This is a genomic window from Pseudomonas sp. P4_C1, from assembly GCF_056402155.1.
Map to the genome: position 1 here is coordinate 1 of NZ_JBFUHY010000032.1, position 52,328 is coordinate 52,328.

A 52,328-nucleotide genomic window follows, 5' to 3' on the forward strand; every position below is an offset into this window, starting at 1 on the left:
CAGGTAAATCAGTTCACCTTTATCAGCCCTGGGGTTTTCGATGACGACGGTCACGCCATCCTGTGCATCATGCAGATCCACACAACCTTCGTCGGCTTCCAGCACAGTGGGCCCTGGCAGTGGTCGCCGTTCCAGGATGTCAACCATCAGTGCCGTTACTTCAGAGTAACGAGGCCCCTGACCTGCTTGCTTGACGCAATAATCGATGGAAACGCAGGAGCCCAGATTCGGCGCAATGCACTGCGGGCTGACCCAAAACGAAAGTTCCTCCCCCACAGCGAAGGACTCGACCTTGAGTGCATCACTGAAACTTGCTTCGACCGAAACGCCCGCCCAGGTCAGCAACACCCAGTCGCCTGCCGCCATGCGTGCATAGGGTTTGATCGTAACGATCGCCCCTTCTTTCACCTGATCGGGATCAAGCGTTCTACCCACCGCATCGTTCACTGTCGCAGGCAACAGGTCGGATTGCACATCACCCACACTCAGTTGCAAACGATGGGAGTGCACGGGCTCGGCAAAACGGGTGCTTGTGAGTGAGTAACCGATTTCGAGTGAACCACCATCAAGCGTCGCAATATGTGCGCTACCCACGGCAAAGATCATGTCCTCGCCGACCCGGTCCTCACTGACATAACGCACTACCTGATGGTTGCGGGCGACGCCATCGGCATCCAGACCCGCCCAACTCAATAGCAATTTGTCGCCGCAGGTCATGCCCGGATAAGGCTGGACCCTGATGACGGCTTTTCTGTCAGAGGGGTTCAGAACGCCGTTTTCCGCCTGCTCAAGTATTGGAGGTGGTAATGGTTGCTGCGCGAGATTCAAGGTATCGGGTTCATAAACAGTCATTCATTCGCTCCAGTCCTTGAAATAAACACCGAACAGGTGGCCGGCTTTGGATGACGACTATTTAACCTCGCGGCAAGCAGCCGTGATGTCGGCCTCTCACCCCGTCTCGCTCGGAAAATCGATACATACGAAGTAGGTCTTTGATCAGCAGCAAGCTGATTGCCGTGAAAAGTCCTCAATTTATTCCGACTAAGGCCTCAGCCGCTCTTGAGCATTCGCACTTGTTCTATTCCTCTTTCCACAAGTTTCGGCGGACTTTTCATACATCGCGCCAACCTCKAGTGTTTTAGAGTGAAACGCCATGCAGTCCCAACGAACTTCTGTGCAAAGGTAAGAACATGCAAAGGAATGCAAGCACTTGTTATCCAATACTGCTGGTCCACGGCCTTTTCGGCTTCGACAGAATCGGCAAGTTCGAACTCTTTCACGACATCAGGCAGGCGTTGAGGAACGCCGGAGCAAGGGTGTTCGTCCCCTACTTGTCGGCCATCCATGACAACGAGGTACGCGGTGACCAATTGCTCACACAGATCGAGCGGGTACTGGAAGGAACCGGTGCACGCAAAGTCAACCTCATAGGTCATAGCCAGGGCGCACTGACCGCACGTTATGCCGCAGCGATTGCGCCACACAGCGTGGCATCGGTGACTTCCGTCAGCGGTCCGAACCATGGCTCGGAACTGGCCGATTTCCTGCGCAAGGCATTGGCACCGGGCTGCCTGCCGGAACATGTGGCCGAGACGGTGGTGACCCTGTTTGCCGACTTCCTCGCAACATTGAGCGACAACCAGTACCAACCGCAGAACGCCATTGCGGCCCTCAATGCGCTGACCACCGAAGGCGTAGGCGCATTCAACGACAAATACCCGCAAGGGCTGCCCACCATCTGGGGTGGCAAGGGGCGCGAACGGGTCAACGGTGTGCGTTACTACTCGTGGAGCGGCGTGCTGCAGTCGAATGTTCTTGAGGAAGGGCTCAATGGGTTCGATCCGCTCAACGCGTTCTGCCGGGCCCTTTCCGGTTATTTCGTCACGGAAAGCGAGCAGAACGACGGATTGGTCGGTCGCTTCAGTTCCCATCTGGGCACGGTTATCCGCTCAGACTATGCACTGGATCATCTGGACACCATTGGTCAACCGACCGGCCAGTTGCGCACAGGTGTCGACCCGATCGAACTGTATGTCCAGCATGCCGAACGCTTGAGAGACGCCGGCCTTTGAGGTGCCACCTGCCGTGATCCCGTGTGGAACGGAACTTTGAGGAGAAATAGCTCACGCAATCCGGTAGGCTCCGCACTTTATCGAGTATTGAAAGGAGTATTTTCCCATGGCTAAAGCCACTGCCCGTCACATCCTTGTTGCCTCGCAAGACAAGTGCAACGAACTCAAGGCCCAAATCGAGGCTGGTGCCGATTTCGCCGAAGTTGCCAAGGCAAACTCCACCTGCCCTTCCAGCCGCCAGGGCGGTGACCTGGGTTCGTTCGGCCCGGGCCAGATGGTCAAGGAATTCGACACCGTGGTTTTCAGCGCACCAATCAACGTGGTCCAGGGCCCGGTCAAGACCCAGTTCGGTTTTCACCTGCTGGAAGTGACCAGCCGTCAGGACTGATCGACGCTTGAGCTACTCTCACAACGGCCCGCCTTTTGGTGGGCCGTTGTGTTTCAGGTGCGTAATTCGGCTGGCGAGGGACGCGCCGCTAGCGTACAAATTGTCGTTAACGACCACCCGGCTCCAAGGCTGACAATGCGACTGGCTTTCCCTACCTTATTATTCACTGCCGTGGCCCTGCTGATGGGTGCCGCCGGTGTGAATGCTGAACCGCAGCATGCATTGACCGTTTATGGCGAACCGGCGAAATACCCTGCCGGTTTCAGCCATTTCGCCTACACCAATCCGCAGGCCCCCAAGGGCGGCACGATGCGGCGCTCGGCGATCGAAATCGGTCAGTTCGACCATGTTTTGCCTTATATCGACAAAGGCATCGGCGTCACGCAGATCGACGGCCTGCTCTATTCACCACTGGCCCAGCGCTCGCTGGACGAACCGTACACCGTGTACGGCCTGGTGGCTGAAAAGATGGATCGCGCCGAAGACGGCCTGTCCCTGCGTTTTTACCTCAATCCCAAGGCGCGTTTTGCCGATGGCAAACCGATTACCGCCGAAGACGTGCGTTACACCTTCGACCTGCTGATGACCCAGGGCAGCCTGCGTTACCGTACCCAGTTCGCCGACGTCAAAAGTGTCGAAGTGGAATCGCCACTGACCGTGCGCTTTGATTTCAAGAACAACGAAAATCACACCTTGACCCTGGATATCGCAACCTTGCCGGTGTTTCCCGAACACTGGTGGAAGAGCCGCGATTTCGCCAGTGGCGGCGGCTATGAAGCGCCGCTGGGCAGCGGCCCCTATAAAGTCGGCAAGATCGACTCCGGACGCAGCATCACCTTCGAGCGCAATCCCGATTGGTGGGGCAAGGACCTGCCGGTCAGTCGTGGCCTGTACAACTTCGATCACTTCAGCATCGAATACTTCGGCGATACCGACGTGGCGCGCCAGGTGTTGCGCGGTGGCGCCTATGACTACAACCGGGAATTTTCCGCCACCGCTTACTCCATCGGCTACGACAGCCCGGCCCTGAGCGACGGTCGCCTGCAAAAAGCCCACCTCGCCACCGAGGCACCGCAGCCGGCCCAGGGTTTTGTGTTCAATCTGCAAAAGCCCATGTTCCAGGACCGTCGCGTGCGCCAGGCGCTGGCGATGCTGTGGGACTTCGAGTGGAGCAACCGGCAGATGATGCGTGACATGTACATCCGCCAGCAGAGCTTTTTCTCCAATACCGATCTTGCGGCCCGGCGACTGCCGGATGCCGGTGAGCTGGCGATTCTCGAACCGCTACGCGGGCAGGTTCCCGATGAAGTCTTCACCAAGGTGTTCGAAGCGCCGAAGACCGATGGCAGCGGCGTGATCCGCGACAAGCAACTGCAAGCCCTGGACTTGCTCGAACAGGCCGGCTGGAAACCCGATGGCGACCAACTGGTCAATGCCGACGGCGAGCCGTTGAGCTTCACGTTCCTGATCAGCCAAAACGGCATGGACCGTCTGCTGTTGCCCTATAAACGCACGTTGAAACAGATCGGCATCGACCTGAACATCCGCCGCATCGACTCCTCCCAGTACGTCAATCGCCTGATGAGCCGCGACTACGACATGATCGTCACCGGCTACCCTGTCACCACGTCTCCGGGAAACGAACTGCTCAATTATTTCGGTTCGGCGGCGGCCACCGACCCGGGATCAAACAACTACATGGTGTTGAAGAACCCGGCAGTGGACACCCTGATCACCGGGCTGATCCATGCCAATACCCAGGCTGACATGCTGCATTTCGCTCATGCCCTGGACCGGGTGCTGCAATGGAATTACTACTGGATTCCCAACTATTACCCGCCAGGCACCTCGACGGTCTGGTGGAATCGCTTTGGCATCCCGAACGTGCAGGCGAGCAATGACGAAGCCATCGAGAGCTGGTGGGAGATGAGCACCACGCCATTGACCAACCAACAGATGACGGCCGAGCGTATCAGCCGTGGCAAACCCGGAGGGCCGCACTGATGTGGGCTTACATATTGCGGCGCCTGCTGCTGATCATTCCGACGCTGGTGATCATTCTTCTGGTCAACTTTGTCATCGTCCAGGCCGCACCGGGCGGGCCGGTCGAACAGGCCATCGCACACCTGCAAGGCATTGGCGGCGCAGCAGTTGGCGGCGGCGGTTCCGGCGAAGCCATGAGTGGCAAGTCCAGGGCCAGTCGCGGGCTCGATCCGCAGCTGATCAAGGACATTGAAAAACAGTACGGCTTCGATAAACCGGCACACGAACGCCTCTGGCTGATGCTCACCAGCTACGCACGCCTGGACTTCGGCAAGAGCTTCTTTCGCGGCGCCACCGTCACCGACCTGATCCTCGAAAAAATGCCCGTGACCATTTCCCTCGGGCTCTGGGCGACGCTGATCACCTATCTGGTGTCGATTCCCCTGGGCATCCGCAAGGCCGTGCACCATGGCAGCCAATTCGACATCTGGAGCAGTACCGCGATCATCATCGGCTATGCCATGCCGGCGTTCCTGTTTGCGATGTTCCTGATCGTGGTCTTTGCCGGTGGCACTTCGCTGAACTGGTTCCCGGTTCGCGGACTGGTCTCGGACAACTTCGACTCGCTATCGACCCTGGGTAAAGTGGCTGACTACTTCTGGCATCTGGTGTTGCCGGTGACCTCGCTGGTAATCGGCGGCTTCGCCACGCTGACCATCCTGACCAAAAACTCGTTCCTCAATGAAATCACCCGCCAGTACGTGGTCACCGCCAGGGCCAAGGGTTTGAGTGAACGGCGGGTACTGTATGGACACGTGTTCCGCAATGCCATGCTGTTGGTGGTATCAGGCATTCCCCAAGCGTTTATCAGTGTATTTTTTGCCGGCTCCCTGCTGATCGAGGTGATCTTCTCCCTCGACGGCCTGGGCCGCATGAGTTACGAAGCGGCGGTATCCCGGGACTATCCGGTGGTGTTCGGCTCGCTGTTCATCTTCACCCTGTTCGGCCTTTTGATAAAACTGGTCGGCGACCTCTGCTACACCCTGGTCGACCCGCGTATCGACTTTGCCGCGAGGAACGCCTGATGTTCAAGCTTTCACCGCTGGCGCGCCGRCGCTTCGATCGTTTCAAGAAAAACCGTCGGGGCTGGTGGTCGCTCTGGCTGTTCATCGGCCTGTTCTTGATGACCCTGGGCGGCGAACTGATCGCCAACGACAAACCGCTGATGGTCAGCTATCAAGGCCAGTGGTACTTTCCGGTCTTCAAGCGCCACACCGAACAGGAATTCGGCGGGCAGCTGCCATTCCAGGCCGACTACCGCAGCGACTACGTGCAAAAGCTGATCGAGAAGGACGGTGGCTGGTTGCTGTTTCCACCGATTCCGTTCAGTGACGACACGCCCAACTATGACCTGGACAAACCCGCCCCCAGCCCGCCCTCCAGCGTCAATTGGCTGGGCACCGACGACCAGGCACGGGACGTTCTGGCCCGGGTGATCTTCGGTGCCCGGGTGTCGATCCTGTTTGCCTTGATGCTGACGTTTGTCAGTGCCCTGATCGGCATCGCGGCCGGCGCCTTGCAAGGCTATTACGGCGGCTGGGTGGATTTGCTCGGCCAGCGCCTGCTGGAGGTGTGGTCCGGGTTGCCGGTGCTGTACCTGCTGATCATTCTGTCGGGCTTCGTCGAACCGAATTTCTGGTGGCTGCTGGGCATCATGGCGCTGTTTTCATGGCTGGCCCTGGTGGACGTGGTGCGTGCCGAGTTCCTGCGCGGGCGCAACCTGGAGTACGTCAAGGCCGCGCGCGCGCTGGGCCTGACCGACCGCAAAGTCATCGTGCGGCACATTCTGCCCAACGCCATGAACGCGACCTTGAGCTACCTGCCATTCATTCTCACCGGGGCGATTTCCACCCTGACGGCACTGGACTTCCTCGGTTTCGGCATGCCTGCCGGCAGCGCGTCCCTGGGTGAACTGATCGGCCAGGGCAAGCAAAACCTGCAAGCGCCGTGGCTGGGCCTGACGGCGTTTTTCACCCTGGCGCTGATTCTTTCTTTACTGGTGTTTATCGGCGAGGCGTTGCGAGACGCCTTCGATCCGAGATCTTGATGCGGACGGCTGATATGACCAACCTGATCGAAATCCGTGACCTCAGCGTGGCCTTCAGCGGCCAGACCGTGGTGCGCAATCTGTGCCTGGACATCCGTCCCGGCGAATGCCTGGCGCTAGTGGGCGAATCGGGTTCGGGCAAGTCGGTGACGGCCCACTCGATCCTGCAATTGCTGCCGCAAACCGATACCGAGACAACGGGCAGCATTCGCTATCGCGGCCAGGAACTGGTAGGCGCCGATGCTGGCAAGTTGCGACAACTGCGCGGCAATCGCGTCGCGATGATCTTCCAGGAGCCGATGACCTCCCTCAACCCGCTGCACAGCATTGAAAAGCAGATCGGCGAAACGCTGCTGGTGCACAAAGGCCTGGCGGGCAAGGCGGCGCAAGAGCGGATTGTTGAATTGCTGCACCTGGTGGGCATCCAGAAACCCGAGGAACGCCTCAAGGCCTATCCCCATCAATTGTCCGGCGGGCAGCGCCAGCGGGTGATGATCGCCATGGCCCTGGCCTGCGAACCGGAACTGCTGATCGCCGACGAACCGACCACTGCGCTGGATGTGACGGTGCAGCGCAAGATCCTGCTGCTGCTCAAATCCCTGCAACAACGGCTGGGCATGTCGCTGCTGCTGATCAGCCATGACCTCAATCTGGTACGCAGCATCGCCCAGCGCGTGTGCGTAATGAAGGCTGGGGAAATCGTCGAGCAGGCACCTTGCGAAATCCTTTTCACCGAACCGAAGCACCCTTACAGCTGCGTATTGCTGCACGCCGAACCCGAGGGCGAAGCCTTGCCCCGGGACGAGCGCGAAAACGTACTGGAGGTGGACAATCTGCAGGTGCGGTTTCCCGTCGGTGGTGGCCTGTTTCAACGCAAAACCTGGCTGCGCGCCGTCGATGGCATCAGCCTGAATATTCAGCGCGGCAAAACCCTGGGCATCGTCGGTGAGTCCGGTTCCGGCAAGTCCACGCTCGGTCAGGCGATTCTGCGTTTGCTCGACTCCGAAGGCAGCATCCGCTTTCAGGGCCAGGCGCTGGACGACCTGACGCAAAAACAGCTGCGACCGTGGCGCAAGAAGATGCAGGTGGTGTTCCAGGACCCTTTCGGCAGCCTCAGCCCAAGGATGTCCGTGGCACAAATCATCAGCGAAGGCCTGGAAGTGCACAGCCAGCTGAGCCCTGAAGAGTGCAATGCCGAAGTGATCCGGGCACTGAGCGAAGTCGGCCTCGACCCGCAAAGTCGCCATCGCTATCCCCACGAGTTCTCCGGGGGGCAGCGCCAGCGCATCGCCATCGCCCGGGCACTGGTGCTGAAGCCGGCGCTGATCCTGCTCGACGAACCGACCTCTGCGCTCGACCGCACGGTACAGAAACAGGTGGTCGCCCTGCTCCGCCAGCTTCAGGAAAAACACGGTTTGACCTACCTGTTCATCAGCCATGACCTGGCGGTGGTGCGCGCCCTGGCCCACGACATGATCGTGATCAAGGATGGCAAAGTGGTGGAACGCGGCGCCAGCCATGAGGTGTTTGACTCGCCGCAGCATCCGTACACCAAGGAGCTGTTGGCGGCGGCGATGTTGGGGCAGGCATAATCGGTTGCATGAAGTTGGACCGAGCCGCGGCCATCGCGAGCAGGCTCGCTCCTACAGTTGATCTGTGTCGTACACAAATCCCCTGTAGGAGCGAGCCTGCTCGCGAAGAGGCCGGCACAGGCAATACACAACCAGGATCAGTACCCATGAACACCACCGAAAGCCTCAAGGACTACCAGCGTGTTCGCCTGCTGGCGATCCGCTCGTTGTTCGAGATCATCGAGCAGTCGAGCGAGGGCACGGTGATTGTCGACCGCGATGCCAACATCGTCTGGATGAATGAACGCTATGCCCGGCGCTTTGGCCTGCAATCGGCGGAAGTTGCAATCGGCAAGCCCTGCGAAAGCGTGATCCCCGGCAGCCTGTTGCGTGAAGTGGTGCRCAGCGGCCGGCCGATTTTGCTGGATATGCAAGACACCCCCAAAGAACCGCTGGTGGTCATGCGCCTGCCGATTCACGATGACGCCGGCGTGGTGATCGGCGCCATCGGTTTCGCCCTGTTCGACGAATTGCGCAGCCTGTCGCCGATGCTCAAGCGCTACATGAGCATGCAGGAAGAACTGGCCTCCACCCGCTCGCTGCTGCGGGCGCGGCAGACCAGATACAACTTCGCCCATTTCATYGGCACCAGCGCCGCCAGCCTGGAAGTCAAACGCCGCGCCCGGCGCAGTGCGAGTACCGAATCGCCGGTGCTGTTGCTTGGTGAAACCGGCACCGGCAAGGAATTGCTGGCCCAGGCGATCCACAATGCCTCGCCCCGGGCGCACAAGGCGTTTGTCAGTGTCAACAGCGCGGCGATTCCCGAATCGCTGCTGGAAGCCGAGTTCTTCGGCACAGCCCCTGGCGCATTTACCGGTGCCGACCGCAAGGGCCGCGCCGGCAAATTGCAGATCGCCCAAGGCGGCACACTGTTCCTCGACGAAATCGGCGACATGCCGCTGCCCCTGCAAAGCAAACTGTTGCGGGTGTTGCAGGAAAAGGAATTCGAGCCGGTGGGCTCCAACGAAGTGATCCAGAGCGATGTGCGGGTGATCGCCGCGACCTCAACGGACCTCGAGGCTGCCATCAAACGCGGCGAATTCCGCGCCGATTTGTACTACCGCCTCAATGTGCTGCCGATCCAGGTTCCACCCCTGCGCGATCGCCTGGATGACGTGCCGGCGCTCAGTGAAGCGATTCTTGAGGAACTGCGCAGCCAGCATGAACTGCACCACGAGGCCCTGGAACTGTTGGGACAACACGCCTGGCCGGGGAACATCCGCGAACTGCGCAATGTGCTGGAGCGGGCCGCGCTGCTCAGTGATGACTTGCGCCTGACGGCGGCGGACATCCGCGCGGCGATTGGTACGTTCACCCAGGTGGAGCGCGTGGCGCTCTTGACCATCGAGCCGCTTGCCCATGAAACGTTCAGTGCGGCGCGGGAGCGATTTGACCGGCAATTGATTGAAACCACCCTTGCGCAATGCGGGGGCAAGGTGGTTGATGCGGCGGCGCGGCTGGGGCTTGGACGGTCGACGCTGTACAAGAAGATGGTGGCGCTGGGGATAGCAGAGTCTCCATAAAGAGACATACATCTCCATTGATAGACAATTCATCGCGAGCAAGCTCGCTCCCACAGTAGACCGTGTTCTCCCGACTTACTCCGTCCCCCTGTGGGAGCGAGCTTGCTCGCGATGAGGCCAGCACTATCGCCAGAAGTCTCCAGTTAGAGACAAATCATTCGAATCCAGCCCATAGAAATCAAATATATTCTTATATTTCAACAACTTAACAAGATGGCACAAAACTAGCTATACGCCTCTCCTACCAGGCTTCACCCAACAAAAATAACAACCCAGGAGAGACACACCATGAGTGTGATCATTGCCTTGGCAGCCCTCGCGCTGCTGATGCTGGCTGCCTACCGTGGCTACAGCGTTATCCTTTTTGCCCCGATTGCCGCTCTCGGCGCTGTCCTGCTGACTGACCCGTCTGCCGTCGCCCCCGCTTTCACCGGGGTGTTCATGGAAAAAATGGTCGGTTTCATCAAACTGTATTTCCCGGTATTCCTGCTCGGCGCGGTGTTCGGCAAGCTGATCGAACTGTCCGGTTTCTCGCGCTCCATCGTCGCGGCGGCGATTCGCCTGCTCGGCACCCGCCAGGCGATGCTGGTGATCGTGCTGGTCTGCGCCTTGCTGACCTACGGCGGCGTGTCGCTGTTTGTGGTGGTGTTTGCGGTCTATCCGTTTGCCGCCGAGATGTTCCGCCAAAGCAACATCCCCAAGCGCCTGATCCCGGCGACCATTGCCCTCGGTGCGTTCTCGTTCACCATGGACGCCCTGCCCGGCACGCCACAAATCCAGAACATCATCCCCAGCACGTTCTTCAACACCACCGCGTGGGCAGCGCCGTGGCTGGGCGTGATCGGCACGATCTTCGTGTTCTGTGCCGGCATGCTGTTTCTCCAGCGTCAGCGCAACAAGGCCCAGCGTGCCGGTGAAGGCTATGGTTCTGACCTGCGCAACGAGCCGGAAACCGCCGCCGATCTCAAGCTACCCAACCCGTGGCTCGCACTCTCGCCACTGCTCGCGGTGGGCATCATGAACCTGCTGTTCACCCACTGGATTCCGCAGGTGTATGGCAAGACCCACAGCCTCGCGCTGCCGGGCATGGCCGCGCCGGTGACCACGGAAATCGCCAAGCTCACGGCGATCTGGGCCGTACAGGCAGCCTTGCTGGTCGGCATCCTCATGGTGCTGGTGTTTGGCTACAAGGCGATCAGCCGCAAGCTCGCCGAAGGCAGTAAAAGCGCGGTGAGCGGTGCCTTGCTGGCGGCGATGAACACCGCCTCGGAATACGGTTTCGGCGCGGTGATCGCGTCCTTGCCGGGCTTTCTGGTGCTGGCCGACTGGCTCAAGAGCATCCCCAACCCACTGGTCAACGAAGCGATTACCGTGACCCTGCTGGCCGGCATCACCGGCTCCGCCTCGGGTGGCATGAGCATCGCGCTGGCGGCGATGTCCGAGCAGTTCATCAGTGCCGCCCATGCGGCGAACATTCCCCTGGAAGTGCTGCACCGGGTCGCAGCGATGGCCAGCGGCGGCATGGACACCCTGCCGCACAATGGCGCGGTGATTACCCTGTTGGCGGTCACAGGGCTAACCCACCGCGAGGCTTACAAAGACATTTTCTGTATTACGCTGATCAAGACCCTGGCGGTTTTCGTAGTGATCGGCACCTTCTACGCCACTGGCATTGTGTGAGGTATTCATGACGACTCTTTCGGGCAAGACCGCACTGGTCACCGGTTCCACCAGCGGTATCGGTTTGGGCATCGCCCTGAGCCTGGCCAAGGCTGGCGCCAACCTGATCCTCAACGGCTTCGGCGATGCATCCAAGGTGATTGCCGAAGTCGAACAGTTCGGCGGCAAGGTCGGCCATCACCCGGCCGATGTCAGCGATCCGGCACAAATTGCCGACATGATCGCCTACGCCGAGCGCGAGTTCGGCGGCGTCGACATTCTGGTCAACAACGCTGGCATTCAACACGTGGCAGCGGTGGATGAGTTTCCGGTAGAGCGCTGGGATTCGATCATCGCCATCAACCTGTCGTCGGTGTTTCACAGCACGCGGTTGAGCCTGCCGGGCATGCGCGCCAAGGGCTGGGGTCGGGTGATCAACATTGCTTCGGTGCATGGCCTGGTCGGCTCGGTGGGCAAGTCGGCCTATGTCGCCGCCAAGCACGGGGTGATCGGCTTGACCAAAGTGGTCGCGCTGGAAACCGCGACCACCCAGGTCACCTGCAATGCGATCTGCCCAGGCTGGGTATTGACGCCACTGGTGCAGAAGCAGATTGATGATCGTGCCGCCAGTGGGGTTGATCCGCAGCAGGCGCAGCATGATTTGCTCGCTGAAAAGCAGCCATCGCTGGAGTTCGTGACACCGCCGCAACTGGGTGAGCTGGTGCTGTTCTTGTGTAGCGAAGCCGGCAGCCAGGTGCGTGGCGCGGCATGGAATGTTGATGGTGGGTGGTTGGCGCAGTGACTGACCGCTAAACCGCGTTATCGTTCTTCGCGAGCAGGCTCGCTCCCACATGGAAATGCGATCCCCTGTAGGAGCGAGCCTGCTCGCGATCGAGTGCACTGCACTCGCCAACAAGAAGAGGCAAACCATGTCCGACATCCTCTGGCAACCCGACGCCAAACGCATTGGCAAGACCCGCATGGAGGCCTTCCGGCGCTTCGTCAATCAGCGGCATCACCTCAAGATTGACGACTACCCTGACCTGCACCAATGGTCCATCGAGCAACGCCCGGACTTCTGGCAGGCCATCGTCGACTTCTTCGACATCCGCTTCCACGAGCAACCCGACGCGGTGCTGCTCGAAGGCCCGCAGATGCCCAGCGCCCAGTGGTTCCCCGGCGCAACGCTGAACTTTGCCGAACACCTGCTACAGCGTCGCGATGATGCGATCGCCGTGATAGCCGTTGGCGAAAACGGTCTGCGTGAACATTTGACCTGGGCCGAGCTCGCGGAACATGTCGCCGGCTTTCAAAACGGGCTGATAGCGGCCGGTGTCAGGGTTGGCGACCGGGTCGCCGCGTGCATGCCCAACACCTGGCAAACCCTGGTGGCCATGCTCGCCACCACCAGCCTTGGCGCAATCTGGTCCTGTTCTTCGCCCGACTTCGGCACCCAAGGGGTGGTTGACCGTTTCGGCCAGATCGAACCGAAAGTGCTGGTGACCTGCGCCGGTTATCGCTACGCCGGCAAGGAAATCGACCAGACCGCCAAGCTCAACGAAATCCTCGAGCGCCTGCCGTCGTTGCAGCAGTTGATCATCGTGCCCTATGCGCGGCCCCACACGCGGATCGAACACTTCCGTACCCCGGCCAACGTGACGCTGTGGAACGATTTCTATGAACCTGGCGGCGAGCCCGATTTCGTCCCCGTGCCCTTCGCCCATCCGCTGTACATCCTCTACTCCAGCGGCACCACCGGCGTGCCCAAATGCATCATCCACAGTACCGGCGGCGTACTCCTGCAACACGTCAAGGAACACGGCCTGCACTGCGATCTCGGCCCCGGCGAGCGCCTGTTCTACTACACCACCTGCGGCTGGATGATGTGGAACTGGCTGGTGTCGGCATTGGCGGTCGRCAGTGCGGTGGTGCTGTACGACGGTTCGCCGTTCCACCCCGACCCGCAACGCTTGATCGACCTGATCGACGACGAGGGCATCAGTGTCTTTGGCACCAGCCCCAAATACCTCGCGACCCTGGAAAGCAGCGGTATCAAGCCCCGTGAAAGCCATGACCTGAGCAGCCTCAAGATGCTGCTATGCACCGGCTCGGCGCTGTCACCGCACAGTTACGACTTCGTCTATCGCGACTTCAAGGCTGACGTGTGTCTGGCCTCGATGTCCGGTGGCACCGACATCGTCTCGTGCTTCGTCAACGGCAACCCTGTGTCGCCCATCAGACGTGGCGAAATCATGGGCAAGAGCCTGGGCATGGCCGTCGAAGTGTGGAACGACGAAGGCCAACCGGTAATCGGCGAAAAAGGCGAACTGGTCTGCACCCGGCACTTCCCGGCGATACCCGTTGGCCTGTGGAACGATCCCGATGGCGAGAAACTGCGCAAATCCTATTTCAGCCTGTTCCCCGGCGTCTGGGCCCAAGGTGATTACGCCGAACAACGGCCCCATGGCGGTATGATGATCCACGGGCGCTCCGATGCCGTGCTCAACCCCGGAGGCGTGCGCATCGGTACGGCGGAAATCTATCGCCAGGTGGAAAAAATCCCACAGGTGCTCGACAGCGTGGCCATCGGTCAACAGTGGCAGGATGACGTGCGGGTGGTGCTATTCGTACAGTTGCGCGACGGGGTCGAACTGGACGAGGCGCTGCAACAGCAGATCCGCCAGACGATTCGCGCCAACACCACGCCACGCCATGTGCCGGCGAAGATTGTCGCGGTCACCGACATTCCCCGGACCATCAGCGGCAAAGTCGTTGAGTTGGCGGTACGCAATGTGGTGCATGGTCAGAAGGTGAAGAACACCGATGCCCTGGCCAATCCCGAGGCGTTGGAGCAGTACCGAAACAGGCCCGAACTCCAGTCTTGAAACCCGGTTACCTGTGGGAGCGAGCTTGCTCGCGATGGCGTCGGGTCAATTTGCATTGATGTCAACTGACACTCCGCTATCGCGAGCAAGCTCGCTCCCACAGTAACCGCTCAAGCCTTCGAATCAACCTGCGCCTGTCACCTGTGCAAGAATAGACGCCAGCTATAGCGAATTGGCGCAGGACACCCGGATGAACGCAACACCAACCGCCAGCGATGCCCAGGCCTTGATCGCCCGCATCGACTGGACAAGCAGCCCCCTGGGCGCGGCCAGCAAATGGCCACAAAGCCTGCGAACCGCCGTGGACATCGTCATTCACTCACCGATGCCGATGCTGCTGCTATGGGGCCCGCAACTGACGCAGATCTACAACGACGGCTTCGCCCTGCTCGCTGGAAGCAAACATCCACACGCTTTCGGCCAACCGGCACACCTGATCTGGCCAGAGTTGAAAGACTTTACCGACCCGATATACAGCGCCGTCCTGCAAGGTCAGGTGCGAAGCTACAGCGAGCAGCGCTTCACCCTGCAACGTGAGGGCCGGGAGACTGACTTCTGGCTCGACCTGACCTACAGCCCGATCCGTGACGAAAGTGCCAAGGTGGCCGGGATCCTGGTCACCGCCATCGAAACCAACGAACGCCGGCGCATCGCCCTCGAACTCGAACAGCGCTCGGCGGCCAGTCTCAAGGCCCAGCGCGAAACCGAGGAGCGCCTGCAACTGGCCCTCGCCGCCACCGACGCGGTCGGTACCTGGGACTGGGACATCAGCGAGGACCGCTTCATCGCCGATGCGCATTTTGCCCAACTGCACGGCATCGACCCGGCCATGGCCAGCCAGTTGCCGATCAGCGAGTACCTGCACGGCGTACACCCGCAAGACCGCGCCCTGATCGCCCGCAGCATCAAGCATTGCATCACCCACGGCACTGAGTACGCCGAGGAGTATCGCCTGCTGCAAACCGACGGCCAGATGCGCTGGGTGTTTGCCCGCGGTCGCTGCTACAAGGATCACCACGGCCGGCCGATGCGCTTCCTCGGCGCCGCCCTGGACCTGACCGAACGCAAACACACCGAACAGGCCCTGCGCCAGAGCCAGACCGAGCTGCAACTGATCATCAACGCCATGCCGGTCCTGATCAGCTACGTCGACCGCGAAGAACGCTTTCGCCTGAACAATGCGGCGTACCTCGACTGGTACGGCCTGACGCCGCAAGAGCTTTACGGGCTTACCATTCTTGAAGTGCTTGGCGAAGAAGCCTATGCGCTATGCGCCCAGTACATCACTGAGGCGCTGTCCGGCCGGCCCTGCTGTTTCAGCATCAGCACGCCACACCGCGACGGCAGCATCCGCCAGGCCTTGATGAATTACCTGCCACGCCACGGCGCAGACGGCGCGGTAAACGGTTTCTACATCTTCGTGATCGATGAAACCGAAAGCAAAAAGACCGAAGAAGCCTTGCGCAACCTGAACGAAACCCTTGAGGAACGGGTTGCCGCCCGCACCCGCCAACTGGCCGAGGCCAACGAGCGCCTGCAGAACGAGATGTTCGAACGTGAGCGTGCCGAAGACACCTTGCGCCATGCCCAGAAAATGGATGCGGTCGGCCAGCTTACCGGCGGCATCGCCCATGACTTCAACAATATGCTCACCGGCATCATCGGCAGTCTCGACCTGATGCAGCGCTACATTGCCGACGGCCGCGTGGCCGAAATTGGCAGGTTCACTGAAGCGGCCGTGTCCTCGGCCAACCGTGCCGCCGCCCTCACCCATCGCTTGCTGGCGTTCTCCCGGCGGCAGTCGCTCAACCGCAAGCCGCTGAACCCCAACGAGTTGATTCACTCGCTCGAAGACTTGTTCAGTCGAACCAAGGGCGACCACATCGAACTCAAACTGCAACTGGCCAAAAACATCTGGCGGATCAGCACGGATGTCAGTCAGTTGGAAAACGCCTTGCTCAACCTGGTGATCAACGCCCGGGACGCCATGCCGGATGGCGGCGTGCTGCAGATCGAAACCGCCAATGTGTACCTCGACGGCAGCGACATCACGACCCTGGAACCGGTCAAGGCCGGCGACTACGTGATGATTACCGTCAGCGACAACGGCACCGGCATGACGCCCTTGGTGCTGGCCAAGGCATTCGACCCGTTCTTCACCACCAAGCCCATTGGCCAGGGCACCGGCTTGGGCTTGTCGATGATTTACGGGTTCGCCCAACAATCGGGGGGGCACGTCAGTCTGTTCAGCCTGCCTGAACGGGGCACCAGCGTGCGCTTGTACCTGCCGCGCCTGCATTCGGCCGAGCCGGAAAAAATCCTGTCGCCCGTCGGCGGCGAGGCACCGGCGGCGATTGCCGGCGAAACCGTGATGCTGGTAGAGGACGATGCGGCGGTGCGCATGCTGGTAATGGACCTGCTCAAGGAGCTCGGCTACCGCGCCCATGAAGCCGAAGATGCCAAGAGCGCCCTGCCGGTGCTGGAGTCAGACCTGCGGCTGGACCTGCTGGTGACCGACGTCGGGTTGCCGGGCATGAACGGCCGACAACTGGCAGAAATCGCCCGCCAGCACCGTCCCGAACTGAAAGTACTGTTCATGACCGGTTACGCGGAAATCGCCGCCGAACGCCAGGGTTTCCTCGAAGAAGGCATGGACATGGTGGCCAAGCCATTTTCCATCGACCTGCTGGCCAACAAGATTCGCACGATGATCGGTCAACCGCACTGACTTGAGGCATAATCGCGCGCCCCCGCTGTCACCCACATAGCCGCCCACATAGCCACCACCGTTGCAAGGTACCGCCCATGAAAGCTCAAGCCCGCCATATTCTGGTGAAAACCTCGGAAGAAGCCGAGCAGCTCAAACAACGCATCGCCAAGGGTGAAGCGTTCGATGTGCTGGCCAAGAAGTATTCGACCTGCCCCTCGGGCAAGCGCGGCGGTGACCTCGGTGAAGTACGGCCGGGGCAGATGGTCGGTGTGATCGATGCGGTAATCTTCAAGAAACCGCTACGGGTGGTGCATGGGCCGATCAAGAGCAAGTTCGGGTATCACCTGGTGCAGGTGTTTTACCGGGATTGAGTGGTTGGCTTTCGGCCCCCATCGCGAGCAAGTCGGATCGCCGCACCGTCGCTCCCACAGTGTTTGATGGTGTGGCTGCAATCTGTGGCAACTCACAGATCCCTGTGGGAGCGAGCCTGCTCGCGATCCGATGGCGCAGCCAGCGGCCATTCACCGCCTACCTTGGGATCAGCGCCCCCGGCACCTGAATCACCCGGCTCGCCAACCGATGCCCGGCCTCGGCGGCTTCTTCAGGGCTGCCGCCCTTGAGCCGCGAAGCCAGATACGCCGCACTGAACGAATCCCCCGCCGCCGTGGTGTCCACCACCCGCGCAACCTTCTGCGCCGGCACCTCGAATGACTCGCCATCACAACGAATCAGGCACGCTTCGGCGCCGCGCTTGAGCACCACTTCCGGCGTACCCATCTGCTCATACGCGGCAAACACCGCGTCACAATCGGAGTAACCGAACAACGCCTGTTCGTCATCCACCGTCAGCAACGCCAGGTCGACCTGCGGCAGCACACGGCAATACGCCGCCCGTGCGTCCTCGACCGACGCCCACAGCCGTGGCCGGTAGTTGTTGTCGAACACAATTCGCGCATCGCGCTGGCGGGCTTCGATCAGGGTTTCCAGCAATTTTTCCCGGCCTTGCACGCCGAGTACCGCCAGGGTGATACCGCTGAAGTACAGCACGTCGTAATCCGGCAGCGCCGCAAGGATCGGCGCGGCGGCCGGGGTGGTGAAGCAATCGCGGACTGCCGCTTCGTTGCGCCAGTACAGAAAGCGTCGCTCACCGGCGGCGTTGGTCTGGATGCAATACAAACCCGGCAGGCGTCCAGGCAGGCGCTGGACCATGTCGAGCCCGATATTTTCCGCTGCCCAACTCTGGCACATGGCGTCGCTGAAACTGTCATCACCCAAGGCGGTGACGTAATCCACGGTGCCGTCCTCGCCCAGTTCCCGGGACAGATACACCGCCGTATTCAAGGTGTCGCCGCCGAAGCGCTGTTGCAGGCTGCCGTCGGCGCGATGCTGCAACTCGATCATGCATTCGCCGATCAGGGCGATGCGTGGGGTGTTGGGGCCCAGGGTGTTGATGGTGTTCATTGTTGTGGGGTCTCTGGTGTTTCTTTGTTGTCTGGGGGGACGCTATCGCGAGCAGGCTCGCTCCTACAGGGGATCGCATTCCAATGTGGGAGCGACGGTGCGGCGATCCGACCTGCTCGCGATGGCCGCGCCTCGGTCCTGAGCCTTAGAAACAGGTTTCCATGGTCTCGATGACATTCAGTTGTTCATCCACCAGACAGCCGACACGCCATTTGTCGAACGTCAGGCACGGGTGCGAAGTGCCGAACGAAATGATATCGCCCACCCGCAGATCAACCCCTGGCGCCACGGTCATGAACGCATGCTGGTCCATCACCGCGGTCACTTTGCACGCACTCACATCATCGCCTTTGGCCGGCACCACACCCGCCTTGTACCGCAACAACGGCACCGGCAAGCCAGCGTCGTACGCCACGTCGCGCTTGCCCAGGGCAATCACCGCAAACCCCGGCTCCGGCAACGACTGCACGTGCGCCCACACTTCCAGCGCCGGACGCAGGCCTTCGTGCAGATCGCTGCGACGGTCGAGCACGCAGCACTGTGCTTCCTTGTAGATGCCATGGTCGTGAGCCACGTAACTGCCGGGACGCAGCACGCTGAGGAAACGTCCGGCGGCGTTCTGCGCTTCGAAGGACTCGGCAATCAGGTCATACCAGGCTGAACCCGACGCAGTGATGATCGGCTTGGCAATGGCGAAGGCGCCGCTGTCTTGCAACTGCACCGCCAGGCGCACCAGTGATGCGGCGAAATCGCGAATACCGGTCACGGCGTGATCGCCATGAATGACGCCTTCGTAACCTTCGATCCCGCTCAGGGCCAGTGCCGGTTGCGCGGCGATGGCCTTGGCCAGGTCGAGCACTTCCTGTTCGCTGCGGCAACCGCAACGACCACCGACCACGCCGTATTCGATCATCACGTTCAGGCGCACGCCACGGGAGGCGAAATAGGCGCCGAGGTCGGCGACATTGTCCGGGTGATCGACCATGCAATAGAAGTCGAACGTCGGGTCGGCCAGCAAGTCAGCGATCAACGCCATGTTCGGCGTGCCGACCAACTGGTTGGCCATCAGCACACGACGCACGCCATGGGCGTAGGCGGCACGGGTTTGCGTGGCGCTGGCCAGGGTGATGCCCCAGGCACCGGCGTCCAGTTGGCGACGGAACAGCGCCGGGGTCATGCTGGTCTTGCCATGGGGTGCCAGTTCCGCGCCGCTGTTGCTGACGAAGTCCTGCATCCAGCGAATGTTGTGTTCCAGCGCCTCGCGGTGCAGTACCAGCGCGGGCAGGCTGACGTCACGCACCAGGCTGGCACCGATCGGGGCAGCGCCTTTGTCCACGTTGGCAGTATGGGGGGCAGAAGACATGGTCGAACTCCTCGTTYACGCGGCCGCAGGCAGCCGCTGTTATTCGTTGATGCGACGGGCCAGGCTGTTGGCGCTGTCGATCAACACCCGGCGGTAGTCATTGTAGTTTTTCTTGGCATCGGCTCGTGGAGCGACGATGCACAGGGTCGCGATGGCCACGCCGCCGGGGTCTTTGACCGGGGCGGCAAAGCAATGGGTAAAGGTGTCGGCGACGCTATCGAAAGAAAAGAAACCATCGATTCCGGCCTGACGGATTTCCTTGAGAAACTGTTCCAGCGGCAAGCGTTCGCCGTCAGGCAGGATGAAGTCGTCGTGGTCGATCAGGTCGACGATTTCCTGGTCGCTCAGGTGCGCCAGCAACAGCCGCCCGGAGGCGGTCCAGGGGATGGGTGCGTTTTCGCCAATGTCCGAGGAAATGCGGAAATGCCGTTCCCCCTCCTTCATCAGCGCAACGGTGTATTTGCGCCCGTTGAGCAGGCACATCTGCGCCGTTTCACGGGTCTGGCTGACGATTTCCTGCAAAGCGTGATCGGCTTCACGGGTCAGGTCGAAATGGCGCAAGTGGGCTTGGCCGAGAAAGTACAACTGGCGACCGAGGTAGACATGACCGTCCTTGCCCACCGGCTCCAGGATCCGCCGTTCCAGCAGCGAGGCCACCAGTTCGTAGACTGTGGATTTGGGGCTGCCGATGCCGTTGGCAATGTCGTTCGGGCGCAGGGGCTGGCCGATCTCCTTGAGGAAATCGAGGATATCGAACGCCCGGTCCAGACCGCGTGCCCGGCGCTTGATGGTGTCTTCGGTCATTTCAGTGGTTCCCATTCATAATGCCGGGAGTCTAACCAAAGTGCGTTGTTGGCGGTTAGATCGCCATCGCGAGCAAGCTCGCTCCCACAGAGGTTGAAGTTGTGACTGCAATCTGTGGCAGCACACAAAACCTGTGGGAGCGTGGCTTGCCCGCGATGGGTGCGACTCGGTTCAAGCCTTTTTCTTGTAGGCAATGCAGTCGATCTCGACCTTGCAGTCGACCATCATGTTCGCCTGCACGCAGGCCCGCGCCGGGGCGTGTTCCGGTTTGAAGTATTCGGAGAACACCTTGTTGAAGCTCCAGAAATCCCGCGGGTCTTCCAGCCACACGCCGGTGCGTACCACGTCTTCAAGGCCATAACCGGCCTCTTCAAGGATGGCGATCAGGTTCTTCATGGTCTGATGAGTCTGCTCGACGATGCCTCCGACAATGATCTCGCCATCCAGCGCCGGCACCTGGCCAGACACGTGCAGCCAGCCATCGGCTTCGACAGCACGGGCAAAAGGACGGGGCTGACCGCCGCCGGCGGTGCTGCCGGTGCCGTAACGAGTAATGCTCATGGGTGTTTCTCCTGCTTTGAAAATGACGTTAAAAGCGAGTGCTTTTGAGAAATTCCGCCAGCCGTGGCGATTGCGGGCGCTCGAACAGGTCCTTGGGCGGCCCCTGCTCTTCGATACGCCCCTGATTCATGAATACGATCTTGTCCGAAACCTCGAAGGCGAAGCGCATTTCGTGGGTCACCAGCAGCATGGTCATGCCGTCCTCGGCCAGGCCCTTGATCACACTCAACACTTCGCCGACCAGCTCCGGGTCGAGGGCCGAGGTCACTTCGTCGAACAACATCAGGCTCGGGTTCATGGCGATGGCGCGGGCGATCGCCACGCGCTGTTGCTGCCCGCCAGACAACTGACCGGGAAAGTGATCGCGACGCTCCAGCAGGCCGACGCGCTCGAGCCATTTCTCGGCCAGGGCCACCGCCTCGTCCTTGTGCAGTTTCTTGACCTTGAGCAGGCCCAACGTGACGTTCTGCAACGCGGTGAGGTGCGGAAACAGGTTGAACTGCTGGAACGCCATGCCGGTCATGGCACGATGACGGGCAATGACTTTTTCCGGGTGGCGAATGCGTTTGCCGTTGACCTCGTCATAACCGATGGATTCGCCGTCGAGCAGGATCTGCCCGCCCTGGAACTCTTCGAGCATGTTCACGCAACGCAGCAGCGTGGTCTTGCCCGAGCCGCTGGAACCGATCAACGTCACCACATTGCCGCGCTGCATGCTCAGGTCGACGCCCTTGAGCACTTCGAGCTGGTCGTAACGCTTGTGCAGGCCGCGAATATCCAGCAGCGGCTGGCCGTTTTGTGCATGGGTTTGAGTCTGAGTCATGGCAAAGCCACCCGCTTTTCAATGTGCCGGCCGAGTAACTCGATGCCGTAGTTGATGACGAAGAACAGGAAACCGGCGAACAGGTAAAACTCCAGAGTCATGAAGGTCCGGGCGATGATCTGCTGGGTGCTGAGCAGCAACTCGGCGACGCCGATCACCGACAACAGGGTCGAGGCCTTGACGATCTCGGTCGACGAGTTGACCCAGGTCGGCAGAATCTGCCGCAGCGCCTGGGGCAACAGCACGTACCCGAGGGCCTGAAAGAACGTCAGCCCGATGGCCTTGCTCGCCTCCATCTGCCCAAGCGGCAAGGCCTGCAAGGCACCGCGCACAATCTCGGCGACATGGGAGCCGCAGAACAGCGTCAGCCCCAGCGCACCGGCCTGGAACGCACTGATCTGCCAGCCCAGCGCCGGCGCCATGTAAAAGCACGCCAGCACCAGCACGAACACGGGCGTGCCGCGAATCACATCGACATAAAAACGAAACGGTGCGCGCATCCAGAGTTTGCCGTAGGTCAGCACCAGCCCGGCGACGACGCCAACCAGCGTGCCGAGCAAAATCGCCAGCACCGACACCTGGACACTGGTCAGAAAGCCTTGCCACAGCACTTCCCGCGCCACCCACAACTCATGCAACCAACTGGGGGATTCGTACATGGGGCCTCCTATCGGCGAATCGCCAGACGCTGTTCGAGGTAACGCAGCATCATGGCAATCAGGTAACAGGCCGCCACATAAAGCGCCGTGGTCACCAGCCAGGTTTCAATCACCCGGTAGCTCTCGACATTGATCTTGCGCGCGTAATAGGTCAGCTCCGGTACCGCAATCGCCGCCGCCAGCGAGGTGTCCTTGAACAGCGAAATGAAGTTGTTCGACAGGGCCGGCAACACATTGCGCAGCATCACCGGCACGGTAACGTAGGCCTTGACCTGCCACTCGCCCAGGCCGATAGCCAGCCCGGCTTCGCGCAGGCCCTTGGGAATGCTCAGCAAACCGCCGCGGAACACTTCGGTCAGGTAGGCTCCGGCGTACAGCGACAGGGTGATGATGAACGAGGGAATCTTGTCCAGCCGGATCCCCAGACTCGGCAACGCAAAGTAGATCAACAGGATCAACACCAGGATCGGCGTGTTACGAATCACCGTGACATACACCGACGCCAGCACCCGCAATGCGCGATGCCTGGACAGCAAGGCAAACGCCATCATCAGGCCGATCACGCAGCCGATGGCGATCGACACCAGGGCCAGTTCAAGGCCCATACCGAGCCCCGCCAGCAAGGTGTCGAAATCGCGCCAGACGGCGGCAAAGTTCAACTGATAGTTCATGGTCAGCAGTACCTTGAGCGGGGCGCATATCGGCGCCCCACTCTCACGGGATCATTTGAATTCGACGGGAAAGCCAATCGCCGGCGTTGGCAGATCCACACCGAACCACTGTTTGAACGATGCCGCGTAAGTCGGGAACTCAACGCCGGTCATGGCCTCATGCAGGGTGGTGTTGACGAAATTCAACCAGTCCTGGTCGCCACGCTTGACCGCGCACGCATAGGTCTGCGGGCTCCAGGCGTAAGCCGGGCTGCGGTAGCGGCCGGCGTTCTGCACCATCAGATACTTCACCGAAGACTGGTCGGTGGCCGCCGCGTCGGCGCGGCCGGAGTTCACCGCCTGATACATCAGGTCCACGCTGTCGTACTGATCGACCTTGGCCTTGGGCAGCGCCTGGTGCACCAGTTCTTCGGCGTAGACGTTTTGCAGCACCGCCACGGTGAGACTGTCACCGGCGGCTTTCATGTCATCGATTTCCTTGTACTTGCTGTTCGCCGGCAGCAGCAGGCCGACACCTTCGCGGTAGTACGGCAGGGTGAACGCCACTTGCTGGGCACGGCTGGCCGTCACGGTGATGAACTGGCAGCTCATGTCGACCTTGTCGGTCAGCAGGTTGGGGATACGCGCGTCGGACGACTGCACCACGAACTCGACCTTGCTCGGATCGTTGAACAGCCCCTTGGCCACCATGCGCGCGATATCGATATCAAAGCCTTGCAACTTGCCGTCGGCGCCCTGGAAGTGCCACGGCGCGTTGGTGCTGCCGGTGCCTACAATCAGTTTGCCGCGGGCCAGAACGCTGTCGAGCTTGCTGTCCGCCGCCTGGGCCACGCCCATGGCAGCAGCAGAGGCTGCGAACAGAAAAACACATGCTGTGAACAAGGAAGGTCGGCGATGCATGGCAAGCACTCCAGGGCAATGTTTATTCCGCTATACCGGAACTTGGTATGTAACAACGGAATAGACAGCAGAAAGTGTGCCACAGGATGTGGAGGGAATGTGAGGGAGATTGAAATGTGTTTTGAATCAGAGGGATGCGTGCAAACAGGAAAAAACGTTACCAACCGCACACACGAACTGACGCTACCGTTGGCTACAGGGGACGGGTATCTGGTTCTCAATTGGGTGCACATGAACCCATTCGAAGCAAAACCCGCGACTCTGAACTRCATAATTGGACAACCACCCGTCCGACTGCTTTATTGTACGCCCTAGAAATTACCGGTTTTAGCAACCGCGCCGTATTCGGCGAGTGCGGTCCAAGGAGGGTTGATGTCATTTAAAGTCATGATGGTTTTCGGTACGCGTCCGGAGGCTATCAAGATGGCCCCCTTGGCACGAGTCCTGCGCAATTGGCCGGGTATCTCCCTGAACATCTGCTCCACCGGCCAGCACCGGGAAATGCTCAAGCAGGTCCTCGACTCGTTCGAACTGACGGTCGACGAAGACTTGCAGGTGATGACCCAGGGCCAGACCCTCAACGGTCTCTCCGAACAATTGCTGGGGCATCTCGACAAAGCCTACGAGCGAGTGAATCCGGATATCGTGTTGGTGCATGGCGACACCACCACCAGTTTCATTGCCGCCCTCGCCGCCTTCAATCGCCAGATACCCATCGGCCACGTCGAGGCGGGTTTGCGTACCGGCAACTTACGCGCACCCTGGCCGGAAGAAGCCAACCGACACCTGACCGGTGTCATCGCCGACCTGCATTTCGCACCGACCCTCCTCAACCAGGACAACCTGCTGCGCGAAGGTGTGTCCAAGGCCAACATCGAGGTCACCGGTAACACGGTGATCGATGCGCTGGTATGGATGCGCAAACACCAACAGGAAGTCCACTGGCACCCGGCCGCCGATTCGCCGCTGGCCGTGCTCGACGACAACCGGCGCATGGTGCTGATCACCGGGCATCGCCGGGAGAACTTCGGCGGCGGCTTCCGCAACATCTGCCTGGCCCTGGCCACCCTTGCCGAACGTTATCCCGATGTACAATTCGTCTATCCGGTGCACCTCAATCCGCAGGTGCAAAAGGCGGTCTACAGCGTTCTCTCGGACAAACCCAATATCTATCTGGTGGCGCCACAGGATTACCAGCACTTCGTGTGGCTGATGGACCGCGCTTATTTCATTCTCACCGATTCCGGTGGCATCCAGGAGGAAGCGCCGGCCATTGGCAAACCGCTCCTGGTGCTTCGCGATGTCACAGAGCGGCCATCGGCGCTCGAAGGCGGAACTGTGGTGCTGGTGGGCACCGACACCGATCGCATCGTCAATGAATCGAGCCTGTTGTTCGATGATCAAGCCACCTTCGAGCGCATGAGCCGGGTCCACAGCCCTTATGGCGACGGGCACGCCAGCGAGCGCATCGCCAATCGCCTCGTCATCTGGCTCAAACACCGTACGGCTGGAAAAGCCGTATGAGCCTGGTGTTTGTCGACCTCTTTGCCTATGCGTTGTTCGGACTCAAATACCTCGCGATTACCCTGGCCCTGCTGATGTTCATACTCGGGCTCGATGACCTGTTCATCGACCTGGTGTACTGGACCCGCAAACTGATCCGGCGCTGGCGGATCTATGAAAAATTCGAGCGCGCCGATGAGCAACGGCTGTACACCATCGGCGAAAAACCCCTGGCGATCATGGTGCCGGCGTGGAACGAAGTCGGCGTGGTCGGCGAGATGGCGCGCCTGGCCGCCTCGACCATCGACTACGAGAACTATCAGATTTTCGTCGGCACCTACCCCAACGACGCCGAGACCCAGGCCGACGTCGATGCGGTGTGCCGGCATTATCCCAACGTGCACAAAGTGGTGTGCGCCCGTCCCGGCCCCACCAGCAAGGCCGACTGCCTGAACAACGTGATCGACGCCATCCTGCGTTTTGAAAGCGATGCAAAGATCCAGTTCGCCGGCTTCATCCTGCACGATGCCGAGGACGTGATTTCGCCCATGGAGTTGCGCCTGTTCAACTACCTGCTGCCGGCCAAGGACCTGATCCAGATTCCGGTCTATCCCTACGCGCCGCAATGGAATGGTTTCACTGCCGGGCATTACGTCGACGAGTTCGCCGAGAACCATGGCAAGGACGTCATCGTGCGTGAAGCATTGACCGGGCAAGTGCCCAGCGCCGGCGTCGGCACCTGTTTCAGCCGCAAGGCCATCAGTGCCCTGCTCGAGGACGGTGACGGTATCGCTTTCGACGTGCAGAGCCTGACCGAAGACTACGACATCGGTTTTCGCCTCAAGCAAAAAGGCATGAAGTGCATCTTTGCCCGCTATTCGGTGACCGACCCGAAACTGGCACTGGAACAACCCTGGGTGTTCGGCATGGACCGCGCCTTTTCCCAGGTGATCTGCGTGCGCGAGCACTTTCCCCGGGACTTGCAGTACGCGATCCGGCAGAAGTCGCGCTGGATCGTCGGCATTGTGTTCCAGGGCACCAAGAATCTGGGCTGGAGCCGCAAAGGCATGCTCAATTATTTTCTGTGGCGCGACCGCCGTGGCCTGATTGCGTACCTGTTGAGCTTCCTGGTGAACATTCTGCTGGTGGTGATGCTCGCGCTGTGGCTGGTCACCGAGTTCGCGCCGAATGCCTGGCGGTTCCCCTCGATCCTCTCTGACAGCGCGTTGCTGGTGGGCCTGCTGTGGCTCAATGGTTTCATGCTGCTCAATCGTCTATTCCAGCGCGGTTGGTTTGTCACCCGCTTTTACGGACTGGGCGAAGGACTACTGTCGGCCCCCCGGATGGTGTGGAGCAATTTCGTCAATTTCTTCGCCAACCTTCGGGCGTTGCGCCAAGTGATGGAAATGGGCGATTCCCGGCGCGTCGCCTGGGACAAGACCACCCATGAGTTTCCGGCCCTGGCCGAGGCCCAACGCACCCCGCTGGGCCATCGTCTGGTGGAAAAAGGCCTGCTCTCTGAAGATCAACTCGAAGCCGCGATCACCAACCCGGTACGCCGGCGCCTGGGTCAGGAACTACTGCTGCGCGGGCACATCGACACCACGCAACTGGTGCAGGCTCTGGCCGAACAACTGGACCTGGAATGGGCGCCACTCAATCCGTTCAAGCTCGACAAACGCCTGATCGACGCCGTGCCGCGCAAAATCGCCACGCACTACGGCGTGCTGCCGGTCGGCGAGGAAAACGAAACCCTGGTACTGGCCTCCGAAGGGCCGGTGAGCCAGGTGTCCCTGGGAGCCATCAGCCGTCAACTGAAGCGCCCGGTGCGTTGCCGCCTTGCCCCACAAGGCCGGGTGACGCTGGGGATCCGCTACTGGTACGCCAGCCCTCGTCAAAACGAAGAAGTACATCAGATGCTTGAGGTGCTCGAAAAAAATCAGGACGACGAAGACCTGATCGAGCGCGTCAGCCATCACCAGGTATTGCTGGGCAATCTGTTGCAAGTACGCGGCATGGTGCCGCCAACCCTGTTCAATCAGGCGCTGATCGATTTCGATGCGGAAAGAATGGCTTTAGGTGAACACTTGATTGAACGCGGCATGATTACACAGGAAATTCTCGAACAGGCCTTGGTCGATCAGGCGAGCGAGCAGCACGCTGCCTACTGCATTGCCCGGGAGGCCGCATGAAGCCTGTCCATCGTCAGACCTTGATGGCCAGTAGCCTGTTGCTCTGCCTGAACACGCCGACGTGGGTGCAAGCCGAACCCTTGACCGATTTCGATCAGTTCCGCAGTTACCCCTATATGGACCGCAGTTACCGCGAAGCGAAAAACGGCAACTGGAAGGAAGTCGAACGGCTGATGCGTCACCTGCTGAGCCAAGTGCCAGGAAATGATGAAGCACGGGCACTGCTGGTGCAATCGCTGGTCAAGCAGCAACGCTACGAAGACGCCGTGCAAGCGCTGCAGGATACCCCGGCCAACAGCGAAGCCCTGCTCAACCTGCGCCTGGCCTGGATCGAACAGGATCCGCCGGACAGAAAACAGGTGGAGCAATGGATAGCCTCCAGCAATCTGGAACAGCGGGTGCGCCTATGGCAGGCCTACAGCGCCAGCCTGGCCAAGCGCGGTGGCGCGGCCTCGGCCCATGACTGGCTGGCGCAACTGCCACCCAAGGGTGATGAGCAAGCGCTGCAACAGGCCCGGGCCAATTGGTCCGAGCAATTGCACGATTGGGATAGCACCATCAAGGAACTCGCGCCCCTGGCCGCAAAACAACAACTCGATGCCCAAAGCTGGCAACGCCTGGCCAACGCCTACGTGCAACGCCTCGACGAGCAACCTTTGCAGCAATTGCTGCAAACGGCGCCAAGCCCGGAAGCCGCGCGCAAGACCCGACTGGCCATGGTTGACCGAGCGATTGCCATGGGCCAGGTCCAGCAGGCGCAGCGCTGGATGCAATCGCTGCCGCCCGCCGATCTTGCCAATCCGGCGCAACGCCAGCGTCTGTGGGAACTGGCGCGGCAAACCGGCGACAGCGCCACGGTACAACGCTTGAGTGGTGAGTTGCAGCGGCCGTGCCTGGAGACCGCCGACTGGCTGTCGCGTCGCGATCCGCAAGCGGCACTGACCCAGTTGAAAGGTTGCCAGCCCGAAGAAAATCCGCAAGCGTGGCTGGTCCTCGCCCAGCGCCTGCAAGCCACCGACCTGCTGCAAACGACCCGTCTGCCGGAGCCCTGGGACACGCGACGCCGCGAACACCTGTTCGACGTCTGGCAGGAGGAAGGCCGCAGCGACAAAGTCATGGCCTACCTCGCCAGCCAGCCGCAGACCGCCGACGTGGTCAAACGCCGCGCTGAACTGCTCCAGGCATCKGATCACGATACCGAGGCGGCGGCATTCTGGGAGCGGCATTACCAGCAGACCGGCAACCTCGATTCGCTCAATCAGGCGACCTACCTGGCGCTGAAAGCCGGCCAGCGCGAACATGCGCAGCAATTGCTCGAGAGCGCCTTCGACCGCCACGGCGGCAAGCTGCCGACGCCCCTGCTGCAACGGTTGGCGGGGTTGTATGCCGCGTCGACACCGACCCCAGCGCAACAGCGACGCATCGTTTCGTTGCTCAACCTCGTCGACCCCGCCACTCGCGGGCAGCTGCTGGCGCAACTGGCGGAAAACGGCCAGTGCGGCGCGGTTCAACAGGCGATTGGCGATCAACCGCAAGCCGCGGGCGACTACCGCGCCCTCGGCCGTTGTGCAATGCCCGAGCGCCCCGGCGAAGCGGTAGTGTATTACCAGAGCGCCGAAAAAATGGGTGACCAGAACACTCGCCTGCCACTCGCCTACGCCCTGGAAGCTGCCGGAGACTCGGCGGGTGCCCTGACCATCTGGCGCAGCATTCCGGACGCCGAACTCAGCGACAATGCCCGCCTCACTACCAGCCGCGGCGCCCTGAATATCGGCGCCACGCAAACAGCCGAACGCTACTGGCAACTAAGCCGCACCCGTGGTGCCAATGAGTGGACGTTGGGCGCGGCGATTGCCGATGCCCAGGGCGATCACACCCTCGCGCTGCAACGCCAGCGTTCCGCCCTGCAGCTGGTACCCGATGCCGAGCATTACTATGCGGCTTCGGTCACTGCGCAAAAGGCCGGCGACCTGCAACAAAGTACCGAATGGCTGGCCGAAGCGGCGCGGCGCGAACCGGACAATCCCCGTTATCGTGCCGACTATGGCGTGCGCCTGGCCAGTGCCGAGACCAAGGCGGAACGCGCCCGCTCCATCCCGTATCTGCAACGTGCCACCCAGGATTTCCCGGAAGACTATCGCCTCGGCGAAACCCTGGCCTGGCGTTATGACGAGGTCGAGGACAGCGCCTCGGCGCGCAAGGAACTGCAGCGCGTGATCGACCTGGAGCAGAGCCCGGTGGCCGCCGATGACGAAGAAGGCAGCATGGAGGCACGGCGCTATCGCCAGCGTCGCGCTCATGAAAGCCTGTCCCGTCGCGACTCAGTCACCATCGCCAGTACCTGGTCGCCGGCCGGGATATCGACCAACGACTTCGTGCGCCCTGACCAGAGCACCGGCACGCAGCGACGCTCCAGCTCGCAGAACGTGCAACTGGCCATGTGGGACCACGCATTGGGCGATGAACCCAGTCGCGCAGGCAGTTCGCTGTCGGTCTATGGCCGTGTGTTGCTTGGCGGCGTGGGCCGGTCGAGCTATGCCGAATCCCTGGGTACCGGCGTCGGCCTGCGCTACAAGCCCAGGGGCACCGCCAACATCAACTTCTATGGCGAGATCTACAAACAAAGCCAGTTTGATGACCAGGACAACAATGGCCTGAGCCTCGGCCAAATGCTGGTCCCCGACAAGGTATCCGATCAGGCCGAGGATCACCGCGATGATGGTCACACCACCACCGACTACCTGCTGCGGTCAACGGCGTCGTTCCTTGATCAGGGTCGATTCCGCAACGATTGGCGGGTCGATGAAAGCGATTGGGAGGAGCGCTTCCTCTACCTCGATGCGGCGTGGTGGACCAAGGCCGGCGACCATCAATGGCTGTCGCGCTTCCAACAGGGTCACACCTGGAAGCTGCCGTTCAACGGCGCGCAAACGATCATGCCGTACGGTTTCCTCGAATTCGCCAGCCAGGACCCGAGCAACGACTGGCGCCAGGATCTGCGCACCGGTCTGGGCCTGCGTTGGCAATGGTGGTTCAACGATGACATTTACAATGCCTATCGCGCGCACCTGACGGTGCGCACCGAGTATCAACAAGCGTTGGGCGGCAATCTGTATGACGGYGGTAACGGCGTGCTGGTGGGCGTGGAGTTGAATTTCTGATGAAGCGACTTCTTTTGGCTGTGTGCCTGCTGTTGGGCGCCACGGCGACCCATGCCGACGAACGGATTTTCTATCAGCCGCTCAATGTCGATGCCAACCTGAGCCAGGCGCAATGGCAGCGAATCTGGCAGGACACTGCGCGCCAAGGCGCGCACACGGTGATCGTGCAGTGGACGGCCTACGGTGACTCGGACTTCGGCGGCGCCAACGGCTGGCTCGCGACCAGCCTGAAACTGGCCCAGGCCCAAGGCTTGAAACTGGTGCTGGGCCTGCGCATGGACCCGGCCTATTACCAGCGCATCGATGAGCTGGACAGTGCCGGGCTGGCGACCTACTGGCAGGCGCAACTGGGGCTGTCGCTGGCCCGGCAGCAGACGTTGCGCAAGGACTGGAAACTCCCGGTCAGCGGCTGGTATTTACCCATGGAACTGGATGACTCGCACTTTCTACCGCTCGATCGTCGGCAAACCCTGCAACGCCAACTCAAGGATTTCGCTGGCAAGCTCGACGCGCCGCTGCACATCAGCGTATTCAGCGTCGGTAAACTTGCGCCACAGGTGAATGGCCAGTGGCTGGGCGAAGTGGCCAACGCCGGAATCCAGGTATGGTGGCAGGACGGAGCCGGCACTGGACGCTTGCCACCCGTGGTTCGCAACGGCTACGCCAATGCACTGCCCTGCTCCATCGGCATCGTCAGGGAAGCCTTCCGGCAAGTCAGTGCTGCCGGGCAACCTTTCCGTGCCGAACCGATGCCCCCGCAATCAACCTCGTCGGGCTGCCACCCTACGTCGGTTTTCTCCCTGCGCTATCGACCATGGGGTAAGGCGATTCTCGACAACCAGCACAAAAACGAGGTCGGCGATGTACAGAACCATTGAAGACGAAATGTTGAAAAGATCGGTGCCGGCTGGGCTTATGAACCGATCCATCCAATCCGCGAGCAGGCCTGCCCCCATGTCCCATGGCTGACCTAATGCTTGAATGACGTCATCACCCGTTCGGCATTTTCATCGCAGCTCATGCCTTCGGGCCTGGCCTGAATGGTGTCGATCCAGCCCAGCAACTGCGCCTTGCTATGGGCCAGGTGCCGTTGCATTTCTTCGATCTGCTCGATCTTGCGATGCAGGCCGGCCATCAACTCATCGTGCTTGAACGCGCCCGTCACATTATCCGGCAGTAACTGCTTGAGTTCTTCCAGGCTGAAACCCGCTTGTTGTGCGCACTGGATGAGTTGCAGGGTTTGCAGCGCCTGTTGCGAGTAACGCCGATAACCGTTGGCAGAGCGCTCGACCTGGCGGATCAATCCCTGAGACTCGTAAAAACGGATGCGCGAGGCGGTCAACCCACTCAACTGTGCCAATTCCCCAATCTTCATAGGGGCCTCATTTATTCGCTTGACATTAAAGTTAACTTTAAGCTTAGCCTCTGCTCATCACTTCGAGGAGTCAAGCATGTCGCCCTTCCAGATCTTGAATCTGCCCAACGGCCAGATCATCGGCAATCGCATTGCCAAAGCCGCGATGGAAGAGAACCTCGCCAATACCGATCAGGTGCCCGACCAGGCGCTGTTGCGCCTCTATCAGGCCTGGGCCGAGGGCGAAGCCGGCTTGTTGCTGACCGGCAATGTGATGATCGACCGCCGCGCCATGACCGGCCCCGGCGGTGTAGCGCTGGAAGACGAGCGCCATCTGGAACGCTTCCGCCAGTGGGCAAGTGTCGGCCGGGCCGGCGGTGCGCACTTCTGGGTGCAGCTCAACCATCCTGGCCGCCAGACCATGGCCAACCTCGGCCAGCAAGCCTTGGCGCCATCGGCGGTTGCGCTGGATCTCGGTCAGTTTTCGAAGATGTTCGCCGAACCCAAACCCATGAACGAGGACGACATCCAGGAGGTGATCCGACGCTTCGCCACCAGCGCCGCACTGGCGGAGAAAGCCGGCTTTACCGGGGTGCAGGTCCACGCCGCCCACGGCTACCTGATCAGCCAGTTCCTTTCGCCGCTCACCAATCGGCGCACCGATCAATGGGGCGGTTCGCTGGAAAATCGTGCGCGCCTGCTGTTGTCCGTCGTCGCGGCGGTTCGCCAGGCGGTGTCGCCGCAATTCTGTGTGTCAGTAAAACTCAACTCAGCGGACTTCCAGCGCGGCGGTTTCGATGCCGATGATGCACGGCAGGTAATCCAGTGGCTCAACGAACAACCGATCGACCTGCTGGAACTCTCCGGCGGCAGTTACGAAGCACCGGCCATGCAAGGCGAAGCGCGCGACGGCCGGACCCTGGCGCGGGAGGCATACTTTCTGGAAATGGCCGGTGAACTGGCCAGCGTAGCGCGGATGCCGGTGATGGTGACGGGCGGGATCCGGCGTTTGGCAATCGTCGAACAGGTCCTCGACAGCGGCATCGCCATGGCCGGCATCGGCACCGCGCTGGCCGTGGAACCGCACCTGGTCAAGCACTGGCGCGAAGGCCGGGACATTCATCCGCAGCTGCCGCCGATCCGCTGGAAGCGCAAGCCCCTGGCGGCGTTGGCGAACATGGCGGTGGTCAAGTTCCAGCTGCATCGCTTGAGCCGTGGGCGCACCACCCGACCCAAGGTTTCGGCGTTGTTGGCGTTGATTATTGATCAGTTATACATCGCCAAACGCACGCGTCAGTATCGCCGGGCCATGAGCGCGGACTGATGGATCGCTATTGGCCGGTAAACCGCAGTCGCGACAACATCCGTAGATCCCCCGCGCGGTAATAGTGATCAGTCCAGCTGTTATCCGTCGCCAACGGCTGGACCTGCTTGAGCGCAAGTTTTTTCGCGAAATAGCGAAAGCGGTAATGCTCGTAGAACCGCAGCAACTCCAGGCCATAACGGTCTGCCAGATCGGTATCGCCGCGAATGATCAGATAGTTTTCGTCATTGCCGTTGCTGGCTGCGTCGCTGAGGTTGTGGCTACCGCTTATGATCGTCGGCGCATCACTGGTGAAGTCAGTGACGATGGCTTTGGTGTGCACCAGGATATTGCCCTTCTGACCCTCCCTGCTTTCCTGGAGCCAGCCTTCCAGCCCTTTGTCGAGCAGGGCAACGGTGGTGAATTCAGCGGTACGGTCGGCATGAAACCCGGTGATTTCGCTGGCGGTGTTTTGCAGGCCATAGCGCAGGATGTCGTCATGGGGCAAGCCGAGCAAGGCGTTGAGGATGGCATCGGGCAAGGCGAACGCAGTGACGAACAGCACGTCCTTTTTCGCGGCATTGATGATCGAGACGAACTCATCCAGGTCACCCCCGCCCGAGCGCGGCGAGAACCCGGCGAAAAGTGCCTGCGTCGGATCCATCGGGTTGTGCTGCGTGATCCATTGCCGCGTGGCGCCGACATCTGCCGGCGTGCTCCAGACCTGCTCGAAGGTTTGCAGATAACGGGTACTGAGCCGCGTATCGTCCAGCACATGCACCACGTTGGCCTGACGGTAAACACCGTTGGGGGTGAAGTTGGTACTGCCGCAGAGTACCGCTTCGGGTTGATGCTGCCCCGCTGCGTCGAGCCGACTCAAGACCATAAACTTGTTGTGAAAGATATTGTGGGTGACCCGCCCGCGTTTGTTCGCCTGGGGGATATTTTTCAGGCTGACCTCGTTCAAGGCGGTAGTGTCTTCGCCCGGTTGCGCGTGATAAAGGACGCGAACTTTCACGCCGCGTTCCAGCGCAGCCTCCACTGCGTCGACTATCACCTGTAACTGGTACTCATAGATGGCGATATCCAGCGCCCACTGGCCATCGACAGCACGCGCGATAAACCCCAACAAGCGCCCGAGCAAACCGTTCTCCAACCATCTACGCGGGGCTTCGGGCCAGGCTTCGATGGGCAGCTTGTTCCTTTTGCCAATGAGTGCATCGAGATCGGGAAACTTGCGCTCGAACGCCTGACTGGCGGCTACTGCGCGGTTGAAGTTGACACTTTGGTTGCCGGGATGGCCATCGTCGGAGGTGACCGTTACCTCCAGGCACTCACCCAGTTGTGGCGCATTGTGGCTGCCGTAGACCGGGTAGACCCGATAATGGATCGTCATCCCCGGATTGACCGCGTAATCGGCCCAGCGGAATTTCTGTAACGGTGCGATATCGCTGGGCGTGGCGTGAAACTGGGGGAAGGTATGGTCCTTGTCCGGGAACGTCAGGCTATTGAACAGAAACATCCAGGGTTTGCTGCCCTGCTGTTTTTCAATGGCAAAACCCAACAGGCCAATGCGACGGGATTCGGCCAGGTCCATGGCCAACAGCACGCCATTGGTGCCGGCGTAAGCCTTGACGCGAAAATCGCCCTGTTCATTGACGGCCAGGATACGCATGGTTCACTCCTGTGATGGATTTGCCCGGTGAGCATAGATCGTCGATGAATTTTTTACCCTGACGACCCGAAACCGGATTGATGCCTTCGCGAGCACAGACAGCGCAATGCTCAGCCTGGAAGCAGCTCGTCCATATGTCGATAATCCGATTGCAGCTGCGCAGCCAAAACTTTGCTGCGCCCAAGACGAATCGGCCCGCGTTCGATGTCGATCACCAGACCTGGGCATTCGATTGCCGGCAGTATGGACCAGTCCTTCAGCCGCCCATCGGTCACCAATAAAAGTCTTTGCTGTTCCGCCGGAAAGCGTTTTTGCCGCGCGGTCAGCCAGTGCCTCGCCTCACCCAGCGCCGCCAGCAACGGCGTTCCACCACCTGCGCCGAGCCCATCGAGCCAATGGCGCAAACCGTTGGAAGCCTTCAACCCTTGCACCTGCCACTTGGGCACCGAGCCGCTGGCGGTCAGCAACGCCAGGCGCGCACGTTGGCGGTAGGCATCATCGAACAGCTGCGCCAGCAAGCCTTTGGCATCACTCAACGCCTGATGACGGCGGGTCGAAGCCGACGCATCGACAATCACCAGCCACAGTTCATGGGGCGAACGGGTGCGCAGTTGATACAACAGATCAGCACGCTGACGGGGCCGACCATTAAGCAAGGTGCCTGGCCAGTTGATCGAACCGCTACGTGCTGCATGACGCTTGCCCTGTTTGCCGTGGTCCAGCCGCCCGGCCCGGGGTCTGGCATTCGCCCCCGCGTCTGAGCGAGGGCGAATGCCTAGGGCTTTTTTGGCCAGCTCGGCACTTCACGTCGTGCGCCGACCGCCAGCGCCTGGGCGGGCAATTCGCCCCACTGGCCCTGCCCTTCGCCGGGATTGGCGTTCTGCGGCGCGCAGGGTTGCGCCGCTTGGGATTGCGCAGGAGCCGGTGCTGAGTGCTCGCGACGACGATGGCGCAAGGCGAACTCGGCGACGGCGTCGATATCTTCCTCGGCGATGGCCTTCGCCCCGCGCCAGGCGGCATGAGCCCGTGCGGCACGCAGCCAGACCAGGTCGGCGCGCAAGCCATCGACGCCCGCGGCAAAGCAGCGTTCGGTAATCTGTGCCAGCGCCTGGTCGTCGAGGGGAATGCTTGCCAGTGCATTGCGTGCGTTCTGGCAACGTTCGCGCAAAGACGCCTGCGCCGACTCCCATTCGGCACAGAAACCTTGTGGATCGCTGTCGAAATCCAGGCGACGACGGATGATCTGGCCGCGCTCGGTTGGCGCAGTGTGTCCACCGAGGGCGACGTTCAAGCCGAAACGGTCAAGCAATTGCGGACGCAGTTCACCCTCTTCCGGGTTCATGGTGCCAATCAGCACGAACTTCGCCGAATGCCGATGGGAAATGCCGTCACGCTCCACCAGATTGATGCCGCTGGCAGCCACATCGAGCAGCAGGTCAACGAGGTGATCAGGCAACAGATTGACCTCGTCGACATAGAGCACGCCACCATCAGCCTTGGCCAGTACGCCGGGGGAAAACTGTGCGCGCCCTTCGCTTAGCGCCGCATCGAGATCAAGGGTGCCGACCAGGCGCTCCTCGGTGGCACCCAATGGCAATGTGACGAACTGACCGCTGGCCAGCAGGTCCGCCAGACCGCGGGCCAGGGTCGACTTGGCCATGCCCCGCGGGCCTTCGATCAGCACGCCGCCGATTTTCGGGTCGATGGCGGTCAGGTACAGGGCCAGCTTCAAGTCGTCGGCACCGACCACGGCGGAGAGGGGAAAGTGCGGGGTGTCGGTCATTGTTTTATCTCGGTCATGGTCGGTGATCTCACCGGCGCCCCAATCCCTGTGGGAGCGAGCTTGCTCGCGATGGCGGAATGTCAGGCAACATTTTTGTCGACTGAACGAATGTCATCGTCGGAACGCCGCCCGGAGCAAGCTCGCTCCCACAGGTTTAAGTGCGTCAGCTGTCTTCTTCTATATCCAGCAACAAATTCTCCAGCGCCTCTCGGTACTCACCGGGCTCCTTCCACATCCCGCGCTGTTGCGCCTCGAGCATGCGCTCGGTCATGTCGCGCAAGGCATGGGGATTGTGTTCACGGACAAAATCCCGAGTGTCCGGATCGAGCAAATAGGCATCCGCCAGCAAGGCGTACTGGTGATCATCAATCAACTGCGTGGTGGCGTCGAAGGCGAACAGGTTATCGACCGTCGCGGCCATTTCGAACGCACCTTTGTAGCCGTGACGCTTAACGCCTTCGAGCCACTTCGGATTGGCGGCCCGGGAACGGATCACCCGGTTCAGCTCTTCCTTCAAGGTGCGAATCTTCGGCAGGTCCGGTTGGCTGTGATCGCCATGATAACTGGCCGCGGCCTCGCCTTTCAGGCTTTCCACCGCTGCGAGCATACCGCCCTGGAACTGGTAGTAATCGTTGGAGTCGAGCAAATCATGCTCGCGGTTATCCTGGTTTTGCAGCACCGCCTGTACCTGGCTCAGGCGCTGGCTGAACTGTTCGCGGGCGGCGGTGCCTTCGTCGGAACCGCCGTAAGCATAGCTGCCCCAGTTGAGGTAAACCTCGGCCAAATCCTCGCGGCTCTGCCACAGGCGACCATCGATGGCGCCCTGCACCCCTGCGCCGTAGGCACCGGGCTTGGCGCCGAAAATCCGCCAGCCGGCCTGGCGTCGCGCCGCGTCTTCATCGAGCCCCGTCTGCAGCAAGGCTGCACGCTCGGCGCGCACCTTGGCCGCCAGCGGATTGAGGTCGTCCGGCTCATCGAGGTCGGCCACCGCTTGCACCGCCGCGTCGAACAAGCGAATCAGATTGGCAAAGGCATCGCGGAAGAACCCGGAAACACGCAAGGTCACGTCGACCCGCGGACGGTCAAGCAAACTCAGCGGCAGAATCTCGAAATCATCGACCCGCTGGCTGCCGGTCGCCCAGACCGGGCGCACGCCCATCAACGCCATCGCCTGGGCGATGTCATCGCCGCCGGTACGCATGGTCGCGGTGCCCCACACCGACAGACCGAGCTGGCGCAAATGATCGCCGTGGTCTTGCAGGTGCCGTTCGAGGATCAGGTTGGCCGACTGGAAACCGATGCGCCACGCCGTGGTGGTCGGCAGGTTGCGCACGTCCACCGAGTAAAAATTGCGCCCGGTGGGCAGCACGTCCAGACGCCCACGACTCGGCGCGCCGCTGGGACCGGCCGGGACGAAGCGACCGCCAAGGGCGTCTAGCAGACCGCGCATTTCCGCCGGACCGCAGGCGTCCAGACGCGGGGCGACCACCTCGCGCAGGCCATCGATAATGGCGCTCACCTCTGCCCAGCCTGCCCCCTGTAGGAGCGACGGTGCGGCGTTCCGACCTGCTCGCGATGGTGTATCAGTTGACATCAATGTGGCTGACACACCATCGCGAGCAGGCTCGCTCCTACAGGTGCTATTCAAAACGTCCGAAATCAACTGCGCGGCGAACAACTCCAGGCGTTCGCGGGTATCGCCCGCCGTACGCCAGGTCTCTTCGCTGATGTTCTCAAGAGCCTCGGGGCGCGGCCCTGTCCACGGTTCGGCCAGCGCACAATCGAGCGGGTCGAAACCCAGTTCGAAAGCCTTGGCCAGTGCCCGCAGCAGACTCGACTGCGCGCCCCGGCCATCGCCCCGTGGAATACGCAACAACGCGAGCAACGTATCGATACGCAAACGACCGGTGGGCGACTCGCCGAACACATGCAGGCCATCGCGGATCTGCGACTCTTTCAAGTCGCACAGATAAGTGTCGAGTCGCGGCAACCAGATCGCTGCATCGGCATCGCCGTCGAGCTGCTCGTCCAGTTGCAGTTCACGGTCGATGTGCGTGTCGCGCACCAGTTGCAGGATGTCGCGCTGCAACTCGCGGGCGCGGCGCGGATCGAGCAACTGCGCTTCGTAATATTCGTCGGCCAACAGCTCGAGGTTGCGCAGCGGGCCGTAGGTTTCGGCGCGGGTCAGCGGTGGCATCAGGTGATCGATGATCACCGCCTGGGTGCGCCGTTTGGCCTGGGCGCCCTCACCCGGGTCGTTGACGATGAACGGATAGATGTTCGGCAGCGGCCCGAGCAGTGCATCCGGCCAGCAGTTTTCCGAGAGCCCCACGCCTTTGCCCGGCAGCCATTCGAGGTTGCCGTGCTTGCCGACGTGGATCACGCCGTGGGCGCCGTAGGTGTTGCGCAGCCAGAAGTAAAACGCCAGGTAACCGTGGGGCGGGACCAGGTCCGGGTCGTGATACACCGCGCTCGGGTCGACCTGGTAACCCCGGGCCGGTTGAATGCCGACGAAGGTCAGGCCGAAGCGCAGGCCGGCGATCATCATCCGTGCGCTGCGGCACATGGGGTCGTTTTCCGGTGCGCCCCAACGTTCGAGCACCGCCGCGCGATTGGCTTCGGGCAGTGCATTGAACATCGCCAGATAATCATCCATCCCCAGGCTTTGCTGGCAGGGACGCAGGTCAAGGGTATCGAGATCGTTGCTGACGCCGCCCAGCAACTGCTGGATCAATGCTGTGCCGCTGTCCGGCAACTCAGCCGGCAACGGATAACCTTCGGCATGCAGCGCCCGCAGAATATTCAGCGCGGCTGCCGGGGTGTCTAGGCCGACGCCGTTACCGATGCGGCCGTCGCGGGTCGGGTAATTGGCGAGAATCAAGGCAATGCGTTTTTCTGCATTGGGCACCCGCGCCAGATCGACCCAGCGCCGGGCCAGTTCGGCAACGAAATCCATACGCTCAGGTTGGGCCCGGTAGCACACCACATCCGACTGACTGCGCTCACTGCGCCACGCCAGGTCCTTGAAACTGATCGGGCGGCTGATGATGCGTCCGTCCAGCTCAGGCAAGGCTATGTGCATCGCCAGGTCACGGGGGCCAAGCCCTTGTTCGCTGGCGCGCCAACCGGGCTCGTTGTCCTGGGCGCAAATCGCCTGGATCACCGGGATATTGCGGCGAAACGGCCGTAGATGGGGTGCTTCAGGACTGGATTGGGCGAAGCCGGTGGTGTTCAAGATCACCGAGACGCTGGCCTCATCCAGCCAGTCCTCGACCACGGTAAGACAACCGGGCTCTTTCAGGCTGGCCAGCGCAATCGGCAACGGATTCAACCCCGCCGCCTGCAGGCGCTGGCAAAAAACATCAATAAAAGCAGTGTTCGCCGCCTGCAAGTGCGAGCGGTAGAACAGCACCGCCGCCACCGGTTGATCGGCGTGCCAGCCGGCCTGCCAGTCGCTCAGCGCGGCTGCGTGTTTGTGCGGATGGTAAATCGCCGTGCGTGGCAGGGTCTGCGGCTCGCCCCAGGTGTAATCACGGGCCAGCCAGCGGTTGGCCAGGCAGCGGAAGAAATCGAGGGCGTTGCCCATGCCGCCCTGGCGCAGAAACTGCCAGAGCCGGTCGCGGTCCTCGGCGCCGACGGTGCTCAGGTCGCTGAGCTCCGGGTCCGGACGATCATCGCCCGGCACCAGAATCACCTGCACGCCGCGCTGCGACAGCTCGACCAGGCGCTCGATGCCGTAACGCCAATAGGCGATACCGCCGTGCAGCGAAATCAGGATCACCTTTGCGTGACGCAGCACTTCATCGACGTACAAGTCGACCGAGGCATGGTTCTGCACCTGCATCGGGTTGGCCAGGCGCACGCTCGGGTAATCGTCGGGCAATTGCTGCGCCGCTTCGGCGAGCAGCGCCAGGCTGGAGTCGCCGCTGCACAGGATCACCAGCTCGGCGGGGGTTTGTCCAAGGTCGGCAATGTTGTCATCCGACACGAAACCGCCGGGCTGGGTCCTGAGCAGGTGCATGGCTTACACGCTGAGCGCGGCGCGCAATTGCGCTTCGAGAACCGTGGCATCCAGTTCCTGGCCGATCAGCACCAGACGGGTGACTCGTGTTTCTTCAGCGCCCCACTGGCGGTCGAAGTGCTTGTCGAAACGCGTGCCCACGCCCTGGATCAGCAGGCGCATCGGTTTGTTCGGAACGGCGGCGAAGCCTTTGACTCGCAAGATGCCGTGCTGGACCACCAGTTGGGTCAGCGCGTCCATCAGCAGGCTTTCATCGGCTTGCGGCAGTTCGATGGAGATCGAATCGAAGGCGTCGTGATCGTGGTCATCATGATCGTCGTCGCCATCGTGATGATGGTCGTGGTGGCTGTGACGGCTGTCGATGTGCTCTTCGGAGCCGGCACCCAGGCCGATCAGCACGTCCAGCGGCAGGCGACCGCTGCTGGCTTCGACGATTTTCACCGCTGGCGGCAATTCCTCGGCGACTTCCAGGCGCACACGGGCCAGGTCCGCCGGGTTGATCAGGTCGGTTTTGTTGAGGATCACCAGGTCAGCGCTGGCCAGTTGGTCGGCGAACAGCTCGTGCAGCGGCGATTCGTGGTCCAGGTTCGGGTCGAGTTTGCGCTGGGCGTCGACCTGATCCGGGAACGCGGCGAAGGTGCCGGCGGCGACGGCCGGGCTGTCGACCACGGTGATCACTGCATCCACCGTGCAGGCACTGCGGATTTCCGGCCACTGGAAGGCTTGCACCAGCGGCTTGGGCAGCGCCAGGCCGGACGTTTCGATGAGGATATGGTCGAGATCGCCGCGACGGGCCACCAGTTCGCGCATCACCGGGAAGAATTCTTCCTGAACCGTGCAGCACAGGCAGCCGTTGGCCAGCTCATAGACACGGCCTTTGGCTTCTTCTTCGGTGCAACCGATGGAGCACTGCTTGAGGATTTCGCCGTCGATGCCCAACTCACCGAATTCGTTGACGATCACCGCGATGCGGCGACCCTGGGCGTTGTCAAGCATGTGGCGCAGCAGCGTGGTCTTGCCCGAGCCAAGAAAGCCAGTGACGATGGTGACAGGGAGTTTGGACAGTGTTTTCATCGGATGCCCTATGGCTTAGGTGGCGGGCATACGGGACGACGACCGGCAACGCGGACGCGCGTGCCTGAAGAGTTCGCCACCGGATCACCCCGCCCGGTTGAAATTGAGAATCTGTAACGAGGCAGGTCTCCTGGCTGACGGTGCGCCGGCCTTGAGCCTGGCATTCGCTGCGCCTTCCCGCCGGCCTCATGGATTGAGTCAGCAGTGGCGTGGCAACGAACATCACCGTTCACAGTTGCGGGGGCAGCCGCGGCATCGACCGCGTTCCCTTCTTAGCTTCGACAAACGCCGAAGAACCTCGAAAGCGCAAGGCTACGCATGGTCTTGGGGCGGGTCAATGTTCATGCTGAGTTCTCTAGTGCCTGAAATGACGCCATCGCGAGCAAGCTCGCTCCCACAGGGGATCGAGTTCTGTCAGGAGCATGCGGTCAAAWGTGGGAGCGAGCTTGCTCGCGATTGGGTCGACCCGGTTCCGAATTGAGAACCCTTGCCAATTGACGCCCAGCCCCCGCCCATGCTCTCCTACACGCTTTGTTACGGGTGCCCTTCACAGGGTGAAACGGGAAACCGGTGAATCATGTGCTTTACTCTTAAGCCATGTCAGTCCGGTGCTGCCCCCGCAACGGTAAGCGAGCGAAGCGTCAGATCCACTGTGCCACTACGGCATGGGAAGGTGGCGCTTGCAGGATCAGGCAAACGCCTGCGCCCCTCGTGAGCCCGGAGACCGGCCCGCAACACAAAGTGACCAGTACGATCACTGAACCAACAAACCCGCGGTGGGCGGGCGCTGTTTGAACCTCTGCGCGGCTGGTCGTGCGGGGGTTTGCATGCGCTCTTATTCCCCGCTGACAGACCAGAGGGAAACGCCATGTCGATCATCAGCAGCGCCGAACACACATCCGCGAGCACCACCTCAACCCTGACCCAACGTCTGAGCGCCGCCGTCTGCGCGTCGATCCTGGGTGCGTGCCTGGTGTATTTCGCCGGTTTCTCGCACATCGAAGCAGTGCACAACGCCGCCCACGATACCCGTCACAGCTCCGCGTTCCCGTGCCATTGAGAGCTGTCGACATGATCAAGCGTATTGCGCAAACCGCAGGTTTCACCGGGCTGCTGGCCGCCCTGCTGCTGACCCTGCTGCAAAGCTTCTGGGTCGCTCCGCTGATATTGCAGGCCGAGACTTACGAAAAAGCCGAACCGGCCGCTGTTGAAATGCATGAGCACGCCGACGGTGCGATGGCTGCCCACACTCACGATGCGCAAGCCTGGGAGCCGGAAGACGGCTGGCAGCGCGTGCTGTCGACCACCGGCGGCAATCTGGTGGTAGCGGTCGGTTTCGCCCTGATGCTCGCCGGCCTGTACACCTTGCGTGCGCCGACCAAAACCTCCCAGGGCCTGCTCTGGGGCCTGGCCGGTTATGCGACGTTCGTGCTCGCACCGACGCTCGGCCTGCCACCTGAATTGCCCGGCACTGCCGCAGCCGATCTGGCACAACGGCAACTGTGGTGGATCGGCACCGCCGCCTCCACCGCCGTCGGTATCGCCCTGATCGTATTCAGCCGTCACTGGCTGATGAAAGTCCTCGGTGTGGCAATCCTTGCCGTTCCTCATGTGATTGGCGCACCGCAACCGCAAGTGCATTCGATGCTCGCTCCAGAGGCGCTGGAAACCCAGTTCAAAGTCGCTTCGCAACTGACCAACGTGGCGTTCTGGCTGGCCCTGGGCCTGATCAGCGCCTGGTTGTTCCGTCGTAAAAGCGATGGCCAATACCACGCATGACTGACGTCAGCACAGCACCGACCCTGGTGGTCGGCCTGGGCTGCCAACGGGGCTGCCCCGTCAGCACGTTGCTGGCGCTGCTCGATCAGGCACTGGAGGCGCACCAGATTGCTCGTCATGAAATCAAGGCCCTGGCCAGCATCGACTCGAAGCGTGACGAACCTGCGCTAATCGAACTGGCTCAGCAGCTTGGCCTGGAGTTGATGTATTTCAGCAGTGAACAACTGGCCGCATATGAACCGCAACTCAGTCATCAATCGCAAATAGCGTTTGAACGCACCGGTTGCTACGGCGTGGCGGAAAGCGCCGCACTGGCCCTGGCGGAACAACTGGCCCAGGCCCCGGCAAAACTGCTGATTCCACGACAAAAATATGCTCAGGCAACCTTGGCATTGGCCGGCGCTGCGTAAAAAACCGATAATCCCCGCCTTCGATCATGAACACTCTTCATCTGAAGCCCTGCTCAGTCCCTTTTTCCCCACAGGAACCGACGATGACCGTCTACTTCATTGGCGCAGGTCCCGGCGACCCCGAACTGATTACCGTCAAGGGCCAGCGGCTGATTCGCAGCTGTCCGGTGATCATTTATGCCGGCTCCCTGGTGCCTGCCGCCGTACTGGAAGGTCATTGTGCCGAACAGGTGGTCAACAGCGCCGAACTGCACCTGGAACAGATCATCGACCTGATCAAGAGCGCCCACGCCAAAGGCCAGGATGTTGCCCGGGTGCACTCCGGCGATCCGAGCCTGTATGGCGCCATTGGCGAACAGATTCGCTATCTGCGTGAACTGAACATTGCGTTCGAAATCGTCCCAGGCGTAACGGCCACAGCCGCTTGCGCCGCGCTTTTGGGCGCAGAACTGACGCTGCCGGACGTATCCCAGAGCGTGATCCTGACGCGCTACGCCGACAAGACCACCATGCCAACCGGAGAGGAGTTCTCCAGCCTCGCGCAACACGGCGCGACCATGGCGATCCACTTGGGGGTTAATAACTTGGCGAAGATCGTTGAGGAACTGCTGCCCCATTACGGCGCCGATTGCCCGATTGCGGTGGTGCACCGCGCGAGCTGGCCGGATCAGGATTGGGTGGTGGGAACGCTCGAGGATATTGCCGGGAAGGTTGAAGCCAAGGGCTTTCGCCGTACGGCGTTGATTCTGGTGGGTCGGGTGCTGGGTAGTGACCACTTCAGTGAGTCGTCGCTGTATCGCGCGGGGCATGCTCATTTGTATCGCCCGTAGGGCCCCATCGCGAGCAAGCTCGCTCCCACATTGAAATGCGGTCAACTGTGGGAGCGAGCTTGCTCGCGATGGCGTCAGTAAATTTCACCCATAAAAAAACGGCGCTCACGGTGCGCCGTTTTTTGATTTCGCAGCGAACACCTTAGTAGTAGGCGTTTTCTTTCTGCGTGTGGTCGGTCACGTCACGAACGCCCTTGAGCTCGGGAATGCGCTCGAGCAAGGTGCGCTCGATGCCTTCCTTCAGCGTCACGTCGGCCTGGCCGCAGCCCTGGCAACCACCGCCGAACTGCAGGACGGCGATGCCGTCTTCGACCACGTCGATCAGGCTGACCTGACCGCCGTGGCTGGCCAGCCCCGGGTTGATCTCGGTTTGCAGGTAGTAGTTGATGCGCTCGTTGACCGGGCTGTCGGCGTTGACCATCGGTACTTTGGCGTTTGGCGCCTTGATGGTCAGCTGGCCGCCCATGCGGTCGGTGGCGTAGTCGACAACCGCATCGTCCAGGAAGGCTTCGCTGAAGTGGTCGATGTACGCGGTGAAGCTTTTCAGCCCCAGCGCGGTGTCTTCGGGTTTTTCTTCGCCCGGCTTGCAGTAGGCAATGCAGGTTTCGGCGTACTGGGTGCCAGGCTGGGTGATGAAGACGCGGATGCCGATGCCCGGGGTGTTCTGCTTGGACAGCAGATCAGCCAGATAATCGTGGGCGGCGTCAGTGATGGTAATAGCGGTCATGGAAACTCCTCGCAGGCTTGGACGCAGTTTACGCCAATCAACGCGCCGGACAAAGTCCTAGTATTTTTGTCGGGAAAAGAAACACCAATATCCCTGTGGGAGCGAGCTTGCTCCCGCAGGGGGTCTGCGGTAGATCAGAGATTCTCGTAGCGGTTCATGTCCAGCACGCCCTCTTCCACCGGATCGGTTTCCTGGATGTAGCGGCTCAGGTCATGGAAATAAACCCAGAATTGCGGATGGCTGCGGCGTATTCCCCAACGTTCGACGATTTTCTCGAAGCTGTCGGTGTCCTTGGCGCTTTCCATCGCATCCACAAAGTCCGGCACTTGCCCGGCCGGAATGTTGAACATGAAGTTCGGATAGCTGCTGAGCACACCCGGGAAAATCGTCAGGGTGTCGAGCCCCGGCTGATAGCGCAGCGATTCACCGAGCAGGAATGCGACGTTACTGTGGGCACGGTTGCGCAACAGGCTGTAGACCTCACGCTTGCCGCTGCTGGTTTCGATGCGCAGCAGGGTCGCTTCCGGCAACTGATCAATCACTTTCAACCCGGCCGCCGGACGGGAAGTCAGGCGGCTTAGCGCCTGCTCGGCACTTTGCAGGTCCGGATCGATGTTCGGCCGCGAACAGTAAGCGCCGTCGCAGCGATTGATCGGGTCGGGCCTGGCATTGAGATCGCCGTAACGGGCCAGCAATTGCCGGGCGAAATCCCGCTTGGGATCCTGCGAATCAAGACTCAACGCAGTCGGCTTGTCATCGTCGATGGACTCGTAGTCCAGCCACATCTTGAATTTGCCACTGTTTTGATACCAGTCGTCGAGGTAGCCATCCCGGGAATCGGCGGGCATCAGGCGCAGGAAATTCTGCTCGGCACCGTTGCGGATCAGGTCGAAATACAGCCGCGTCTGGGCCTGGTGGGACACGTTGCCGAACACATCGAAGTTCACTGCCAGTTGATAGTAGGTGCGCTCCAGCAGCGGATAGTCGAATAGCCAAATGGTTTGCGGCACGTCGCCGATCAGGCCTTTGGTCACAGAAGCGCTGTCGAAATGGCGGAAGATGCTCAGCAGCGCATTGTCATTGCCGGCCCACAGGGTCGACCAGCTCGGCGCCGGCTCATCGGCGTAGCTGTCCCGGCGCAAGGCTTCGTATTCGTTACGCTTGTCGCGGTAGTCGTGCCACAGGCTGAGGACGCTGCCGACATCATCGTTCTGCCCCGGCATCGCCAGCAACGGCGTGGCCTGCCCGCGATAGTTCGGATCGGTGACATACAGGTCGTGCTCGGGCGCCTGGAACAACGCCCAGAAATTATCGCGGATCACGTCCGTGGCGATCTGACCGCGACACACCGGCCCACGGATAAAGGTGCGCACGAAGTACTCGGCGTTATCGAGCATGAACTGATAGCGCGCCTGGGCCGGAATCGCTTCGAAGGTGGCAAACGGGTTGGCCCGGCTCTGCGGCCCGTAGCCCGGCAATGCGTCGACCTGCCAGTTGCCGCTGTAGAACAGGCTCTTGACCCGCGCCAGCTTCGCCGCACTCAACGGATAGGTGATGTGGGTCTTGTGCACGATCACGCCCTGCACCGGCCACAAGCGATAGTAGAACTGCGTGCCCGGATCATCGTTCGGGCGACGGGTGTTGATCAGGTCAATCGGCTGGCCGGTCGGGGTGCGCGAACGCACCCACTGGAAGTAATGCCCGGACTCGCCATCCTTGAAGTAGAGATGGGCGAGGAACCAGTGCTCGTACAGCCATCGCCCCACCAGGCTTTCCCGGGCGCCCGGGGAGTTGAGCAGGCTTTCCCATTGGATCACTTCCTGGGCTTCTTTGGCGCTCGGGACCAGGCCCTGCCGGTCGATGGGCGCCCCTGCCGCCAGCCAGCGTTGCAGCGTCTGGTACTGCTGGTCGGTCAGGCCGGTCACTGCCAGCGGCATACCCTCCTTCGGATGCCTGGCGGCGTAGCCGTCGAACTCCCCGGGCATGGCGCACATGTTTTCCCGGTTCAGGCCCAGGACGATGTCTTCCGGCAGCCTGGCGTTGGGCTGCAATGGGGTTTTGTGGCCCAGTTCCAGCATCCGCGCCATCAATGCGGCCTGGCTGCCCTGGGCATCGAGCACCGAATAGAAGCCCTTTTGCTGCCAGGCCTGTTTGCCGGAGGCGTCATAGAATAGTCGGGTCGGCGCAACAGCCTGCCGGCGGTCCCCGTCGTAGACCGGGACTTTCGTCGCGCCACGTGCCGCGCCCTCGCCGCTGCCCAGATTGAGCTGACAGGCGGCGTCGTTGCAGGCGTGGCAGGCCACGCACTTTTCAGTGAAGATCGGTTGAATGTCGCGGCTGTATGAAATGACGGAAGAAATCGCCGGACTTTGCGCCACAGCGCCCCAGCTTAAAAACAACAGCAATGTGCCGATGACGAAGCGATACGACATGTCCCTGGTCCTGAATCCTGAAAAAACGCCGCGATTCTACCGGTCTGTCACCCTTGCCAACATGAACGATATTCATGCAAAACCGAGTCATGCTCTAAAAGCGCACAGGTTTGCTATCATCCCTGCCCTTCGTCATGGTCTTACCGAGTAGTCCAAATGTCCGATCGCAGCGTTCGCCTTCAAGCTCTCAAGCACGCCCTCAAAGAGCGCATCCTGATTCTCGATGGCGGTATGGGCACGATGATCCAGAGCTACAAGCTCGAAGAGCAGGATTACCGTGGCAAACGCTTCGCTGACTGGCCAAGCGATGTCAAAGGCAACAACGATCTGCTGGTACTGACTCGCCCGGACGTGATTGGCGGCATTGAAAAAGCCTACCTGGACGCTGGCGCCGACATTCTGGAAACCAACACCTTCAACGCCACCCAGATCTCCCTGGCTGACTATGGCATGCAAGGCCTGGCCTACGAGTTAAACGTAGAAGGCGCTCGCCTGGCGCGCAAGGTCGCCGACGCCAAGACCCTGGAAACTCCGGACAAGCCGCGATTCGTCGCCGGCGTGCTCGGCCCTACAAGTCGCACCTGCTCGTTGTCCCCGGATGTGAACAACCCCGGCTACCGCAACGTGACCTTCGATGAGCTGGTGGAGAACTACACCGAATCCACCAAAGGCCTGATCGAAGGCGGCGCCGACCTGATCCTGATCGAAACCATTTTCGACACACTGAACGCCAAGGCCGCGATCTTCGCCGTCCAGGGCGTGTTCGAAGAACTGGGCGTCGAACTGCCGATCATGATTTCCGGCACCATCACTGACGCCTCGGGCCGCACGCTGTCCGGCCAGACCACTGAAGCCTTCTGGAACTCCGTGGCCCACGCCAAGCCGATTTCCGTCGGCCTGAACTGCGCCCTCGGCGCCCGCGAACTGCGCCCGTACCTCGAAGAGCTGTCGAACAAGGCCAACACCCACGTTTCCGCGCACCCGAACGCCGGCCTGCCGAACGAATTCGGCGAGTACGACGAACTGCCATCGGAAACCGCCAAGGTCATCGAAGAATTCGCCCAGAGCGGCTTCCTCAACATCGTCGGCGGTTGCTGCGGCACCACGCCGGGCCACATCGAAGCCATCGCCAAGGCCGTGGCCGGTTATGCGCCGCGCGAGATTCCGGACATTCCCAAGGCGTGCCGCCTCTCGGGCCTTGAGCCGTTCACCATCGATCGCAGTTCGCTGTTCGTCAACGTCGGCGAGCGGACCAACATCACCGGTTCCGCCAAGTTCGCCCGCCTGATCCGCGAAGACAACTACACCGAAGCCCTGGAAGTCGCCCTGCAGCAGGTCGAAGCCGGCGCCCAGGTGATCGACATCAACATGGACGAAGGGATGCTCGATTCGAAGAAGGCCATGGTGACCTTCCTCAACCTGATTGCCGGCGAACCGGACATCTCCCGCGTGCCGATCATGATCGACTCCTCGAAGTGGGAAGTGATCGAAGCCGGCCTGAAATGCATCCAGGGCAAGGGCATCGTCAACTCGATCAGCATGAAAGAAGGCGTCGAGCAGTTCATTCATCACGCCAAACTGTGCAAGCGCTACGGCGCCGCGGTAGTGGTGATGGCCTTCGACGAAGCCGGCCAGGCCGACACCGAAGCGCGCAAGAAAGAAATCTGCAAGCGCTCCTACGATATTCTGGTCAACGAAGTGGACTTCCCGCCGGAAGACATCATCTTCGACCCGAACATCTTCGCGGTGGCCACCGGTATCGAAGAGCACAACAACTACGCCGTCGATTTCATCAATGCCTGTGCTTACATCCGCGACGAGCTACCGTATGCGCTGACCTCCGGTGGCGTGTCCAACGTGTCGTTCTCGTTCCGTGGCAACAACCCGGTGCGCGAGGCAATCCATTCGGTATTCCTGCTGTACGCAATCCGCGCCGGGCTGACCATGGGCATCGTCAACGCCGGCCAACTGGAGATCTACGACCAGATCCCGGTGGAACTGCGCGACGCCGTGGAAGACGTGATCCTCAACCGCACCCCGGAAGGCACCGACGCTCTCCTCGCCATCGCCGACAAATACAAGGGCGACGGCAGTGTCAAGGAAGCCGAGACCGAAGAGTGGCGCAACTGGGACGTCAACAAGCGTCTGGAGCATGCGCTGGTCAAAGGCATCACCACCCACATCGTTGAAGACACCGAAGAGTCGCGCCAATCCTTCGCCCGCCCGATCGAAGTGATCGAAGGCCCGTTGATGGCCGGCATGAACATCGTCGGCGACCTGTTCGGCGCCGGTAAAATGTTCCTGCCGCAAGTGGTGAAATCCGCTCGCGTGATGAAGCAGGCCGTGGCGCACCTGATCCCGTTCATCGAACTGGAAAAAGGCGACAAGCCAGAGGCCAAGGGCAAGATCCTGATGGCGACCGTCAAAGGCGACGTGCACGACATCGGCAAGAACATCGTTGGCGTGGTGCTGGGCTGTAACGGCTATGACATCGTCGACCTCGGCGTGATGGTGCCGGCGGAGAAAATCCTCCAGGTGGCCAAGGAACAGAAGTGCGACATCATCGGCCTGTCCGGCCTGATCACCCCGTCGCTGGATGAAATGGTCCACGTCGCCCGCGAAATGCAGCGTCAGGACTTCCACCTGCCGTTGATGATCGGTGGCGCCACCACCTCCAAGGCGCACACGGCGGTGAAGATCGAGCCCAAGTACAGCAACGACGCGGTGATCTACGTCACCGACGCCTCCCGCGCCGTGGGCGTGGCGACCCAGTTGCTGTCCAGGGAACTCAAGGCCGGTTTCGTCGAGAAAACCCGCCAGGACTACATCGAGGTTCGCGAGCGCACTGCCAACCGCAGCGCCCGCACCGAACGCCTGAGCTACGGCGCGGCCATCGCCAAGAAGCCGCAATTCGACTGGGCGAGCTACACACCGGTCAAACCGACTTTCACCGGTACGCGGGTGCTGGACAACATCGACCTCAACGTTCTGGCCGAATACATCGACTGGACGCCGTTTTTCATATCCTGGGACCTGGCCGGCAAGTTCCCGCGCATCCTCCAGGACGAAGTGGTCGGTGAAGCCGCCACCTCGCTATACAAAGATGCCCGGGAAATGCTCACTAAACTGATCGACGAGAAACTGATCAGCGCCCGCGCGGTGTTCGGCTTCTGGCCGGCCAACCAGGTGCATGACGACGACATCGAGCTCTATGGCGATGACGGCAAGCCAATGGCCAAGCTGCACCACCTGCGCCAGCAGATCATCAAGACCGACGGCAAGCCGAACTTCTCCCTGGCCGACTTCGTTGCGCCCAAAGACAGTGAAGTGACCGACTACGTGGGTGGCTTCATCACCACCGCGGGGATCGGTGCCGAAGAGGTGGCCAAGGCCTACCAGGACGCCGGCGACGATTACAACTCGATCATGGTCAAGGCCCTGGCCGACCGCCTGGCCGAGGCCTGCGCCGAGTGGCTGCACCAGCAGGTGCGTAAAGACTACTGGGGTTACGCCAAGGATGAGACGCTGGACAACGAGGCGCTGATCAAAGAGCAATACACTGGCATCCGCCCGGCTCCGGGCTACCCGGCGTGCCCGGATCACACCGAGAAAGCCCAGCTGTTCGCCCTGCTCGATCCAGAAGCCGAAGAAATGCGCGCAGGCCGCAGCGGCGTGTTCCTCACCGAACACTACGCCATGTTCCCGGCGGCAGCGGTCAGCGGCTGGTACTTCGCTCACCCGCAGGCGCAATACTTTGCCGTGGGCAAGATCGACAAGGACCAGGTGCAGAGCTACACCTCGCGCAAAGGCCAGGAGCTGAGCGTGACCGAGCGTTGGCTGGCGCCTAATCTGGGTTACGACAACTAACCCCCATCCCCTGTGGG

Annotated in this window: 39 protein-coding genes and 2 riboswitches; of the genes, 22 read left to right on the forward strand and 17 right to left on the reverse strand. The window is 61.1% G+C overall.

Annotation, left to right across the window (positions count from 1 at the left end):
• The coding region (locus AC1DU9_RS17955) for a hypothetical protein (RefSeq protein WP_477810567.1) at window positions 1-852 on the reverse strand (852 nt) is incomplete at its 3' end.
• A 338-nt stretch (window positions 853-1,190) separates the two neighbouring features.
• Between AC1DU9_RS17955 and AC1DU9_RS17960 the strand changes: the two genes are divergently transcribed.
• The 12 genes from AC1DU9_RS17960 (at window position 1,191) to AC1DU9_RS18015 (ending at window position 17,329) form a co-directional block, all read left to right on the forward strand.
• Window positions 1,191-2,072: an esterase/lipase family protein gene (locus AC1DU9_RS17960; RefSeq protein WP_477810568.1), complete on the forward strand. Its 882-nt coding sequence runs from the start codon at window positions 1,191-1,193 to the stop codon at window positions 2,070-2,072.
• A gap of 106 nt (window positions 2,073-2,178) precedes the next feature.
• Window positions 2,179-2,460: a peptidylprolyl isomerase gene (locus AC1DU9_RS17965; RefSeq protein ID WP_477810569.1), complete on the forward strand. Its 282-nt coding sequence runs from the start codon at window positions 2,179-2,181 to the stop codon at window positions 2,458-2,460.
• Between the two features lie 135 nt (window positions 2,461-2,595).
• Window positions 2,596-4,464, forward strand: coding sequence for an extracellular solute-binding protein (locus tag AC1DU9_RS17970; protein WP_477810570.1), 1,869 nt, complete (start codon window positions 2,596-2,598; stop codon window positions 4,462-4,464).
• Window positions 4,464-5,528 (forward strand): microcin C ABC transporter permease YejB, encoded by a 1,065-nt coding sequence (locus AC1DU9_RS17975; RefSeq protein ID WP_223463974.1) that lies wholly within the window; start codon window positions 4,464-4,466, stop codon window positions 5,526-5,528. Before AC1DU9_RS17970 ends, AC1DU9_RS17975 begins: the two co-directional genes overlap by 1 nt.
• A complete protein-coding gene (locus AC1DU9_RS17980) occupies window positions 5,528-6,550 on the forward strand; it encodes an ABC transporter permease (protein ID WP_457265942.1) in 1,023 nt (340 codons plus the stop codon). The genes AC1DU9_RS17975 and AC1DU9_RS17980 overlap by 1 nt, the downstream gene beginning before the upstream one ends.
• Before the next feature lie 14 nt (window positions 6,551-6,564).
• Window positions 6,565-8,142 (forward strand): ABC transporter ATP-binding protein, encoded by a 1,578-nt coding sequence (locus tag AC1DU9_RS17985; protein WP_457265941.1) that lies wholly within the window; start codon window positions 6,565-6,567, stop codon window positions 8,140-8,142.
• Between the two features lie 146 nt (window positions 8,143-8,288).
• Window positions 8,289-9,704, forward strand: coding sequence for a sigma-54 interaction domain-containing protein (locus AC1DU9_RS17990; protein ID WP_477810571.1), 1,416 nt, complete (start codon window positions 8,289-8,291; stop codon window positions 9,702-9,704).
• A 288-nt stretch (window positions 9,705-9,992) separates the two neighbouring features.
• Window positions 9,993-11,384 (forward strand): GntP family permease, encoded by a 1,392-nt coding sequence (locus tag AC1DU9_RS17995; protein ID WP_102702089.1) that lies wholly within the window; start codon window positions 9,993-9,995, stop codon window positions 11,382-11,384.
• A 7-nt stretch (window positions 11,385-11,391) separates the two neighbouring features.
• A complete protein-coding gene (locus AC1DU9_RS18000; RefSeq protein WP_095941906.1) occupies window positions 11,392-12,165 on the forward strand; it encodes a 3-hydroxybutyrate dehydrogenase in 774 nt (257 codons plus the stop codon).
• 127 nt (window positions 12,166-12,292) lie between these two features.
• Complete coding sequence (locus AC1DU9_RS18005) at window positions 12,293-14,248, forward strand: acetoacetate--CoA ligase (protein WP_477810572.1); 1,956 nt, start codon at window positions 12,293-12,295, stop codon at window positions 14,246-14,248.
• A 190-nt stretch (window positions 14,249-14,438) separates the two neighbouring features.
• Window positions 14,439-16,976 carry a PAS domain-containing hybrid sensor histidine kinase/response regulator gene (locus AC1DU9_RS18010; RefSeq protein ID WP_223463298.1) on the forward strand — a complete coding sequence of 846 codons (2,538 nt, stop codon included), beginning with the start codon at window positions 14,439-14,441 and terminating at the stop codon, window positions 16,974-16,976.
• Between the two features lie 77 nt (window positions 16,977-17,053).
• Window positions 17,054-17,329, forward strand: a complete 276-nt coding sequence (locus AC1DU9_RS18015) for a peptidylprolyl isomerase (protein ID WP_007898282.1) — start codon at window positions 17,054-17,056, stop codon at window positions 17,327-17,329.
• 157 nt (window positions 17,330-17,486) lie between these two features.
• Here AC1DU9_RS18015 and AC1DU9_RS18020 read toward each other — a convergent pair whose 3' ends face one another.
• The 8 genes from AC1DU9_RS18020 to AC1DU9_RS18055 form a co-directional block, all read right to left on the reverse strand.
• Window positions 17,487-18,419: a sugar kinase gene (locus AC1DU9_RS18020; protein ID WP_477810573.1), complete on the reverse strand. Its 933-nt coding sequence runs from the start codon at window positions 18,417-18,419 to the stop codon at window positions 17,487-17,489.
• A 145-nt stretch (window positions 18,420-18,564) separates the two neighbouring features.
• Window positions 18,565-19,782 carry an amino acid deaminase gene (locus AC1DU9_RS18025; RefSeq protein ID WP_477810574.1) on the reverse strand — a complete coding sequence of 406 codons (1,218 nt, stop codon included), beginning with the start codon at window positions 19,780-19,782 and terminating at the stop codon, window positions 18,565-18,567.
• Window positions 19,783-19,821: 39 nt separating this feature from the next.
• Entirely contained in the window at window positions 19,822-20,586 is a 765-nt protein-coding gene (locus AC1DU9_RS18030; RefSeq protein WP_223463295.1) for an IclR family transcriptional regulator, read from the reverse strand.
• Between the two features lie 171 nt (window positions 20,587-20,757).
• A complete protein-coding gene (locus AC1DU9_RS18035) occupies window positions 20,758-21,147 on the reverse strand; it encodes a RidA family protein (RefSeq protein ID WP_057714589.1) in 390 nt (129 codons plus the stop codon).
• A gap of 28 nt (window positions 21,148-21,175) precedes the next feature.
• Window positions 21,176-21,970 carry an amino acid ABC transporter ATP-binding protein gene (locus tag AC1DU9_RS18040; protein ID WP_477810575.1) on the reverse strand — a complete coding sequence of 265 codons (795 nt, stop codon included), beginning with the start codon at window positions 21,968-21,970 and terminating at the stop codon, window positions 21,176-21,178.
• Window positions 21,967-22,629, reverse strand: a complete 663-nt coding sequence (locus AC1DU9_RS18045; RefSeq protein WP_223463293.1) for an amino acid ABC transporter permease — start codon at window positions 22,627-22,629, stop codon at window positions 21,967-21,969. The genes AC1DU9_RS18040 and AC1DU9_RS18045 overlap by 4 nt, the downstream gene beginning before the upstream one ends.
• Window positions 22,630-22,637: 8 nt before the next feature.
• The gene (locus tag AC1DU9_RS18050) at window positions 22,638-23,300 is read right to left on the reverse strand and encodes an amino acid ABC transporter permease (protein ID WP_108217292.1); all 663 of its coding nucleotides are present in this window, start codon (window positions 23,298-23,300) and stop codon (window positions 22,638-22,640) included.
• Window positions 23,301-23,351: 51 nt separating this feature from the next.
• Window positions 23,352-24,200 (reverse strand): transporter substrate-binding domain-containing protein, encoded by an 849-nt coding sequence (locus AC1DU9_RS18055; RefSeq protein ID WP_223463292.1) that lies wholly within the window; start codon window positions 24,198-24,200, stop codon window positions 23,352-23,354.
• Between the two features lie 372 nt (window positions 24,201-24,572).
• Here AC1DU9_RS18055 and wecB point away from each other — a divergent pair, with 372 nt between their 5' ends.
• From wecB to AC1DU9_RS18075, 4 genes are read left to right on the forward strand one after another with little or no spacing between them, the layout of a single operon-like run.
• Window positions 24,573-25,724, forward strand: a complete 1,152-nt coding sequence (wecB, locus tag AC1DU9_RS18060; protein WP_223463291.1) for a non-hydrolyzing UDP-N-acetylglucosamine 2-epimerase — start codon at window positions 24,573-24,575, stop codon at window positions 25,722-25,724.
• Window positions 25,721-27,895 (forward strand): cyclic di-3',5'-guanylate-activated glycosyltransferase NfrB, encoded by a 2,175-nt coding sequence (gene nfrB / locus AC1DU9_RS18065; RefSeq protein ID WP_223463290.1) that lies wholly within the window; start codon window positions 25,721-25,723, stop codon window positions 27,893-27,895. Before wecB ends, nfrB begins: the two co-directional genes overlap by 4 nt.
• Window positions 27,892-31,056: an NfrA family protein gene (locus AC1DU9_RS18070; RefSeq protein WP_477810576.1), complete on the forward strand. Its 3,165-nt coding sequence runs from the start codon at window positions 27,892-27,894 to the stop codon at window positions 31,054-31,056. The genes nfrB and AC1DU9_RS18070 overlap by 4 nt, the downstream gene beginning before the upstream one ends.
• Window positions 31,056-31,934 (forward strand): DUF4434 family protein, encoded by an 879-nt coding sequence (locus AC1DU9_RS18075; RefSeq protein ID WP_223463288.1) that lies wholly within the window; start codon window positions 31,056-31,058, stop codon window positions 31,932-31,934. The genes AC1DU9_RS18070 and AC1DU9_RS18075 overlap by 1 nt, the downstream gene beginning before the upstream one ends.
• A 92-nt stretch (window positions 31,935-32,026) precedes the next feature.
• Here AC1DU9_RS18075 and AC1DU9_RS18080 read toward each other — a convergent pair whose 3' ends face one another.
• The gene (locus AC1DU9_RS18080; RefSeq protein ID WP_223463287.1) at window positions 32,027-32,431 is read right to left on the reverse strand and encodes a MerR family transcriptional regulator; all 405 of its coding nucleotides are present in this window, start codon (window positions 32,429-32,431) and stop codon (window positions 32,027-32,029) included.
• A gap of 76 nt (window positions 32,432-32,507) precedes the next feature.
• On the opposite strand from AC1DU9_RS18080, the gene AC1DU9_RS18085 reads away from it, so the two are divergent.
• Window positions 32,508-33,734 carry an NADH:flavin oxidoreductase/NADH oxidase family protein gene (locus AC1DU9_RS18085; protein ID WP_223463286.1) on the forward strand — a complete coding sequence of 409 codons (1,227 nt, stop codon included), beginning with the start codon at window positions 32,508-32,510 and terminating at the stop codon, window positions 33,732-33,734.
• Between the two features lie 7 nt (window positions 33,735-33,741).
• Here AC1DU9_RS18085 and AC1DU9_RS18090 read toward each other — a convergent pair whose 3' ends face one another.
• The 5 genes from AC1DU9_RS18090 to cobW all read right to left on the reverse strand — a co-directional run bounded on the left by AC1DU9_RS18090 (window position 33,742) and on the right by cobW (window position 42,266).
• Window positions 33,742-35,388, reverse strand: coding sequence for a phospholipase D-like domain-containing protein (locus AC1DU9_RS18090; RefSeq protein WP_223463285.1), 1,647 nt, complete (start codon window positions 35,386-35,388; stop codon window positions 33,742-33,744).
• Between the two features lie 110 nt (window positions 35,389-35,498).
• Window positions 35,499-36,044 (reverse strand): vWA domain-containing protein, encoded by a 546-nt coding sequence (locus AC1DU9_RS18095; RefSeq protein ID WP_317851139.1) that lies wholly within the window; start codon window positions 36,042-36,044, stop codon window positions 35,499-35,501.
• 119 nt (window positions 36,045-36,163) lie between these two features.
• Window positions 36,164-37,171: a magnesium chelatase ATPase subunit I gene (locus AC1DU9_RS18100; protein ID WP_223463284.1), complete on the reverse strand. Its 1,008-nt coding sequence runs from the start codon at window positions 37,169-37,171 to the stop codon at window positions 36,164-36,166.
• 163 nt (window positions 37,172-37,334) lie between these two features.
• Window positions 37,335-41,192: a cobaltochelatase subunit CobN gene (cobN, locus tag AC1DU9_RS18105; protein WP_223463283.1), complete on the reverse strand. Its 3,858-nt coding sequence runs from the start codon at window positions 41,190-41,192 to the stop codon at window positions 37,335-37,337.
• A 3-nt stretch (window positions 41,193-41,195) separates the two neighbouring features.
• Window positions 41,196-42,266 (reverse strand): cobalamin biosynthesis protein CobW, encoded by a 1,071-nt coding sequence (gene cobW / locus AC1DU9_RS18110; protein WP_317851138.1) that lies wholly within the window; start codon window positions 42,264-42,266, stop codon window positions 41,196-41,198.
• A gap of 103 nt (window positions 42,267-42,369) precedes the next feature.
• Window positions 42,370-42,582, reverse strand: a riboswitch (cobalamin riboswitch).
• A 205-nt stretch (window positions 42,583-42,787) separates the two neighbouring features.
• Window positions 42,788-43,013: riboswitch (cobalamin riboswitch) on the forward strand.
• Between the two features lie 121 nt (window positions 43,014-43,134).
• On the opposite strand from cobW, the gene AC1DU9_RS18115 reads away from it, so the two are divergent.
• From AC1DU9_RS18115 to cobM, 4 genes are all read left to right on the forward strand, one after another.
• Window positions 43,135-43,326, forward strand: coding sequence for a CbtB domain-containing protein (locus tag AC1DU9_RS18115; RefSeq protein ID WP_223463282.1), 192 nt, complete (start codon window positions 43,135-43,137; stop codon window positions 43,324-43,326).
• Window positions 43,327-43,337: 11 nt separating this feature from the next.
• Window positions 43,338-44,045, forward strand: coding sequence for a CbtA family protein (locus AC1DU9_RS18120; protein WP_223463281.1), 708 nt, complete (start codon window positions 43,338-43,340; stop codon window positions 44,043-44,045).
• Entirely contained in the window at window positions 44,042-44,455 is a 414-nt protein-coding gene (locus tag AC1DU9_RS18125) for a cobalamin biosynthesis protein (RefSeq protein WP_102671349.1), read from the forward strand. The genes AC1DU9_RS18120 and AC1DU9_RS18125 overlap by 4 nt, the downstream gene beginning before the upstream one ends.
• Before the next feature lie 83 nt (window positions 44,456-44,538).
• Entirely contained in the window at window positions 44,539-45,285 is a 747-nt protein-coding gene (gene cobM, locus AC1DU9_RS18130; protein WP_223463279.1) for a precorrin-4 C(11)-methyltransferase, read from the forward strand.
• Between the two features lie 142 nt (window positions 45,286-45,427).
• On the opposite strand, the gene nfuA is transcribed toward cobM, so the two are convergent.
• A complete protein-coding gene (gene nfuA / locus AC1DU9_RS18135; protein ID WP_007912592.1) occupies window positions 45,428-46,012 on the reverse strand; it encodes a Fe-S biogenesis protein NfuA in 585 nt (194 codons plus the stop codon).
• 134 nt (window positions 46,013-46,146) lie between these two features.
• Window positions 46,147-48,444 carry a fatty acid cis/trans isomerase gene (locus AC1DU9_RS18140; RefSeq protein WP_223463278.1) on the reverse strand — a complete coding sequence of 766 codons (2,298 nt, stop codon included), beginning with the start codon at window positions 48,442-48,444 and terminating at the stop codon, window positions 46,147-46,149.
• Window positions 48,445-48,600: 156 nt separating this feature from the next.
• Between AC1DU9_RS18140 and metH the strand changes: the two genes are divergently transcribed.
• Window positions 48,601-52,311: a methionine synthase gene (gene metH / locus AC1DU9_RS18145; RefSeq protein WP_223463277.1), complete on the forward strand. Its 3,711-nt coding sequence runs from the start codon at window positions 48,601-48,603 to the stop codon at window positions 52,309-52,311.
• Window positions 52,312-52,328 lie beyond the last annotated feature (17 nt).

What these genes read in the sequence shown, in the direction of transcription:
- AC1DU9_RS17960 (WP_477810568.1), top strand. Translation starts at nt 1,191, where the DNA reads ATGCAAAGGAATGCAAGCACTTGTTATCCAATACTGCTGGTCCACGGC.
- AC1DU9_RS17965 (WP_477810569.1), top strand. Translation starts at nt 2,179, where the DNA reads ATGGCTAAAGCCACTGCCCGTCACATCCTTGTTGCCTCGCAAGACAAG.
- AC1DU9_RS17970 (WP_477810570.1), top strand. Translation starts at nt 2,596, where the DNA reads ATGCGACTGGCTTTCCCTACCTTATTATTCACTGCCGTGGCCCTGCTG.
- AC1DU9_RS17975 (WP_223463974.1), top strand. Translation starts at nt 4,464, where the DNA reads ATGTGGGCTTACATATTGCGGCGCCTGCTGCTGATCATTCCGACGCTG.
- AC1DU9_RS17985 (WP_457265941.1), top strand. Translation starts at nt 6,565, where the DNA reads ATGACCAACCTGATCGAAATCCGTGACCTCAGCGTGGCCTTCAGCGGC.
- AC1DU9_RS17995 (WP_102702089.1), top strand. Translation starts at nt 9,993, where the DNA reads ATGAGTGTGATCATTGCCTTGGCAGCCCTCGCGCTGCTGATGCTGGCT.
- AC1DU9_RS18000 (WP_095941906.1), top strand. Translation starts at nt 11,392, where the DNA reads ATGACGACTCTTTCGGGCAAGACCGCACTGGTCACCGGTTCCACCAGC.
- AC1DU9_RS18010 (WP_223463298.1), top strand. Translation starts at nt 14,439, where the DNA reads ATGAACGCAACACCAACCGCCAGCGATGCCCAGGCCTTGATCGCCCGC.
- AC1DU9_RS18015 (WP_007898282.1), top strand. Translation starts at nt 17,054, where the DNA reads ATGAAAGCTCAAGCCCGCCATATTCTGGTGAAAACCTCGGAAGAAGCC.
- AC1DU9_RS18020 (WP_477810573.1), bottom strand. Translation starts at nt 18,419, where the DNA reads ATGAACACCATCAACACCCTGGGCCCCAACACCCCACGCATCGCCCTG.
- AC1DU9_RS18025 (WP_477810574.1), bottom strand. Translation starts at nt 19,782, where the DNA reads ATGTCTTCTGCCCCCCATACTGCCAACGTGGACAAAGGCGCTGCCCCG.
- AC1DU9_RS18030 (WP_223463295.1), bottom strand. Translation starts at nt 20,586, where the DNA reads ATGACCGAAGACACCATCAAGCGCCGGGCACGCGGTCTGGACCGGGCG.
- AC1DU9_RS18035 (WP_057714589.1), bottom strand. Translation starts at nt 21,147, where the DNA reads ATGAGCATTACTCGTTACGGCACCGGCAGCACCGCCGGCGGCGGTCAG.
- AC1DU9_RS18040 (WP_477810575.1), bottom strand. Translation starts at nt 21,970, where the DNA reads ATGACTCAGACTCAAACCCATGCACAAAACGGCCAGCCGCTGCTGGAT.
- AC1DU9_RS18045 (WP_223463293.1), bottom strand. Translation starts at nt 22,629, where the DNA reads ATGTACGAATCCCCCAGTTGGTTGCATGAGTTGTGGGTGGCGCGGGAA.
- AC1DU9_RS18050 (WP_108217292.1), bottom strand. Translation starts at nt 23,300, where the DNA reads ATGAACTATCAGTTGAACTTTGCCGCCGTCTGGCGCGATTTCGACACC.
- AC1DU9_RS18055 (WP_223463292.1), bottom strand. Translation starts at nt 24,200, where the DNA reads ATGCATCGCCGACCTTCCTTGTTCACAGCATGTGTTTTTCTGTTCGCA.
- wecB (WP_223463291.1), top strand. Translation starts at nt 24,573, where the DNA reads ATGTCATTTAAAGTCATGATGGTTTTCGGTACGCGTCCGGAGGCTATC.
- nfrB (WP_223463290.1), top strand. Translation starts at nt 25,721, where the DNA reads ATGAGCCTGGTGTTTGTCGACCTCTTTGCCTATGCGTTGTTCGGACTC.
- AC1DU9_RS18075 (WP_223463288.1), top strand. Translation starts at nt 31,056, where the DNA reads ATGAAGCGACTTCTTTTGGCTGTGTGCCTGCTGTTGGGCGCCACGGCG.
- AC1DU9_RS18080 (WP_223463287.1), bottom strand. Translation starts at nt 32,431, where the DNA reads ATGAAGATTGGGGAATTGGCACAGTTGAGTGGGTTGACCGCCTCGCGC.
- AC1DU9_RS18085 (WP_223463286.1), top strand. Translation starts at nt 32,508, where the DNA reads ATGTCGCCCTTCCAGATCTTGAATCTGCCCAACGGCCAGATCATCGGC.
- AC1DU9_RS18090 (WP_223463285.1), bottom strand. Translation starts at nt 35,388, where the DNA reads ATGCGTATCCTGGCCGTCAATGAACAGGGCGATTTTCGCGTCAAGGCT.
- AC1DU9_RS18100 (WP_223463284.1), bottom strand. Translation starts at nt 37,171, where the DNA reads ATGACCGACACCCCGCACTTTCCCCTCTCCGCCGTGGTCGGTGCCGAC.
- cobN (WP_223463283.1), bottom strand. Translation starts at nt 41,192, where the DNA reads ATGCACCTGCTCAGGACCCAGCCCGGCGGTTTCGTGTCGGATGACAAC.
- cobW (WP_317851138.1), bottom strand. Translation starts at nt 42,266, where the DNA reads ATGAAAACACTGTCCAAACTCCCTGTCACCATCGTCACTGGCTTTCTT.
- AC1DU9_RS18115 (WP_223463282.1), top strand. Translation starts at nt 43,135, where the DNA reads ATGTCGATCATCAGCAGCGCCGAACACACATCCGCGAGCACCACCTCA.
- AC1DU9_RS18120 (WP_223463281.1), top strand. Translation starts at nt 43,338, where the DNA reads ATGATCAAGCGTATTGCGCAAACCGCAGGTTTCACCGGGCTGCTGGCC.
- AC1DU9_RS18125 (WP_102671349.1), top strand. Translation starts at nt 44,042, where the DNA reads ATGACTGACGTCAGCACAGCACCGACCCTGGTGGTCGGCCTGGGCTGC.
- cobM (WP_223463279.1), top strand. Translation starts at nt 44,539, where the DNA reads ATGACCGTCTACTTCATTGGCGCAGGTCCCGGCGACCCCGAACTGATT.
- nfuA (WP_007912592.1), bottom strand. Translation starts at nt 46,012, where the DNA reads ATGACCGCTATTACCATCACTGACGCCGCCCACGATTATCTGGCTGAT.
- AC1DU9_RS18140 (WP_223463278.1), bottom strand. Translation starts at nt 48,444, where the DNA reads ATGTCGTATCGCTTCGTCATCGGCACATTGCTGTTGTTTTTAAGCTGG.
- metH (WP_223463277.1), top strand. Translation starts at nt 48,601, where the DNA reads ATGTCCGATCGCAGCGTTCGCCTTCAAGCTCTCAAGCACGCCCTCAAA.